Origin of the sequence: Pseudomonas putida (assembly GCA_041071465.1) — a bacterium.
GTDB lineage: Bacteria > Pseudomonadota > Gammaproteobacteria > Pseudomonadales > Pseudomonadaceae > Aquipseudomonas > Aquipseudomonas putida_P.
The window spans coordinates 4,425,490-4,481,519 of sequence record CP163498.1 but is presented as its reverse complement, the minus strand read 5'-3'; the positions used below and the strand labels follow the sequence as shown (position 1 = coordinate 4,481,519).

General features: G+C 62.2%; 56 protein-coding genes and 9 pseudogenes (2 of these 65 only partly in view). 42 read left to right on the top strand and 23 right to left on the bottom strand.

What is annotated here, in order from left to right; translation table 11 throughout:
- Nucleotides 1–726: the 5' end (the start) of a response regulator gene (locus tag AB5975_20750; protein XDR18978.1), read on the bottom strand. Its footprint begins 2,742 nt before the window's first position; the window shows 726 of its 3,468 coding nt (coding positions 1–726); it begins with the start codon at nt 724–726; the stop codon falls past the left edge of the window.
- A 248-nt stretch (nt 727–974) separates the two neighbouring features.
- Here AB5975_20750 and AB5975_20745 point away from each other — a divergent pair, with 248 nt between their 5' ends.
- The gene (locus AB5975_20745; GenBank protein XDR18977.1) at nt 975–1,325 is read left to right on the top strand and encodes a response regulator; all 351 of its coding nucleotides are present in this window, start codon (nt 975–977) and stop codon (nt 1,323–1,325) included.
- Between the two features lie 15 nt (nt 1,326–1,340).
- On the opposite strand, the gene cobF is transcribed toward AB5975_20745, so the two are convergent.
- Together cobF and AB5975_20735 are read right to left on the bottom strand one after the other, a co-directional pair.
- Complete coding sequence (gene cobF, locus AB5975_20740) at nt 1,341–2,090, bottom strand: precorrin-6A synthase (deacetylating) (GenBank protein XDR18976.1); 750 nt, start codon at nt 2,088–2,090, stop codon at nt 1,341–1,343.
- A 67-nt stretch (nt 2,091–2,157) separates the two neighbouring features.
- Complete coding sequence (locus AB5975_20735) at nt 2,158–3,447, bottom strand: OprD family porin (protein ID XDR18975.1); 1,290 nt, start codon at nt 3,445–3,447, stop codon at nt 2,158–2,160.
- A gap of 358 nt (nt 3,448–3,805) precedes the next feature.
- Here AB5975_20735 and AB5975_20730 point away from each other — a divergent pair, with 358 nt between their 5' ends.
- The 3 genes from AB5975_20730 (at nt 3,806) to AB5975_20720 (ending at nt 5,258) form a co-directional block, all read left to right on the top strand.
- Entirely contained in the window at nt 3,806–4,165 is a 360-nt protein-coding gene (locus AB5975_20730) for a histone-like nucleoid-structuring protein, MvaT/MvaU family (protein XDR18974.1), read from the top strand.
- A gap of 225 nt (nt 4,166–4,390) precedes the next feature.
- The gene (gene gloA / locus AB5975_20725) at nt 4,391–4,918 is read left to right on the top strand and encodes a lactoylglutathione lyase (GenBank protein ID XDR18973.1); all 528 of its coding nucleotides are present in this window, start codon (nt 4,391–4,393) and stop codon (nt 4,916–4,918) included.
- Nucleotides 4,919–5,015: 97 nt separating this feature from the next.
- The gene (locus tag AB5975_20720) at nt 5,016–5,258 is read left to right on the top strand and encodes a hypothetical protein (protein XDR18972.1); all 243 of its coding nucleotides are present in this window, start codon (nt 5,016–5,018) and stop codon (nt 5,256–5,258) included.
- 64 nt (nt 5,259–5,322) lie between these two features.
- Here the strand turns inward: AB5975_20720 and AB5975_20715 are convergent, their stop codons facing one another.
- Nucleotides 5,323–6,144, bottom strand: a complete 822-nt coding sequence (locus tag AB5975_20715; GenBank protein XDR18971.1) for a shikimate 5-dehydrogenase — start codon at nt 6,142–6,144, stop codon at nt 5,323–5,325.
- 161 nt (nt 6,145–6,305) lie between these two features.
- Between AB5975_20715 and AB5975_20710 the strand changes: the two genes are divergently transcribed.
- Together AB5975_20710 and AB5975_20705 are read left to right on the top strand one after the other, a co-directional pair.
- Entirely contained in the window at nt 6,306–6,656 is a 351-nt protein-coding gene (locus tag AB5975_20710; protein XDR18970.1) for a hypothetical protein, read from the top strand.
- A 94-nt stretch (nt 6,657–6,750) separates the two neighbouring features.
- Nucleotides 6,751–6,933: a hypothetical protein gene (locus AB5975_20705; GenBank protein ID XDR18969.1), complete on the top strand. Its 183-nt coding sequence runs from the start codon at nt 6,751–6,753 to the stop codon at nt 6,931–6,933.
- A 76-nt stretch (nt 6,934–7,009) separates the two neighbouring features.
- On the opposite strand, the gene AB5975_20700 is transcribed toward AB5975_20705, so the two are convergent.
- Nucleotides 7,010–7,324: a chemotaxis protein gene (locus tag AB5975_20700; protein ID XDR18968.1), complete on the bottom strand. Its 315-nt coding sequence runs from the start codon at nt 7,322–7,324 to the stop codon at nt 7,010–7,012.
- A gap of 164 nt (nt 7,325–7,488) precedes the next feature.
- On the opposite strand from AB5975_20700, the pseudogene AB5975_20695 reads away from it, so the two are divergent.
- Nucleotides 7,489–8,312 (top strand): annotated as a pseudogene (locus AB5975_20695) (helix-turn-helix transcriptional regulator).
- 38 nt (nt 8,313–8,350) lie between these two features.
- On the opposite strand, the gene AB5975_20690 reads toward AB5975_20695, so the two are convergent.
- The gene (locus AB5975_20690) at nt 8,351–8,674 is read right to left on the bottom strand and encodes a DUF1654 domain-containing protein (protein XDR18967.1); all 324 of its coding nucleotides are present in this window, start codon (nt 8,672–8,674) and stop codon (nt 8,351–8,353) included.
- Nucleotides 8,675–8,919: 245 nt separating this feature from the next.
- On the opposite strand from AB5975_20690, the gene AB5975_20685 reads away from it, so the two are divergent.
- Nucleotides 8,920–9,594 carry a polysaccharide lyase family 7 protein gene (locus tag AB5975_20685; GenBank protein XDR18966.1) on the top strand — a complete coding sequence of 225 codons (675 nt, stop codon included), beginning with the start codon at nt 8,920–8,922 and terminating at the stop codon, nt 9,592–9,594.
- A 190-nt stretch (nt 9,595–9,784) separates the two neighbouring features.
- A pseudogene (locus AB5975_20680) lies at nt 9,785–10,020 on the top strand (hypothetical protein).
- 389 nt (nt 10,021–10,409) lie between these two features.
- Here AB5975_20680 and AB5975_20675 read toward each other — a convergent pair.
- The 5 genes and pseudogenes from AB5975_20675 to AB5975_20655 form a co-directional block, all read right to left on the bottom strand.
- Complete coding sequence (locus AB5975_20675; protein XDR18965.1) at nt 10,410–12,053, bottom strand: acetolactate synthase large subunit; 1,644 nt, start codon at nt 12,051–12,053, stop codon at nt 10,410–10,412.
- Between the two features lie 99 nt (nt 12,054–12,152).
- The gene (locus tag AB5975_20670; protein XDR18964.1) at nt 12,153–12,545 is read right to left on the bottom strand and encodes a Rid family detoxifying hydrolase; all 393 of its coding nucleotides are present in this window, start codon (nt 12,543–12,545) and stop codon (nt 12,153–12,155) included.
- Nucleotides 12,546–12,561: 16 nt separating this feature from the next.
- A complete protein-coding gene (locus tag AB5975_20665) occupies nt 12,562–13,116 on the bottom strand; it encodes a pyridoxamine 5'-phosphate oxidase family protein (GenBank protein XDR18963.1) in 555 nt (184 codons plus the stop codon).
- Nucleotides 13,117–13,169: 53 nt separating this feature from the next.
- Complete coding sequence (locus AB5975_20660; protein ID XDR18962.1) at nt 13,170–13,874, bottom strand: SDR family oxidoreductase; 705 nt, start codon at nt 13,872–13,874, stop codon at nt 13,170–13,172.
- 242 nt (nt 13,875–14,116) lie between these two features.
- Nucleotides 14,117–14,332, bottom strand: a pseudogene (locus AB5975_20655) (transcriptional regulator CynR).
- 525 nt (nt 14,333–14,857) lie between these two features.
- Here AB5975_20655 and pbpG point away from each other — a divergent pair.
- On the top strand, nt 14,858–15,784 hold the full coding sequence (gene pbpG, locus AB5975_20650) for a D-alanyl-D-alanine endopeptidase (GenBank protein ID XDR18961.1): 927 nt from the start codon (nt 14,858–14,860) through the stop codon (nt 15,782–15,784).
- Nucleotides 15,785–15,874: 90 nt separating this feature from the next.
- Here the strand turns inward: pbpG and AB5975_20645 are convergent, their stop codons facing one another.
- Nucleotides 15,875–16,321, bottom strand: coding sequence for a hypothetical protein (locus AB5975_20645; protein ID XDR18960.1), 447 nt, complete (start codon nt 16,319–16,321; stop codon nt 15,875–15,877).
- Between the two features lie 172 nt (nt 16,322–16,493).
- On the opposite strand from AB5975_20645, the gene AB5975_20640 reads away from it, so the two are divergent.
- The 9 genes and pseudogenes from AB5975_20640 to AB5975_20600 all read left to right on the top strand — a co-directional run bounded on the left by AB5975_20640 (nt 16,494) and on the right by AB5975_20600 (nt 24,037).
- Nucleotides 16,494–17,828 carry a lysine N(6)-hydroxylase/L-ornithine N(5)-oxygenase family protein gene (locus AB5975_20640; protein XDR18959.1) on the top strand — a complete coding sequence of 445 codons (1,335 nt, stop codon included), beginning with the start codon at nt 16,494–16,496 and terminating at the stop codon, nt 17,826–17,828.
- A 176-nt stretch (nt 17,829–18,004) separates the two neighbouring features.
- The gene (locus AB5975_20635) at nt 18,005–19,195 is read left to right on the top strand and encodes a PepSY-associated TM helix domain-containing protein (protein XDR18958.1); all 1,191 of its coding nucleotides are present in this window, start codon (nt 18,005–18,007) and stop codon (nt 19,193–19,195) included.
- Nucleotides 19,195–19,734 (top strand): thiamine pyrophosphate-binding protein, encoded by a 540-nt coding sequence (locus AB5975_20630; protein XDR18957.1) that lies wholly within the window; start codon nt 19,195–19,197, stop codon nt 19,732–19,734. Before AB5975_20635 ends, AB5975_20630 begins: the two co-directional genes overlap by 1 nt.
- The gene (locus tag AB5975_20625) at nt 19,731–20,051 is read left to right on the top strand and encodes a hypothetical protein (GenBank protein ID XDR18956.1); all 321 of its coding nucleotides are present in this window, start codon (nt 19,731–19,733) and stop codon (nt 20,049–20,051) included. Before AB5975_20630 ends, AB5975_20625 begins: the two co-directional genes overlap by 4 nt.
- Complete coding sequence (locus tag AB5975_20620; protein XDR18955.1) at nt 20,048–20,617, top strand: DUF6162 family protein; 570 nt, start codon at nt 20,048–20,050, stop codon at nt 20,615–20,617. Before AB5975_20625 ends, AB5975_20620 begins: the two co-directional genes overlap by 4 nt.
- A gap of 16 nt (nt 20,618–20,633) precedes the next feature.
- Nucleotides 20,634–21,535: pseudogene (locus AB5975_20615) on the top strand (metal ABC transporter substrate-binding protein).
- Nucleotides 21,532–22,278, top strand: coding sequence for a metal ABC transporter ATP-binding protein (locus AB5975_20610; protein XDR18954.1), 747 nt, complete (start codon nt 21,532–21,534; stop codon nt 22,276–22,278). Before AB5975_20615 ends, AB5975_20610 begins: the two are co-directional and overlap by 4 nt.
- Complete coding sequence (locus AB5975_20605) at nt 22,278–23,177, top strand: metal ABC transporter permease (protein XDR18953.1); 900 nt, start codon at nt 22,278–22,280, stop codon at nt 23,175–23,177. Before AB5975_20610 ends, AB5975_20605 begins: the two co-directional genes overlap by 1 nt.
- Entirely contained in the window at nt 23,174–24,037 is an 864-nt protein-coding gene (locus AB5975_20600) for a metal ABC transporter substrate-binding protein (GenBank protein XDR18952.1), read from the top strand. The genes AB5975_20605 and AB5975_20600 overlap by 4 nt, the downstream gene beginning before the upstream one ends.
- 125 nt (nt 24,038–24,162) lie before the next feature.
- Here AB5975_20600 and AB5975_20595 read toward each other — a convergent pair whose 3' ends face one another.
- The 5 genes from AB5975_20595 to AB5975_20575 form a co-directional block, all read right to left on the bottom strand.
- Nucleotides 24,163–25,215, bottom strand: coding sequence for a DUF1615 domain-containing protein (locus AB5975_20595; GenBank protein XDR18951.1), 1,053 nt, complete (start codon nt 25,213–25,215; stop codon nt 24,163–24,165).
- 26 nt (nt 25,216–25,241) lie between these two features.
- A complete protein-coding gene (locus tag AB5975_20590; protein XDR18950.1) occupies nt 25,242–25,793 on the bottom strand; it encodes a hydrolase in 552 nt (183 codons plus the stop codon).
- 57 nt (nt 25,794–25,850) lie between these two features.
- A complete protein-coding gene (locus tag AB5975_20585; protein XDR18949.1) occupies nt 25,851–26,570 on the bottom strand; it encodes a thioesterase II family protein in 720 nt (239 codons plus the stop codon).
- Nucleotides 26,567–26,788, bottom strand: a complete 222-nt coding sequence (locus tag AB5975_20580; protein ID XDR18948.1) for an MbtH family protein — start codon at nt 26,786–26,788, stop codon at nt 26,567–26,569. The genes AB5975_20585 and AB5975_20580 overlap by 4 nt, the downstream gene beginning before the upstream one ends.
- A 133-nt stretch (nt 26,789–26,921) precedes the next feature.
- A complete protein-coding gene (locus AB5975_20575) occupies nt 26,922–27,323 on the bottom strand; it encodes a hypothetical protein (protein ID XDR18947.1) in 402 nt (133 codons plus the stop codon).
- A gap of 210 nt (nt 27,324–27,533) precedes the next feature.
- On the opposite strand from AB5975_20575, the gene purU reads away from it, so the two are divergent.
- The 12 genes and pseudogenes from purU (at nt 27,534) to AB5975_20515 (ending at nt 38,946) form a co-directional block, all read left to right on the top strand.
- Nucleotides 27,534–28,400, top strand: a complete 867-nt coding sequence (purU, locus tag AB5975_20570; protein XDR18946.1) for a formyltetrahydrofolate deformylase — start codon at nt 27,534–27,536, stop codon at nt 28,398–28,400.
- Nucleotides 28,397–29,308, top strand: a complete 912-nt coding sequence (folD, locus tag AB5975_20565; GenBank protein XDR18945.1) for a bifunctional methylenetetrahydrofolate dehydrogenase/methenyltetrahydrofolate cyclohydrolase FolD — start codon at nt 28,397–28,399, stop codon at nt 29,306–29,308. The genes purU and folD overlap by 4 nt, the downstream gene beginning before the upstream one ends.
- Complete coding sequence (locus tag AB5975_20560) at nt 29,290–29,892, top strand: FAD-dependent oxidoreductase (GenBank protein XDR18944.1); 603 nt, start codon at nt 29,290–29,292, stop codon at nt 29,890–29,892. Before folD ends, AB5975_20560 begins: the two co-directional genes overlap by 19 nt.
- Entirely contained in the window at nt 29,874–30,530 is a 657-nt protein-coding gene (locus AB5975_20555; GenBank protein XDR18943.1) for an FAD-dependent oxidoreductase, read from the top strand. The genes AB5975_20560 and AB5975_20555 overlap by 19 nt, the downstream gene beginning before the upstream one ends.
- Nucleotides 30,531–30,542: 12 nt before the next feature.
- The gene (locus AB5975_20550; GenBank protein XDR18942.1) at nt 30,543–30,848 is read left to right on the top strand and encodes a sarcosine oxidase subunit delta; all 306 of its coding nucleotides are present in this window, start codon (nt 30,543–30,545) and stop codon (nt 30,846–30,848) included.
- Nucleotides 30,845–33,747, top strand: a pseudogene (locus tag AB5975_20545) (2Fe-2S iron-sulfur cluster-binding protein). The gene AB5975_20550 and the pseudogene AB5975_20545 overlap by 4 nt, the downstream one beginning before the upstream one ends.
- 3 nt (nt 33,748–33,750) lie before the next feature.
- Nucleotides 33,751–34,326: pseudogene (locus AB5975_20540) on the top strand (sarcosine oxidase subunit gamma).
- A gap of 152 nt (nt 34,327–34,478) precedes the next feature.
- Nucleotides 34,479–34,901 (top strand): nuclear transport factor 2 family protein, encoded by a 423-nt coding sequence (locus tag AB5975_20535; protein XDR18941.1) that lies wholly within the window; start codon nt 34,479–34,481, stop codon nt 34,899–34,901.
- Nucleotides 34,898–35,649, top strand: a pseudogene (locus AB5975_20530) (SDR family NAD(P)-dependent oxidoreductase). Before AB5975_20535 ends, AB5975_20530 begins: the two are co-directional and overlap by 4 nt.
- Nucleotides 35,650–35,652: 3 nt before the next feature.
- The gene (locus AB5975_20525; GenBank protein ID XDR18940.1) at nt 35,653–36,900 is read left to right on the top strand and encodes an NAD(P)/FAD-dependent oxidoreductase; all 1,248 of its coding nucleotides are present in this window, start codon (nt 35,653–35,655) and stop codon (nt 36,898–36,900) included.
- On the top strand, nt 36,897–37,709 hold the full coding sequence (locus AB5975_20520; protein ID XDR18939.1) for a DUF1365 domain-containing protein: 813 nt from the start codon (nt 36,897–36,899) through the stop codon (nt 37,707–37,709). Before AB5975_20525 ends, AB5975_20520 begins: the two co-directional genes overlap by 4 nt.
- The gene (locus AB5975_20515; protein XDR18938.1) at nt 37,684–38,946 is read left to right on the top strand and encodes a class I SAM-dependent methyltransferase; all 1,263 of its coding nucleotides are present in this window, start codon (nt 37,684–37,686) and stop codon (nt 38,944–38,946) included. The genes AB5975_20520 and AB5975_20515 overlap by 26 nt, the downstream gene beginning before the upstream one ends.
- Nucleotides 38,947–38,953: 7 nt before the next feature.
- Here the strand turns inward: AB5975_20515 and AB5975_20510 are convergent, their stop codons facing one another.
- Complete coding sequence (locus AB5975_20510) at nt 38,954–39,838, bottom strand: LysR family transcriptional regulator (GenBank protein ID XDR18937.1); 885 nt, start codon at nt 39,836–39,838, stop codon at nt 38,954–38,956.
- Between the two features lie 146 nt (nt 39,839–39,984).
- Here AB5975_20510 and AB5975_20505 point away from each other — a divergent pair, with 146 nt between their 5' ends.
- Nucleotides 39,985–41,004 carry an alpha/beta hydrolase gene (locus AB5975_20505; protein ID XDR18936.1) on the top strand — a complete coding sequence of 340 codons (1,020 nt, stop codon included), beginning with the start codon at nt 39,985–39,987 and terminating at the stop codon, nt 41,002–41,004.
- A gap of 64 nt (nt 41,005–41,068) precedes the next feature.
- On the opposite strand, the gene AB5975_20500 is transcribed toward AB5975_20505, so the two are convergent.
- Complete coding sequence (locus AB5975_20500; protein XDR18935.1) at nt 41,069–41,362, bottom strand: DUF1330 domain-containing protein; 294 nt, start codon at nt 41,360–41,362, stop codon at nt 41,069–41,071.
- A 78-nt stretch (nt 41,363–41,440) separates the two neighbouring features.
- On the opposite strand from AB5975_20500, the pseudogene ribBA reads away from it, so the two are divergent.
- From ribBA to AB5975_20460, 8 genes and pseudogenes are all read left to right on the top strand, one after another.
- Nucleotides 41,441–42,564 (top strand): annotated as a pseudogene (gene ribBA, locus AB5975_20495) (bifunctional 3,4-dihydroxy-2-butanone-4-phosphate synthase/GTP cyclohydrolase II).
- Between the two features lie 356 nt (nt 42,565–42,920).
- Nucleotides 42,921–43,945: pseudogene (locus tag AB5975_20490) on the top strand (ABC transporter substrate-binding protein).
- Nucleotides 43,942–44,859 (top strand): ABC transporter permease, encoded by a 918-nt coding sequence (locus tag AB5975_20485; GenBank protein ID XDR18934.1) that lies wholly within the window; start codon nt 43,942–43,944, stop codon nt 44,857–44,859. The pseudogene AB5975_20490 and the gene AB5975_20485 overlap by 4 nt, the downstream one beginning before the upstream one ends.
- Nucleotides 44,860–44,865: 6 nt before the next feature.
- Complete coding sequence (locus AB5975_20480; protein XDR18933.1) at nt 44,866–45,672, top strand: ABC transporter permease; 807 nt, start codon at nt 44,866–44,868, stop codon at nt 45,670–45,672.
- Nucleotides 45,673–45,689: 17 nt separating this feature from the next.
- Entirely contained in the window at nt 45,690–46,838 is a 1,149-nt protein-coding gene (locus AB5975_20475; protein XDR18932.1) for an ABC transporter ATP-binding protein, read from the top strand.
- A 113-nt stretch (nt 46,839–46,951) separates the two neighbouring features.
- Entirely contained in the window at nt 46,952–48,259 is a 1,308-nt protein-coding gene (locus AB5975_20470; protein XDR18931.1) for a substrate-binding domain-containing protein, read from the top strand.
- A 166-nt stretch (nt 48,260–48,425) separates the two neighbouring features.
- Entirely contained in the window at nt 48,426–49,490 is a 1,065-nt protein-coding gene (locus AB5975_20465; protein XDR18930.1) for a TerC family protein, read from the top strand.
- Nucleotides 49,491–49,684: 194 nt separating this feature from the next.
- Entirely contained in the window at nt 49,685–50,983 is a 1,299-nt protein-coding gene (locus tag AB5975_20460) for an SPFH domain-containing protein (GenBank protein XDR23005.1), read from the top strand.
- 58 nt (nt 50,984–51,041) lie between these two features.
- Here the strand turns inward: AB5975_20460 and AB5975_20455 are convergent, their stop codons facing one another.
- A complete protein-coding gene (locus AB5975_20455; protein XDR18929.1) occupies nt 51,042–52,271 on the bottom strand; it encodes an acyl-CoA dehydrogenase in 1,230 nt (409 codons plus the stop codon).
- Between the two features lie 140 nt (nt 52,272–52,411).
- On the opposite strand from AB5975_20455, the gene AB5975_20450 reads away from it, so the two are divergent.
- Nucleotides 52,412–53,338, top strand: coding sequence for a LysR family transcriptional regulator (locus tag AB5975_20450; protein ID XDR18928.1), 927 nt, complete (start codon nt 52,412–52,414; stop codon nt 53,336–53,338).
- 194 nt (nt 53,339–53,532) lie between these two features.
- Nucleotides 53,533–54,687, top strand: a complete 1,155-nt coding sequence (locus AB5975_20445; GenBank protein ID XDR18927.1) for a cysteine desulfurase family protein — start codon at nt 53,533–53,535, stop codon at nt 54,685–54,687.
- Nucleotides 54,688–54,694: 7 nt separating this feature from the next.
- On the opposite strand, the gene AB5975_20440 is transcribed toward AB5975_20445, so the two are convergent.
- From AB5975_20440 to AB5975_20430, 3 genes are all read right to left on the bottom strand, one after another.
- Nucleotides 54,695–55,132, bottom strand: coding sequence for an RES family NAD+ phosphorylase (locus tag AB5975_20440; GenBank protein XDR18926.1), 438 nt, complete (start codon nt 55,130–55,132; stop codon nt 54,695–54,697).
- Nucleotides 55,129–55,578 carry an antitoxin Xre/MbcA/ParS toxin-binding domain-containing protein gene (locus tag AB5975_20435; GenBank protein XDR18925.1) on the bottom strand — a complete coding sequence of 150 codons (450 nt, stop codon included), beginning with the start codon at nt 55,576–55,578 and terminating at the stop codon, nt 55,129–55,131. Before AB5975_20435 ends, AB5975_20440 begins: the two co-directional genes overlap by 4 nt.
- Nucleotides 55,579–55,687: 109 nt before the next feature.
- Nucleotides 55,688–56,030, bottom strand: partial view of an oxygen-insensitive NAD(P)H-dependent nitroreductase NfsB gene (locus AB5975_20430; protein ID XDR18924.1) — the 3' portion only. Its footprint extends 311 nt past the window's final position; the window shows 343 of its 654 coding nt (coding positions 312–654); its start codon lies off the right edge, out of view; the stop codon is at nt 55,688–55,690.

Sequence of the window (56,030 nt, the reverse complement as noted above, 5' to 3'; positions counted from 1 at the left end):
GGTCTGCCCGTTGCGCAGCCAGGCCTGGTGCTCCAGGCGCTCGGCCGCACGCTGCTGGGCCTTGGCGTTTTCTTCGTAGCTGCCAGACAGCGCCAGCAGGTCGCGCCGGCCCAGGTAGGCGAGCAAGGCACTCAGGCCGACGATGAACAGCACGAACACCGAAATGGCCGTGACGGTAACGCTGCTGACCTTTTCGTTACGGGCCATGCGCAATTGCTGTTCAGTGCCGATCAGGCCGTCGAACTCCTTGCGGATCTCGTCGGTAAGGCGCTTGCCGCGGCCATTGCCGATCGATGCCTGATAGTCGCCTTGGGTGCGGCGCAGGGCAATCATCTCGCTGCCGAAGGTGTTCCAGGCTTGCTGCAAGGCGATCAGCCGGTCGATACGGTCGACCTGCTGCGGGTTGTCTTCGACCATGCCGCGCAGGCTTTGCAGGCTGCCGAGAATGCGCGGCTTGGCCACCTCGTAGGGGTCAAGGAAACGCTCGTCACCCGTGATCAGGAAACCGCGCATGCCGGTTTCCATGTCGATCGACAGCTTGACCGTTTCGTTGGCATTGCCGATCACCCGGTCAGTGTGCTCGACCCACTGCATGGCCGAGAGCAGGTAGTTGATCACCGCGACGAAGGCCACGGCCCCCAGCAGGCCCACCCCCAGAGGGAGGCCGATGTTGCGGCTCAACAGCTTGCGAAAGCTGCGCTGGTCCATCGAGGCTGATTGAATCATGAGAAAACGCCCGAGCAAGAAAAGTCCATTGAAAAGAGTGGCCGATCAGTCATTGTTGTTATCTGCCACTGCGCCGTCCTGATAAGCGAGTCTAACCAGCTTTGACGGGTCTGGCAGGGCATTTAGCCAGTATTTGAAGGTTGCGTTCGGGAATCGTTCCATCTATTTGCATGGATCGGTATCCTCGGGAACTTCTGATGCCGCGCGGTGCACAGATTAAAGACACTCATTTGTACAGGATCCGAACCATGCACCTTCTGGTAGTCGAAGACGACGACATCGTCCGTATGCTGATGGTCGAAGTGCTCGACGAACTGGGCTACAACGTCATCGAGGCAGAAGACGCCGCGGCCGCCCTGCGGGTACTCGAAGACCCGAACCAGGCGCTGGCACTGATGATGACCGATGTGGGCTTGCCGGACATGCGAGGCGAGTTACTGGCGGGGAAAGCACGCGAACTGCGGCCGCTGTTGCCCGTGCTGTTCGCCAGTGGCTATGCCGACAGCTTCAATGTGCCCGAAGGCATGCACCTGATCGGCAAGCCGTTCAGCATCGACCAGTTGCGGGACAAGGTGGTGGCTATTCTGGGTAACCCTTGATAGGGGTATCGCCAACTACAGCGCCCTGCGCAAGAGGTAGGTGTCCATGATCCACCCCTTGCGCAGCCGCTCCCGCTCACGCACTTGCAGTATTTGCGCCTTCACTGCCTGCAATGGCCCGGCAATCAGTACCTCGTCCTCCGTCCCCAGGTACGCGCCCCAATAGATCATCAACGCCGGGTCATCGAGCAGGGCGAACGCGCTTTGCCCGTCGAGCATCACCACAACATTGTCGATAGGCCCATGCCCGCGCAGTCGCCGCCCCGGCAGCACGGTCAGCGGCTCACCAATGCGGTTGAGCGGCACTTGGTGGCGCGCTGCCAGAGCCTGAACGCTGCTGATGCCAGGGACTACCTGCAGGCGCAGCGCCACGCCGCGCTCGCGGACCAGGTCGAGAATACGCAGGGTGCTGTCATACAGGGTCGGCTCGCCCCACAGCAAAAAGGCGCCGGTCTCCCCGTCGCCAATTTCCTGCTCGATCAGTTGGGCATACAGCACAGCGCGCTGCCGGTGCCAGTCCTGCACCGCGCCCTGGTAGTCATCCGCCTGACCATCGCGCACAGGGTCGGCCACCTGCACCAGGCGGTAACCACCCTCGGGACGGTAGCGTTGCAGAATTGCCTTGCGCAGTTGCACCAGGTCATCCTTGTCGCGGCCCTTGTCGAGCACGAAGAACACGCAAGCGCTACGCAGCGCGTCGACTGCCTCATAAGTGACCTGGCGCGGGTCACCCGCGCCGATGCCGATCAACAACAGGTCTTTCATTGCCCTGCCCTTTGCGGGAACCAGCAGCCATTGTCAGGCGGCCACCGGTATTTGGCAAAGCGACGGCTTAGAAGATCGAGAAGTTGTAGCTGACAATGACCCGTGTTTCATCCATGTCACGTGCCCACTTTTCATAGTTGCTGCGGTAAGTGGAATTACGCAGGCGCACGCTGACATCCTTGAAAGTGCCACTTTGCACTTGGTACTTGAACTCAGTGTCGCGTTCCCATTCCTTACCTTCGGCACTGCTGCCCGGCACCTTGATGGAGTCGCCATTGATATAACGGGTGAAGAAGGTCAGGCCAGGCACCCCCAGTGCCTTGAAGTCGTAGTCATAGCGCACTTGCCAGGAACGCTCCTGGGCGGCGGCGAAGTCGTTGACCTGGGCATAGTTGACCAGGTATGGGTTGCTGCCATCCAGATACGGCATGGCGCTGTCGCCATACATGCGCTGCCAGCCGGCACTCACCTTGTGGCCACCCAGGCTGTAGCCAAGCATGCCGCTGAACGCGCGGTGGTCGATTGCGCCGGCACGGGCATTGCCGATGTCATCGCTCTTGATCAGGCGCAGGTCGGCAGACAGGCTACCCACTGCCAGCGGCTGGCTGGCCACCAGGCCGAGGAAGTGCTGGCGATAGATGTTTTCCAGCTTGGCGACCTGGTACTGGGCGCTGATCCGCTCGTTGAAACGGTAATCGACACCGGCCAGGTCGAAGTGGTCGGCTTCGGTATCGCAGGCATAGCGCTTGTTCTTGCAGTGCACGCGAATGTCCTGGCGGTCGGTAGAGTCCCGAGCGGTATATTTGTCCAGCCGCGCCACGGTGAACTTCAGGTTGCGCAATTCTTCGGAGGTGAGCATGGCGCCGTGGAACATGGTCGGCAGCAGGCGGCCATCGTTGTACTTGAGCAACGGCACATCCGGCATCATCGAACCGTACTTGAGCACGGTGTTGGAAACCTTGACCTTGGCCGCCAGGCCCATCTTCGCGTACTGGTCGGCAGAGCCGCGCGGATCATGCCCGGAAGACGGCAGCAAACCACTGTTACTGTCGGCAGGGCTGGAATCCAGTTTGAAGCCGAACATGCCCAGCGCATCAACACCAAAGCCTACCGGCCCTTGCGTATAACCCGACTGCACATTGAGGATGAAGCCTTGTGCCCATTCTTCGCGCTTGGACGCGCCCTGGCTGGAACTGCTGTGGCCGTCCCGGAAATCCCGGTTGAAATAGACATTGCGTGCTTCGACCTTGGCACTACTGTCTTCAAGAAAACCGGCGGCCTGGGCGTTGACGCCGGCACACAACAGGAACAGGCCGGCAACACGACGCCCAGGGGCGTGAGGGAAAGGGGCAAACATGCGAGAGAACATCCAGAATGAAGACAAGTTAACAACCTGTGGCGCGCGTTGGCCACGGTACTGCGGGAGCCGAACAATAGCCGACCATCATCTGAAATGATCGCGCAAAGGCTCTGGAACGGGCCATTGGACCATGGTCTAAGCACCTTGAGGGGCAGCCGGAAAAAAGCCGTGAAATAGCGCACGCAAAACTAGGAAAGTTCCCGTATTACTTATAAAAAGTTAGCGGTTTACCCAGTACCCATGAATGACTACACTCGATATCAGCGAACAGCAAATCCCACCCGCGTGGCCGGCGTTTTACGCTTATTCAATGTTCGTCACGCCCTGCCACGACTGACGTACAGGAGTGATTACAGTGTCCAGACTTGCAGAGTTTCGTGCTGCCGAAAAAGCGCTCCAGGAACAGATGGCGCAACTGGAAGCGTTGAAAAAGGATGCCGGCCTCAAACGCGAAATCGAATTCGAGCAGAAACTAGTCGGCCTGATGAAAAGCTATGACAAGAGCCTGCGCGATATCATCGCCATCCTCGACCCCAAGGCAGTAGCCCGCGCTTCCAGCGCAGCGCCCAAGCAACAACGCCGCCCGCGCGTGGTAAAGGTGTACCAGAACCCACACACCGGCGAGCGAATCGAGACCAAAGGCGGCAACCACCGCGGCCTCAAGGCCTGGAAAGAACAGTACGGGGCCGCCACCGTGGAAAGCTGGGTACGCTGATGAAACGTCCACACCTGCTTCACACTTTTTTCACAAAGGCTGGCTCAGTATCGAGACAGCTAAAGGACTAGCGACCCCATCACGCGCCCGCACATGCGGGCCTCTAATTCCAGCGCCCTGCCTTGTGCAGGGCGCTTTCATTTGCGCAATCGGCGCACTGCCGTATCATGGCCAGCCTGTCTGTTTTGCCGGCGCCCTGCGCCCGGCCCCGTCTCAGGAGTTCCCATGAGCCTGCACGATCTGCAAACCCTGCCTGGCGTCACCGCGCAACCTGACGCCGCCACCGCCCAGTTCGTCTTCAACCACACCATGCTGCGGGTCAAGGACATCGAGAAGTCGCTGGACTTCTACACCCGCGTCCTGGGCTTCCGCCTGGTCGACAAGCGTGATTTCCCAGAAGCCGCGTTCAGCCTTTACTTCCTGGCCTTGGTCGATCCGGCGCAGATTCCCGCCGATGACACCGCACGCCACCAATGGATGAAGTCGATCCCTGGCGTGCTGGAGCTGACCCACAACCACGGCACCGAAAACGATGCCGAGTTTGCCTACCACAACGGCAACACCGACCCGCGCGGTTTTGGCCACATCTGCATTTCGGTGCCCGACGTACGCGCCGCTTGCGCGCGCTTCGAAGCACTGGATGTACCGTTCCAGAAACGCCTGCAGGATGGGCGTATGAACCACCTGGCGTTCGTCAAGGACCCGGACGGTTACTGGGTCGAAGTGATCCAGCCAACCGAACTCAAAGGGTAAGCGTTCGTCGCGGCTCGCTCGTCGGGCCGGGAACTCCCGGCCCCTTGCTGTGGTATATGAAGGTAACCGCTTCACATGCCACAGCGAGGTAAGGACGATGCAATCTCTTCACTGTGAATACCGCGAGCACACCATCACCGCCAGCGTGATGCCCCATCCTGACTCCCCCCTGCCCTATGCCGCCGGCTGCCTGATCACCACACCCGACGGGCACACCAGCAAGCGTCTGTCGATGCCGATGCAGTTTTTCTCCGACCTTGAAAATGCTCAGCATGTGTCGCTGGCCCATGGCCGGGCGTTGGTCGACCATCAGTTGGATGACGGGCACAAGGTGTTCTGACCCTGTCTTATCCTGTACTGGCCCTTTCGCGGCTAAAGCTGCGAAAGGGCCAGTACAGCAATAATCAGATATCCCGGGCGTACGCCACCGCAGCGTCTACCTGCGCCCGCGTCGGCCTTACCCCGGTGTACAGCACAAACTGCTCCAGCGCCTGCAGCGCAATGACCTCCAGCCCAGTGATCACCGGCTTGCCCAACGCTTGGGCCTGGCGGATCAGCGGCGTTTGCGCCGGCATCGCTACCACATCGAATACCCGCTCCGCTGCCGCAATGGCCTGCTCGGAAAACGCCAGCACATCTGCCTCTGGCCCGCCCGCCATACCGATCGGTGTCACGTTCACCAGCATTGGCGGGCAGATGTCGCCCAGCTGTGGCAACCAGCGGTAACCGCACACATCCGCCAGCTGCCGCCCGGCCTGCTCGTTGCGCGCAACGATGATGCCTTCGGCAAACCCGGCATCGCGCAGGGCACTGGCCACGGCCTTGGCCATCCCCCCACTGCCACGCAGGGCAAACGCGGTGCCTGGGTCGACCTGGTGCTGCGCCAGCAACTGACGCACAGCCAGGTAATCGGTGTTGTAAGCCTTCAAGTGGCCATTGCTGTTGACCAGGGTATTGACCGATTCAATGGCTTGCGCTGACGGGTCGATTTCATCGACCAAGGCCATGCAGGCCTCCTTGTATGGCATCGACACCCCACAGCCGCGAATACCCAGCGCGCGGATACCCGCCACCGCCGCCGGCAGGTCATCGGTGCGCATGGCCTTGTAGTAAAAGTCCAAACCCAGCTGCTGGTAGAGGTGGTTGTGAAAGCGCACGCCGAAGGTACCAGGGCGGCCGGCCAAGGAAATGCACAGCACGGTATCTCTGCTGGGAGTTGTCGACATAACCTGCTCCATAGTCATAACTGAAACGTTTGTTCAGCGTAACAGAGGCAACCACTGGTCGTCCCTTACACAACCTTTACCGTTCCCCTGTGCTCAGCTGACGGAGACTGGAGTCATAGTAATAAGGCCCCAAGCGTGGGGTTTTCCTGCGAGGTTGTTTTATGAACCGTCACATTCCCGGAATCGCCCTGCTGGTCGGTGCCTTGGCCATCAGCGGGCCTGCTGCAGCCCACGGCGGTTATGGCCATGGCGGCGGTGGTTGGTATGGGCCAGGCCCCCTGCTAGGTGCTGCCGTGGTCGGTGCCGTGGTTGGGGCGACGGTTTATGGCGGGCGTGACCGCACCGTGTACGTCGAACGCCAGCCAGTCTATTACGCGCCTCCCCCGGTGTACGTGCAACCGCCACCACAGCCGGTGTACTACCAGCCGTACTACGCACCCGCGCCACCGCCCCCAGGCTACCGCCCTTATTACGGCCCGCCACCGGTGTACTACGGCCCGCCACGCTGGTAACGGTTGATAGAACTAATGACCACTATCGAGGAAGTTGATTTCAAAGCGTTCCGGCTGCTGCGTATGGTAGAGCCATGTTTCACAGGAGGTCCTCATGGCCACTATTCAGATCATGTCCGTTGTCGGTAGCGCCGTCCCCGTTTCACTGCGTGAACAGGGCCTGTTGGCATGCTGGTACCTGGTGCGTAACGGTGAGGCCGTGAGCGGCCCGATGCCGACGCTTGCCTCGGCCCAGGCCCTGGTTGAGCAGTTGCAACCCGGCACCCTGGTCGCCTGACCCGAATTTGTTGTGCGTTGCTCCCTACGCCCTTGTGCCCGCCAATCTGGCGGGCTTTTTTTTGCTTGGGCCACCCTCAGGGATGAGGGCTGCGACCAGACTGGTTGGTCAGGGCCATGACCTTGCCTTGCAGCCGCCCCACGGTCATCACCAGTTCGTTTCGCTCCTTGGCGAGCTGATCAGCTTTAGCCTCTGCCTCTCTTCGGGCGTCCCGTTCGATGTCCAGCAGTTCTGTCAGGCGGTGGATGACCGCAATATCCGCACTGTCCATCGCGCGGTCGACCGCATCCCTGGACAACCACTTGCGCAGCCACAGAAATGCACCCAGCAAAACAGTACCCGTACCGCTCAGCCAAGTGACTGTGCCCGGGCCGAGGTCGGTCGGATCCATGTGAACCTCATTACAGATGATGATGTGATAAGCCTTGGAGAAAATTGCCTCGGTGGCTTTCCTTGTTCGCCCATTTAATTTAGCCTACAGCTAACATTGCCACAAGGGCCAATTTAGCCATGCGCATATTTAGCAGCCAGCTAAACACTGGCATGCTTCACCCCATGGATATTTACGAAATTCGCAAGCTCAACCTGATCAAGCTGATCGGTAGCCAGAGGAAAGGATCCTGCGCAGAGCGCTGGGGATGGCGCCTGCCCATCTGAGCCAGATCCTTTCCGACAAGACCGCGAAGAACCTGGGTGATGACGTGGCCCGTCGCATCGAGGGCATCGAAGGTTTGCCACGGGGTTGGTTCGATGCGGTGACGCCAGGCGAGCACACGCAAGTTGGCGTCGAGGTGGCTGACAGCAAGCTTTCTGCAGCCGACCTGGTCAAGCAGATGCTGGCAAGAAGCGGTAAAGGTATCCCCGAAGAAACCCGGCAACGGTTGCTGGCCGCTGCGCAAGAGCCAGCAGATACCCCACTGGTGAAGACTGAGCGGGTTCGCCCTGGCCTGGTCGGTGATGAAGTGTGGATTGCCCATTACGACGTGCGGGCAGCCATGGGTGGCGGCCAGATCCCCCACGATTACCCCGAGATGTTCAAGGACATTCGCGTCAGCCCCAGCCACCTGCGCGAACTGGGCGTAGCGTTCAGTGAGCACCACCATCTGAAAATGGTAACGGGCTGGGGCCAGTCGATGGAGCCAACCATCAAGCACCGCGACCCGCTGATCGTCGATGTCAGCATCCGCGAGTTCGTTGGCGATGGCATCTATTTCTTCTCCTGGGGCGACCACATCTACATCAAGCGGCTGCAAATCGCGGATGAGGAGCATTTCGAGATGATCTCCGACAACTCGCGACACAAAGACCGCATGATTCGCCAGGAAGAGACTTACATACAGGCCAGGGTGCTACTGGTGTGGAATGCCCACCTTGTGTAAAGCGAAGCCCGCCCTCCACGGCGGGCTTTTTCTGATGCTCAGAAAGGTGCCGCCTCCTCGACCTGCTGCTCGCTGTCCTGCTCAACCAAGAAATCGTCACGCTCTTCCACGCTGCTGCGCTCCCAGCGCACTGTCACACTCTCGTCATCGTTGAAGGTCAGGTCCAGTTCGGGTGTTTCCGACAGCAGGCCCATTACCTCCTCCCACTCCCTGTCACCGTCAGTATCCAGGCGATGCACCACAACCCAGCGCTGAGTCTGCGCAAGCGGGTGGTTGATCATTGACGACACCCGCAGGCTAAGCCGCTCTATTCCGGTCATCTCCTGGCGCAGCTGGGGCTCTGACTTCATGTGCTTGGACATATTCCCATCCTGAAGGCTGTATGTTTGTACAGTATTAAAGGAAAGCTTATCTCACTGCCAAATCCAGCGTAAAGCCCCATTGCGGAAAAATTTCGCCCGCGGGTAATTATTCTTCAAGCGAAATTTATTTAGCCAAAAGCTATTGACTGATATTTAGCTTATGGCTAACTTTGGCGTCGGCAACCACTTCCCGGTCGCCAGATCACTCCACCATTCAACCCCAGCTTTTTCTAAGGAGCAGCCCCATGGCCGTAGACATCAGCAAGCTCACCATTGCCACCCCGATAGCGGTTTCCTCAACCAATCCGGTTGCCCTGGAAGTCAACGGCGCCGAAGCAATTGCCCGCTTCCCGAGCATCGTGAAGGTGCTCAGCGATGGTTCGATCCAGTTTTCAGCCCCCACCAAAGGGGCTTCGAGCAAAAGCACTCACAGGACCCGCTGCGAGTGGACAGAAACGGAAGACTGGACGCTGGCCAGCGCCCAGGATCACTGGAATCGCCAGACAATGACGCTGACCAAGGTAAACGCGGCGCAGAAGGTGGTCATCGCCCAGATGCACGTGCGTGGGGATGACAGCCCGCCGGTGAAAGTGTTCTGGAACAAGGGCAACATCACCCTGGGCTTTCGACGCACCTACAACCAGACAGACCCTGTGAACTCAACGGTTTTGAAGGGGGTGCCGCTAGGGGAGAAGTTCAATATCAGCATCCACACCACGGCTGACGGCGTGGTCAATGTGACAGCCAAATGCAATGGGGTATCCGGCACATCGGGCGATTTGCAGCTCGACAGTACCTGGGCTTCACGCCTGTTCGAGTTCCACGGCGGGGTCTACAACCAGGTCGACTACACCGCTGCAACGCCCGCCGACGAAGGCTCGATCTGCATCATCAGCGAGCTCTCGCTCATCCATCGCTGAGCGCCGAGCGCCGGCAAGACATTCCGATGCGCCTCCCCCATCACACGGGTTGCATCGGGATGCCAGCCATCCCTCAGTTCATGGCGGATAGCCGTGACACGCCACGCCATTGATTAGTCTCGATGAGTCATATTGTTGCCTTCCCGCTCTCAGACTAATAATTAGATATCTGCCTGGGGAGGCGCGTGACATGCAACCAAGATTCGTTATCGTTCCTGCTGTGCCGGTGGAAGGCGAGTCCTTCCGCATCGGCAACCGGTTCTACGCCGCGACCACTTCGGGCGCTTCGACCTCTACGACAACCAGGAAAAACAACGGCTCAAGCACGGCTTTATAAACAAGTCACAAGCTGCGGCTGCGTGCGACCTGATGAACAGCGAATCACGCAATCCGCTAGAACTGTTCCCGATACTGCGTACAGATTGATACGCCTGCAGCCTGGAACATGGCCGCGCCGGTCGGCCATTCAGTCAGGGGCTCGCAAAACAGCCCCACGCGCCTCTGCGGGCCCGGTACTTCATTGTTTGCCGTTCGGCACCGTCATCAAGCTACCAACGATGAGTACGGCAGCAGGTCCGATGAGCCAACTGACGCTCGTTCCTGGGCTGACAACCGGCACGATAACAGTCACTGTGAACAGGGCCATGCCTGACCAGAACCGCCTCCGTGGTGTAAGCCACGCTCGAATCCTTTCCAGCCCTCTGCCCATTCTCGCTCTCCTTATCTGTGGGTGGCGAAGCATAACCTTGCCTTTGTTTGTCAGCCAGACGCTTCGCCACCACGCTGAATCGGCGATCAGCTAGAACAAGACGGCTTCACACCGCCGCGCTGCGCTCGCGCAGATCAATGTTCAATATACGGTCGTTATCGCTGTAGTCGACCGGACAATCAATCACGTGCACCCCTGGGTTGGAGACACAGTGGTCAAGCAGCGGAATCAACGAGTCGGCACTTTCTACGCGATACCCATTGGCGCCATAAGCTTCGGCGTATTTGACGAAGTCCGGGTTGCCGTAGTCCAGGCCGAAATCGGTGAAGCCCATGTTGGCCTGCTTCCAGCGGATCATGCCGTAGCCGTCGTCACGCAGGATCACCACGGTGATGTGCATGCCCAGACGTACCGCCGTTTCCAGCTCCTGGCTGTTCATCATGAAGCCGCCGTCACCGCACACCGAAATCACCGGGCGGTCCGGGTGCACCAGGTGCGCGGCCATCGCCGATGGCAAGCCCGCGCCCATGGTCGCCAGGGCGTTGTCCAGCAGCACGGTGTTGGGTTTGTGCGCCTTGTAGTTACGGGCGAACCAGATCTTGTAGATGCCGTTGTCCAGGGCAACGATGCCTTCGGACGGCAGTACACGACGGATGTCGGCCACCAGGCGCTGCGGGTAGACCGGGAAGCGGTTATCGTCGGCGCCTTCGGCGATCTGTGCTTCGTTGGCTTCACGAATGGCCATCAGGCGGGTGAAGTCCCAGTGCGACGTGTCGTTCAGCGCTTCGCTGATCTGCCACACGGCGTTGGCAATGTCGCCGATCACTTCAACCTGCGGGAAGTACACGGCATCGACTTCGGCGGCACGGAAGTTGATGTGGATGACCTCGGTGCCGCCGCGAACCATGAAGAACGGCGGCTTCTCGATCACGTCGTGGCCGATGTTGATGATCAGGTCGGCGGCTTCGATTGCACGGTGTACAAAGTCACCGGACGAAAGCGCAGCATTACCGAGGAAGCAGGGATGGCGCTCGTCGACCACACCTTTGCCCAATTGGGTTGTGATGAACGGGATTCGAGTCTCGTCGATCAGTTGCTTGAGGACTTTGGCAGTCATCTTGCGGTTCGCACCGGCACCGATCACCAAGATAGGGTTGCGGGCTCTGTGCAGCCTCTCAACCGCCGCTTCGATTGCCTTGTGCTCGGCTAACGGTCGACGGTGGAGGCTCTGAGGGATCGGTAACGCATCGGTCTGCTCGGCCGCGATGTCTTCCGGCAGCTCCAGGTGTACCGCCCCCGGCTTTTCTTCTTCGGCCAGGCGGAAGGCTTCGCGCATGCGCGACGGGATGTTGTCGGCCGAGGCGAACTGGTGGGTGTACTTGGTGATGGGGTCCATCATGCCGCACACGTCAATGATCTGGAAGCGGCCCTGCTTGGACTTCTTGATCGGCTTCTGCCCGGTGATCATCATCATCGGCATGCCGCCCAGGTAGGCATAGGCGCTGGCGGTGACCAGGTTGGTGGCGCCAGGGCCGAGGGTCGACAGGCTGACGCCGGTCTTGCCGGTCAGGCGGCCGTAGGTGGCAGCCATGAAACCTGCAGACTGCTCGTGACGGGTCAGTACCAGCTTGATCTTCGACTTGCGCAGGGATTCGAGCAGGTCGAGGTTTTCCTCACCAGGAATGCCGAACACGTACTCAACACCTTCACTTTCCAAACATTGCACAACGAGATCAGCTGCCTTGGCCATCTATTTGCCCTGCCACTATCGAGAGTGAGCCACGCGAGCAGGTGACGAAACATCTGCCCGGTGCTGAATGAGTTTTATGATAAAGAGGAAACTTGCGGATTATGCTGTTTTTCGAGGAAGCACTAAGGTGGCGTCAATAGCAACCAAAGCATTCAACGCGAGCGCCGATACACCCACGGTAGCTCGTGCTGGGTAAGGCGCTTCAAAGTAACGGCCCATTATTTCGTTCACGACACCAAAGTGCGAGAGTTCCGTGAGGTAAATAGTGAGCTTTCCTACGTCAGAAAAACTACCGCCTGCGGCTTGTGCTACTGACTGGAGGTTCTCGAATACCTGAATGGTTTGGGCTTCAATGCCTTGGGCCAATTCCATCTTTTCAGGGTGAAGCGCGATTTGCCCTGTCAAGAACACCAACTCACCCATGTGGACTGCTTGCGAATACGGGCCAATAGCTTTCGGCGCCTGGTCACTGTGGATAGCGATTCTGCTCATTAAAAATGATCCTGCCTTAGGGAGCGATCCAACCCGCCTGCCAATGGTCGCCTTGCAAAATGAAGCGTGCCCGTTGGTGGATATCCTGGGTAAGATCGAGCCACTCTATTTGTCGTAGGTGGACAGCCAGTAAAGTGAAATTCTTGAAACCATCCATGTGCGTTTCATAAGCTGTTGAAGGTGAAGAAATAGCCTCACCGGGTATGCGTCCATGGCGAAAGAGCGCTTGAGTTCGTCCTCGTGCCTGCTCCCAGTGCCTGGCAAGGAGCGACACATCCGACAACAGTTCACCTAGGCCTTCAACCCGAAGTTGACGCTTGCCAGACGGGTCGACGGAGGTCATGCCGACTCTAGGTTCGGCCAGTATCTCTGCAAGTTTCGCCGAGCGCTTGTCCACATAAAAGATGATCGACTTCGTAGACGCATCCGCATGTCGCAAGACAACAGTGCTTACTTTAGGTTGCCCTTCAGTGTTGACGGTAGCCAGTTGCATCAAACGAAATGGATTTGGAATACCGCCAACAGGTATGGATAAATCTGACCATACCTTAGCCAATATCAGATCAAGCATGACAATCGCCCAAAATGAAAAAGGGCCGCGTACTGCGTGCGGCCCGGAGGCATTCAGACGCTGCGGGTAACGCCGCCGTCGACCTTGATGTTCTGGCCGGTAATGTAGGCTGCCCCTTCGCTTGCGAGGAAGGCGATAGTGGCGGCAATTTCCTCACTGGTGCCATAGCGCTTGAGCGGCACACCTTCTCGACGCTGTTCGGTAGCTGGGAGGCTGTCGATCCAACCAGGCAGCACGTTATTAATGCGAATGTTGTCAGCGGCGTACTTGTCAGCATAGATTTTGCTGAACGACGCCAAACCGGCACGGAAAACTGCCGAGGTAGGGAAGAGTTCGCTTGGCTCGAACACCCATGCAGTGGAAATGTTGATGATTGCACCACCGTTCTGGCGCTGCATGTACGGGGTCACCAGCCTCACAGGACGAATTACGTTGAGCAGGTATGTCTCCATACCCTGGTGCCAGTCTTCGTCGCTGATCTCAAGGATCGGTGCCCGCGGACCATGGCCGGCGCTGTTGACCAACACATCGATACGGCCCCATTTATGAATGACTGCGTCGACGAGGCGCTGCAGATCTTCATTTGACTGGTTACTGCCGGTTACGCCAATGCCGCCTAATTCCTGCGCCAGGGCCTCGCCCTTGCCAGATGAAGAGAGAATACCGACCTTGAAGCCATCGGCAGCCAATCTACGTGCTGCCGCCGCTCCCATGCCGCTACCACCGGCAGTGACTATTGCTACTTTTTCTACTGACATACATCCTCCTGAGTGAGGCGTGGACGGGTTGTTGGTGAAATGAGACTAGCACCGCTCAGCACCGCTCAGAGAGACAGCAACCCTTCTTCATGCCAGTAGATAATCTATAGTCTTGTTTGTTCAAGCAGCCAAATTCGAACGATATCGAGGGCCGCCTGCGGGTGAGCGTTTCGTGGCCAGGCCAGAAAATAGGCATTGTCCTAGCTCGTCGGCGGCTACCCGAAAATTCAAATGACGGGCTGCTACGCCATCTGAGTGGAGCAGCCTGGCGCCTCAAGGTGCTTGGCCACTTTTATCGCCAGTTCGACAAAGGCCCTCGCTGCAGCCGTTTGGTAAGCCCCTTTTCGTTGCATCAGAACAGCAGTGCGTTGCAAGCGCTGCTGGTCCGGCTCGATAGCGACCAACTGCTCGTGAGCCAGGGCGATGGTGGCCGGCAACAAGGTCGAGAGCGTGGTCCGGCCGTTTGGATCGAGGGCGGCGTGATAGCGACCGTAGCACTACAGCGCCGCTACTTAGATCCGCGCTGCCAGCGCATCAACGCTTTGTCGTGCAACTCAGCCGGCCAAGCGCTGAAAAGCAGGTACATACCAGGGCCACCTACCCAAGCCCAGTTGCTGCTTGGCCACACTATCGTCGCAGCGATCCAGGCTACGATCAGCGCTATCCCGGTGCGCCGACGGCGCCTTGGCGTGAGCCACTCTTGCAAAGCCTTATGTCTCTCCCGCAACCTCATTACCACTCTCCCTGTTTGGTAAGCGGCGAGCATACCACCAAGAAACAATTCCGCTGACGACTGGGCCGATTTGCGAATCTGGAAAAGTACGTGATTGGTTAAAAATTGGTACAGGATTAAATATCGTTCACTTTGCGCCCTTTAGTCATAAGGCATTCGACAGCAATTCAGCCATACTCCAGAATGCATCGGTTTTAGGGGGAAAACCCTTGCACAGCCAACGACATACCAACTTTTAGTGAGCCTCAACGTGAAAACATCCCTGTCCATCCTCAGCCTGCTGCTGTTGCTCACAGGTACCGCGACCCTTCCGTCGACTGCTGCTGCACAACCCCCGGTCCAGGCTCAACGAGACCCGTCCAAGCTGCACCTGGCTTCAGGCAGTGCCCTGCTGATCGACCTGAACAGCAACCAGGAATTGTATTCGAGCCACGCCGACCGCGTGGTGCCGATCGCCTCGGTAACCAAGCTGATGACAGCGATGGTGGTGCTGGATGCCAAGCTGCCCATGGATGAAATGCTCACCATGACCATCGCCAACAACCCGGAAATGAAAGGCGTGTATTCGCGCGTGCGCCTGGGCAGCCAGCTCGACCGCCGCGAAACCTTGCTGATTACCCTGATGTCGTCGGAAAACCGTGCGGCCAACAGCCTGGCCAACGCCTACCCCGGCGGCTACCCGGCGTTCATCAAGGCCATGAATGCCAAGGCCCGCAGCCTGGGTATGGCACACACCCGCTATGTTGAGCCGACTGGCCTGTCGACGCAGAACGTGTCCACCGCACGCGACCTGGCCAAGCTGCTGATGGCCTCGCGCAAGTACCCGATGCTGAGCGAGCTGTCGACCACCCGCGAAAAGACCGTGGCCTTCCGCAAGCCCAACTACACCCTGGGCTTCCGTAACACCGACCACCTGGTGAACAAGAGCAACTGGGACATCAAGCTGACCAAGACCGGCTTCACCAACGAGGCCGGGCATTGCCTGGTGTTGCTGACCCGCATGGACAATCGCCCGGTGGCCATGGTCATTCTCGATGCCTTCGGCAAGTACACCCACTTCGCCGATGCCAGCCGCATGCGTCAGTGGCTGGAAACCGGTGCCGCCAAGCCGGCGCCAGCAGTGGCCATGCAGTACAAGGCGGACCGGCAGAGCAAGGGCCGCTTGGTGACCGAATAACCACTACCTGCTACTACGCGCGTGTCTGACGGCGCGGCCCATCGCGACACATGGCCGCTCCTACTGGGACTGCGCATGCCGGCGGGATGATCAGGCCGTGGCGCTGACCATCCCGCCGGCACTGCTGCCACCCTCTTGCTGCAACAGCTCCAGCAATTGCGCCGTGGCTGCCATGATCTGCCCATTGATGGTGGCAATGCTCGCCTGCTTGGCGCCCACCGCAGCCGCCTTGGCGGCCTCGTCCATCTTGCTGTTCTGCAGCGCAGCCAATTGCTTCTGCTCTTCAGCCAGTTGTTTCTGCAGATCCTTGATCAGCTGACGCAGCTCGGTCACGGCCTGCGACTCGCCACTGTCTTCAGTGTCGGTGGATTGCGCCTGGCTACCCGCTGAAACTTTCATGCTGTCACTGCTGATGCTCAGTGGCCCCAGTGCCTCACCGGCCTGTTTTGCCTGTTCGCGTTCAGTCGCTGCGTTGGCGCTCAGCGTCTGCGCTGAAACGCCGTTGATCATCAGGTTGCTTGCCGTTATTCCGCTCATGTCGATTCCTTGCCAAAAAGATCGGTCCTTGCCGTAACCACCCTATCGGCCGCCTCATGCAGTTCTTGAGCCCGCTTAAATTCCCCCCGCCTGGCTCGTTCCAACTCATGTACTTGCGCAGGAGCCGGAGCCCCGGCGGGCGTCCATATCGACCATTCAGGGAATCGCAGCCATGAGCCAGCCCTCACAGCAGGAAACCATCAAAGATCTGATCGGCGTGGGCTTCGGCCCTTCCAACCTGGCCTTGGCCATCGCCCTGGAAGAACTCGCCGAGTCTCAGGGCCATGCCCTCGACGCACTGTTCATCGACAAGCAACAAGACTACCGCTGGCACGGCGAAACCCTGGCCACCCAGAGCGAGCTGCAGATCTCGTTCCTGAAAGACCTGGTGTCACTGCGCAACCCCACCAGCCCCTACAGCTTCGTCAACTACCTGCATCAGAAGCAGCGCCTGGCCGACTTCATCAACCTCGGCACCTTCTACCCCTGCCGCCTGGAGTACAACAACTACCTGCGCTGGGCCGCCGAGCATTTCGCTACCCAGGCGGTGTATGGCCAGGAAGTGTTGCGCATCGAACCGGAATTGAATGCCGGCCGGGTCGAGCACCTGCGCCTGGTTTCACGTGACGCGCAAGGCCGCGAATACAGCCGCCGCACCCGCTCGGTGGTGGTCGGCAGCGGCGGCACGCCGAAAATCCCGGAAAAGTTCGGCGCCTTCAAGGACGACCCACGGGTGTTCCACCACTCCCAGTACCTGAGCAGCCTGAACAAGCTGCCGTGCACCGACGGTAAACCCATGCGCATCGCCGTGATCGGCTCAGGCCAGAGCGCCGCTGAGGCGTTCATCGATCTCAATGACAGCTACCCGTCGGTCAAGGTCGACATGATCCTGCGCGGGTCGGCCCTCAAACCCGCCGACGACAGCCCGTTCGTCAACGAGATCTTCTCACCGGACTACACCGACCTGGTCTACAACGAACCGGCCGACCAGCGCAGCAAATTGCTGGGCGAGTACCACAACACCAACTACTCGGTGGTCGACCTCAACCTGATCGAGCGCATCTACGGCATCCTTTACCGTCAGAAGGTCGCCCACCAGCACCGCCACAACGTGCTATGCCGGCGCCAGGTGGAAGCGGTGGTGGCCACCCGCGAAGGCCTGGAACTGACCTTGCGCGACCTTGCCACCGGCCAGCAGCAAACCCACCGCTACGATGCCGTGATCCTCGCCACCGGTTACGAGCGCCGCTCGCACCGTGACCTGCTGGCGCCACTGGCCGGTTATCTGGAGGACTTCAGCGTCGACCGCAACTACCGTGTACTGGCCAGCCCCGACCTGCAGGCCTCTGTTTACTTGCAGGGCTTCTGCGAAAACAGCCACGGCCTGAGTGACACGCTGCTTTCAGTGCTGCCGGCCCGCGCTGCGGAAATTGGCCGGGCGCTGTACCAGGACCTGGCGCAGCTGCACGGCAAGCCGCAAGCGGCGGTAGCCCTGACCCGCGCCTGAGCCCTCTGCAACAAGCCTTCAAGGCCGGACTGACGCCGCGTGCGCCGTCCGGCCTTCGTCTTTTGAAACATTTGCTTTCATTTTAAAAGGCAGGTTTTCAATTCTCATTCGTCCTTATCAGTACAGCCCTCTTTGGTTGGGCACACGCTCGACCACCCATTGCAGAAGACCGTCTGATGGCCAAATCACCGAAAAAATCCAAATCCAGGCTGTGGTTCCTGGTCCACAGCTGGCTTGCCTTGCCGATCTGGTTCTTTGTCCTGATCGTCTGCTTCACCGGCATGCTTGCCGTGGTCAGCCAGGAAATCGTCTGGCTGGCCGACTCGGCCGTGCGCGCCAACAAGCCAGACGCGGACGTGCAACGCATGAGCTTCCAGCAGGTGCTGGAAGCCTTGCACAAGGCCGAGCCGGATATGGTCGTGGACCGGCTCAGCCAACCCGATGGCTCGCACTTCGCGGTAAAGGCCAATGTCACCCTGCCAGACGGCACCAGCCCGACGCTGTACGTAAACCCCTACACCGGCGCCATCCAGGGCAAGACCCCTGACTTCAACTTCGAAGCCTTCACCCGGGCCCTGCACGGCTGGTGGCTGGTGCCGTTCACCAATGGTTTCAGCTGGGGCTGGTACCTGGTGTCGCTGCTCGGCCTGCCGATGCTGGCCTCGCTGGTCACCGGCCTGGTTGTGTACAAAAAGTTCTGGAAGGGCTTTTTCAAACCCGTGCGCACCGGCCATGGCTCGCGGATTTTTTGGGGTGACTTGCACCGCCTGGCCGGGGTGTGGTCGATCTGGTTCATTGCGGTGATTTCCATCACCGGCACCTGGTTCCTGATCCAGGCGATACTGTTCGACAACCACATCACCATTTCCAGCCGGCCCATCGTGCCGGTGATCGCCCGTGAGGACGTGCCGCAAACGCCAGATGGCAGCCCTGCCCCGCGCATCAACCTGGATGAAGCTGCGCGCATTGCCGGCCTGGCGATCCCGGGGCTGGAGATCAACTCCGTCTCGCTGCCCGCCACCGCCTACAGCCACGTCACCCTGTCTGGGCCAGGCTGGTACCCGTTGATGTTCCAGAGTGCGTCGGTGAACCCGTATACAAGCATTGTCGACAGCCAGTTCGAAATCAGCGACCGCTCGGCCCTGGAGTTCGTCACCGAATCCATGCGCCCGCTGCACACCGGCGATTTCGGTGGCCTGCCAATCAAGCTGATCTGGTTCTTCTTCGGCCTGGTCCTCACCTTGATGGTGCTCAGCGGCCTGCTGATCTGGACCAAACGCACCGCCCAGGCCACCGCCGCCGCCCTCAAGCGCAGCGAGCGAGCACCCCGTGCGGCGCGCAGTGAAACCACCGTGGAGATCCATTAATGAGCCAGGCCCAAGCCCTGCCCACCAGCCCGCTGAAGCAGCTTTGGCTGAAGTGGCGTTTTCACCTGAATATCCTGCTGATCCTGATTCCGCTGGGCTTCATGCCCAAGTACTTCGCCGACGCCAAGCTGTTTCGCGGTGACGCCGGCCTGGGCGCCAATGTGATCAGCGACATCCAGGTCGGCCCCTACAGCCTCGACCTGGCCGAACTGCGTGACGAAGCGCCTCGCGCCGATGGCCCGGCCGGCTTCTTCAAGTCGTTCAACGCATCGCTGTGCAAGGCCTGCATCAAGGACGTCAAGGCGGCCTACCTGCGCATCGGCAAGCCTCGCAGCCTGCGCGCCGCCGGCACCATCTTCTTCGGTGCACCGTACAACATGGGCACCTCACTGCCGATTCCACCACGCACCAAACCCGACGCGCAGATCTGGATCACCCTGGAAGGCTGGGACGGCAGCATGCACCAGGCGTCAGTCCCCCTGGCCAAGGCATCGCCAGCCACCGTGGCCTGGCTCGAGAAACAAGGAGGCAAGAAATGAAAAACCTGATGCGCACCCTCGCCCTGCCCTTCATGGTACTGGCCGCCGGCCCCGCCCTGGCGCACAACCCGATGTGCGAATGCGAAGCGCTGGCCAGCGGCCAGGTCAAGTGCACCGGCGGCTTCTCGGACGGCAGCGGTGCCCCTGGGGTGACCCTGGATGTGATCGGCTATGACGAACAGGTGCTGGTCGGCGGCAAGCTTGGTGACGATTCGACGCTGACCTTCAAGCGCCCGGACGGTGAGTTCTATGTGCTATTCGACGCAGGCCCCGGGCACGTGGTGGAAGTCGACTACGCCGACATCGCCCAGCCATGAGCCGCGCCCAAGTGATTCGCCCGGCCGGCGCCGGGCACGAAACCCTGTACGTGCTGCTGGCCAGCCTGTTGATCGTGGTGCTCGCCGCCAGCGTGGTGCTGCTACGCGGTGAGCGCGAGGACGAACAGACCATCGCCAGCCACCAGATCGACGCCCGCCGCGACCTCACCGCCGCCGAGCAAGGCCTGTACACCGACTTGCGCGTGGCTTTCGACGAAATCCAGCTGCTGCGTGAAGAAAATGGCGTCGTACCCAGTGTGCAGGCCCTGGCCGAGGAAGGCCTGCCACCGTTCGTGGTCGATGCCGGCAGCCAGAGCCGCGGCGGCCACCAATGGTCGTGGCTGGAGCCCGGCGCCTACCTGGGCCGCAGCCAGGCCCCCGAGGTCGCCGGCAGCCTGCTGCTGATCCTGCCCGCCGACAGCACCGGCCAGGCCGATGTCTGGCTGCGCCGCGACAGCGCCGCCGTGATCCCGGACGACCTCGGCCAGGCCACCCTGATCGCCGCCGGTTGGCAGCAGGTCGTCAGCCATTACGACGCCGGGGTTACCCGCGAACACCGTCACTGAACCCAAGGACTCCCCCATGCTCCGCTCCGCCCTCGCCCTGCTCCTGGCCTTTGCCCTGCCGTCACTGGCCCTGGCCGATAACGGCAAGCCGCTGCGCATCGGCATCACCCTGCACCCCTACTACAGCTACGTGAGCAACATCGTCGGCGACAAAGCCGAAGTGGTGCCGTTGATTCCAGCAGGCTTCAACCCCCACGCCTACGAGCCACGGGCCGAGGACATCAAACGCATCGGTACGCTGGACGTGGTGGTGCTCAATGGCGTCGGCCACGACGACTTCGCCGACCGCATGATCGCCGCCAGTGAAAAGCCCGGCATCACGACCATCGAAGCCAACCAGAACGTACCGTTGCTGGCGGCCACCGGCATTGCCGCGCGCGGCGCTGGCAAGGTGGTCAACCCGCACACGTTCCTGTCCATCAGCACCACCATCGCCCAGGTCAACAACATTGCCCGCGAACTGGGCAAGCTCGACCCGGACAACGCCAAGCTGTACACGCAAAACGCCCGCGCCTATGCCAAGCGCCTGCGCGCCCTGCGGGCCGAGGCCCTGGCCAAGGTCACCGAAGCCCCAGCGCCACGTTCCGCGTGGCGACCATCCATGCTGCCTACGACTACCTCGTGCGTGATTTCGGCCTGGAAGTGACCGCAGTGGTCGAACCGGCCCATGGCATCGAGCCCAGCCCGGCGCAGCTGAAAAAGACCATCGACCAGCTCAAGGCACTGGACGTGCGGGTGATCTTCTCGGAAATGGACTTCCCGTCGGCCTATGTCGAAACCATTCAGCGTGAGTCCGGCGTGCGCCTGTATCCGTTGACCCATATCTCCTATGGCGAATACACCAAGGACAAATACGAGGTGGAGATGAAGCGCAACCTCGACACCGTGGTCCGTGCCATTCAGGAGAACCGCGCATGACCGCAGCCGCCAACCTGCTGGCAGCCTGCGGGCCACGTATCGAGTTCGCCGGTATCGACCTGACCCTGGGCCGCACCCGTATCCTCGAACAGGTCAGCTTCAGCGTTGCCGCAGGCAGCGTGCACGCCATCGTCGGCCCCAATGGCGGCGGCAAGAGCTCGCTGATCAAGACCCTGCTGGGGCAGATGCCGCATCAGGGACAACTGACCCTGCATTGGCCGAACGAGCGTGAGGTGATTGGTTATGTGCCGCAGGCACTGGAGTTCGACCGTGGCCTGCCGATGACCGTGGACGACTTCATGGCCGCCATGTGCCAGCGCCGCCCGGCCTTCCTCGGCCTGTCGCGGCGTGTGCAACCGGCTATCGACGCGGCCCTGGCGCGGGTCGGCATGCTCGACAAACGCAAGCGGCGCATGGGGGCGTTGTCGGGTGGTGAGCGCCAGCGCGTGCTGCTGGCCCAGGGCCTGATCCCCGAGCCGCAGTTGCTGGTGCTGGACGAACCCATGTCGGCGCTCGATGAAGCGGGTATCCAGGTGTTCGAACAGTTGCTGCATGGCTGGCGCCAGGCTGGCACAACCGTGTTGTGGATCGAGCATGACCTGGAAGCTGTGCTGCGCCTGGCCGACCGAGTGACTGGCCTGAGCCGCCAGGTACTGTTCGACGCCCCACCCGCCCAGGCCCTGACCCCAGAGCGCCTGCTCGGCCTGTTCTCCGTTCACCCGCGTAGCGAGAGCCTTGCCTGATGAGTTTTGAATTCTTTCGCCAAACGGTCCAGGACTGGGCCACTGCCGGCTACCTGCCCGAGGCGCTGGCCTACGGTTTCGTGGTCAACGCCCTGCTGGCCGGCCTGATGATAGGCCCGGTGCTGGGCGGCCTGGGCACCCTGGTGGTGGTCAAGCGCTTTGCCTTCTTCTCCGAAGCGGTCGGCCATGCCGCGCTGACCGGCGTGGCCATCGGTATCCTGCTGGGCGAGCCCTACACCGGCCCTTACGGCAGTCTGTTCGGCTACTGCCTGCTGTTCGGCATCCTGCTCAACTTCCTGCGCAACCGCACCGGGCTGTCGCCAGACACGTTGATTGGCGTGTTCCTGTCGGTGTCGCTGGCGCTGGGCGCCAGCTTGCTGTTGATGCTGGCAGGCAAGATCAACGTGCATATCCTCGAAAACGTGCTGTTCGGCTCGGTACTGACCGTCAGTGGCCAGGACCTGGTGGTACTGGGCATCGTCGCAGTGCTGGTACTGGCCTTGGCCTTGCCGCTGTACAACCGCATCATGCTGGCCAGCTTCAACCCACAACTGGCGGCTGTGCGTGGGGTGGCGGTGAAAACCCTGGACTATCTGTTCGTGGTGCTGGTGACCTTGGTAACCGTGGCCGCAGTGAAAGTGATCGGTGCCATCCTGGTCGGTGCGCTGTTGGTGATTCCTGCCGCCGCCGCTCGCCTGGTCAGCCAGTCGCTCAAGGGCTTTTTCTTCCTGTCGGTGCTGATTGCCACCATCAGCACCCTGTTCGGCATCCTGTTGCCGATCGTGTTCGACCTGCCGGTGCCGTCAGGTGCCGCGATCATTCTGGTCGCCGGTCTCTGTTTCGCCCTGGCCGCCCTGGCCCGCGCCCTCGTTCCCCGCCTGCAAGGAAACCCGGCATGAACTTCAAACGCCTGACCCTGGCACTAGCCCTGGCCGGCCTGCCATCGCTGTCTTTCGCCACGCAAGTGCTGACGACCCTGCCCGTCACTCACAGCCTGGCCAGTGCCCTGCTCGGCGGCACCTCGGTACAGCTCAAGCAGGCAGCACCGGCCAACCTGCCGGCCAGTCGCCAGCCGTCATACTTCAGCGGGCGTGGTGGCGCCAGCCTGCACAAAGCCGCACAGCAAGCGGATGCGGTGATCGGCGTGCGCTCGATCTGGCGTGACGACCCGCTGTACCCGATGGCCCGGCGCAGCAACATCCGTATTGTCGAGATCGATGCTGCGCGGCCGGTGGACGGCGCGCTGCCAGGTATTGCGGTCACGGGTGACGATGCCTATGGCGCCTACCCCTGGCTCAACCCGACCAACCTCGGGCGCATGGCCGATGTAGTAGCCAATGACCTGGAGCGGCTGGCACCGGACGAAAAGACGAAGATCCAGGGCAACCTGGCGGGGCTCAAGCGCCAGTTGCTGGAGCTATCGGCCAGCAGCCAGACGCGTCTGGCCAAGGTCGACAACCTGACGGTGGTGAGCCTGTCCGAGCGATTGGGCTACCTGGCCAGCGGGTTGAATCTGGACGTGGTGGAGCAGCCGCTGCCAGCCGAGTGGGATGCTGCCGCGCTCAAAGCGCTAGGTGAAAACCTGAAAGCGCAGGATGTGGCACTGGTGCTGGACCACCGGCAGCCAGACCCCGCGGTGGCAGAGGTGATCGAGGCGGCCGGGGCTAAGCTGGTGGTGGTTGAGAGTGACCCTGAGGATGCGTTTGCAGGGCTGAAGGCTAGCGTGGAGCAGGTGGTTGGGGCATTGGGCGAAAGCTGATGTCGCCTGTGCTGGCCTCTTCGCGGCTAAAGCCGCTCCTACAGGGACCGCGCAACCTTAGGGTCCGGCCACATTCCTGTGGGGGCGGCTTCAGCCGCGAAGAGGCCGTTACAGGCAACGCACTGCTACCGCTTCATGCACCGCTGGTAACGCTCATCCACCCGCCCTGCGAACCACGCGGTAGTCAGCTTGCGAGTGATCTTGGGGCTCTTCAGTTCAATCCCCGGCAACACCGCCCGTGGCACCGGCTTGCCAGTCTTGGCATCCGCCAGGGCAAACACCCCACTGTAGAGCTTGCTGTCCTCGAACGCCAAGCTGTCGCCCTCCTCCAGCTGGCTGCGAATCTGCGGGTTACGCAACCCCAGCTTCACCCCAAGCTTGCGCGCCACGAGCTCAGTAGTGCCTGGCATGATCGAGCCCGGCGCGATCAAGTCACCGTCCAGGGCCAGCGGCGCACCCGTTACTCTGCTCAACGCCGCCTGGAACGCCGCATTGCGGCTGGCGTACCAGCCCGCGTTGAAATCGGCAAAGCGATAAAGCTGGCGCTCGTAGTTGGCCGGGTAGCCCAACAGGTGGGCAATACCGAAGTACATGCCGCCGCGCCGGGTGAACACTTCCTGGCGAATCGTACCGCCATGGCTGTAGGGGTAATCCGTTGCATGCTTTTCGGCAAAGTCGATGCTGACCTGCATCGGCCCGCCGGTGTGCACCGGGTTCAGCCCGTCCAACAGGGTTTTGCCCAACGGCACGCGGGCAATGACCTCGTCGTACAGTTCGCTCAACTGCTTCTCGCTGCGCACTGCCTGCAAACGCTGCTGGTAGCTCTGGCCGTTACCCGAAGGCGCCTTCAGCGCACCGTCGACCAACAGTTTGGGAATGTGCAGGCGTGCAGCGCGGCGGTCGATTTCCTCGCGGGCGATACGCCCCAGGTTGGGCACCTGCGGATCGGCCGTGAAGGTCGATTCCTGCTCGGTTACCGCCAGCACTGCGCACAGGTTGCTTTTGCTGGGGGCTATGCGCTGCGCTGCAAAGGCCACTTGAATATCCTGGGCCCAACCCTCGCGATCCTTGGCCTGGGCAGGCAGCAATCGCAGCAGCTGTGCGCGGACCTTGGCCGGGTCCGCTTCTGGCGCTTCTTCACGACGCCCGGCGCAGCCTTGCAGCAGCGCCAGGGCCATCACCCCCACAGCCAGTGCCCGACCGTTCAGGGCTGTTCACCGACCAGGTAGGTTTTGCTGATGTGGCGGAACAGCGGATGGCTGGCGCTGCCCAGCAGTTCGAACAGCACCATCTCACGGGTCACCACTTGCGCCCCGGCGGCACGCATGCGAGCCAGGCCTGCCGCCTTGCTGGCCGAGGTTCGGCTGTCGCAGGCATCTTCGACCACGAACACCTGCTTGCCCAACCCCAGCAGGCCGAGCACGGTCTGCAGCACGCAGACGTGAGTTTCCATGCCACAGACGATCACCTGCTCACGCGCCATCAGGCTGGCTGGCAGACACTGCGCGGCCACGCAGGAAAAGTGGCTTTTCTCCACCACCTCGGCGGCCGGTGCTGCGGCCAGCAATTGCGCCAGGGTATGGCCCAGGCCCTTGGGGTACTGCTCGGAAATCACCGTCGGCAGTTCCAGCTCGGCAGTCGCGGCCAGCAACCAGCGGGCCCGCGCCCGAGTGCCTTCGGGGTCGCTCATGGCGCCGATGAGTTTTTCCTGGATGTCGACGACCAGCAGCGTGGCCTTGAGTGGATCGATCAGCATTGTCTGCCCCTTGCCTGGGAAAAGCCCTAGCCTCCCCCAGGCAAGCGGTGACGTCAATCAGGCGGACAGCCGAAGCGGCTGCAACGACGCGGTCAGCGCGTCGAGCACGCGGTCTTCATGCTCATGGATGAAGAAGTGCCCACCTGGGAACATCTGCAGCGAGAACTTGCCGTGGGTTTCCTTGCGCCAGGCCTGCAGTTGCTCGTCGCTGGCCCGGTCATCCACGCCACCCAGCACATGCAGTGGGCACTGCAACGCCGGCCGCTGGCGGTAGGCGTAGGTGCCGCACAACAGAAAGTCGGCACGCAAGGTCGGCAAGGTCAGGCTCATCAACTCGGCGTTCGCCAGCACTTCCTCGGGCGTACCCTGAAGCTCGCGCAACTCGCTGATAAGCTCGGCGTCACTCTTGGGCTCGCGCCAGTTCTTGCCGTCGTAGTCCTCACGCCGCGTGGGTGCCGCCGTGCCGCAAGCGAACAGCGCCAAGGGTGGCGGGCAGCCCAACGCTTGCAGTTCATGGGCCAGCTCGAAGGCCAGCAGCGCGCCCAGGCTGTGCCCAAGCAGCGCATAGGGGGCGCTGGCCGCCAGGCGCTGTTCGCGGGCCAGTTGCCGGGCCAGGGCTTGCATGTCGGTGTGCAGCGCCTCGGCCATGCGCGCGCCTCGCCCAGGCAGCTCTACCGGGCGCACTTGCAACCACGCTGGCAGCTTGCGCCGCCAGCGGCTGTAGACCATGGCGCTGGCGCCGGAGTACGGCAGGCACAGCAGGTTCAGCGTGGTCACTGGGCGGCGGCTTCGGCCATTTTCTGGCGCAAGCTCAGCGGGCGCATATCGGTCCAGACCTCATCGATGTAGGCCAGGCAGTCCTTCTTCAAGCCGCTCTTGCCCACCGCACGCCAGCCGTTGGGGATGGCCTTGTAGTCGGGCCAGATCGAGTATTGCTCTTCGTGGTTGACCACTACCTGGAACTGGATATCGTCGCGGTCGAAAACGGAAGTCATTGCCTGTCTCCTTGAATGATGAGTACCGCTGCGGGCTTCGCGCAGGGGGGCTTTCAAGTAGACGTGGGAGGCTTCGGAAAAATTAAGGCGCTATGGTTTGTTTGCGCCGCCATGTGCATGACTCACTCCTCTCTCAACCGTCACGCAGCAGGTCGTAGGTATCGAGCAGGCGGTAGGCGACCTGCGGGTTGCGCTCCAGCCCACGCCGAATGGCCGCCGGGATCGACTGCCTGGTTTTGCGGCATAGCCCCGGCTGATCATCCAGTTCGATGACGATGCCGCGCATGGTGCGCACTTCGTTGAAGCCGGGGGCGATGTGTACGCGGATGCCGAGGTTGTCGTACAGACGCTGCTGCAGGCGCTGCAGGTCTTCGAGGTCCTTGAGGTTTTCCAGGCGTTCGAGCAGGCGCTTTTCTTCCTGGCGGGTCAGCAGGAGGATGCGTTGGGCGGCCTGCGGGTGTTCGACCAAGTGTTCCCGGCCGCAGTCGCAGGCGCCAGGGGGGCAAGGTTGGCGTAGAGGCGGTGGTGTGGTCATGGAGCAAGCATAGCCCGGCAAAGGCCTCTAAAAAAACTTTCCTGTCAGGATAAATAATTTCACAAACCTCTAGACCATCACCCCTCATATCACCTATAAATCTCCAAAAGGAAATTTATATTCCTAACAAGAAACATTTTTCGCACCGTCGCGAATCTTCTTTTGCCCTTGTGCCCGACCTGCCCCACTCCATCACGAGGCCTATCCGACATGCATCCCGCTCCCGATCACTTCATCCTGCGCGTCAGTTGCCCGGCCGTGTCCGGCATCGTCGCTGCGGTGACCACTTACCTGGCCGAGCACGGTTGCTACATCAGCGAGATGGCGCAGTTCGACGACGAGGACAATGGGCGCTTCTTCATGCGCGCGGTGTTCCGCTTCAACACCGGTGTCAGCGGCGACACACCACAGCTGGAGGCTGGCTTTACCGACGTGGCCCAGCGCTTCGACATGCAATGGAGCCTGCACAGCAGCGCCCGGCCGATGCGTGTGCTGCTGATGGTGAGCAAGTTCGACCACTGCCTGTCCGACCTGTTGTACCGGCATGCCAAGGGCGAACTGGACATGCAGATCACCGCCGTGGTCTCCAATCACCTGGACCTGCGCCCCATGGCCGAGCGCCAGGGCATTCGCTTCGTTTACCTGCCGGTCACCAAGGACACCAAGGCCGAACAGGAAGCCGCACTGCTGCGTATCGTCGAGGACACCGGCACCGAACTGGTGGTGCTGGCGCGCTACATGCAAATCCTCTCCGATGACCTGTGCCGCCAGCTGTCGGGCCGGGCGATCAACATCCATCACTCGTTCCTGCCCGGTTTCAAAGGCGCCAAGCCCTACCACCAGGCCTATCAGCGCGGGGTAAAACTGATCGGTGCCACCGCCCACTACGTGACCCGCGACCTGGACGAAGGGCCGATCATCGAGCAGGAAGTGCAACGCGTGGACCACGCCTATGCCCCGGACGCTCTGGTGGCCATCGGCCGCGACACCGAGACCATCGCCCTGTCCCGCGCGGTGAAATACCACCTTGAACACCGGGTATTCCTTAACCACGACCGCACGGTGATCTTCAAATGAACGCACTTACCAGCCTCAAGCTGATCGACGGCAAGGCCACCGCCGCGCGTGTGCTGGCCGAGGTACGCGAGCAGGTGCAGGAACTGCGCCAGGGCGGCGTGCAACCGGGCCTGGTCGTGGTGCTGGTGGGTGCCGATGCCGCCAGCCAGGTGTACGTGCGCAATAAAGTGCTGCGCGCCGAAGAGGTGGGCATCCGCTCGCAGGAACATCGCCTGCCCGCCGACACCACCCAGGCCCACCTGCTGACCTTGATCGACCGCCTGAACCGCGACCCCGAGGTGAACGGCATCCTCGTGCAACTGCCGTTGCCCGCGCACATCGACGAGCATTGCGTATTGCAGGCCATCAACCCGCTCAAGGACGTGGACGGCTTCCACAGCGAGAACGTCGGTGGCCTGGCCCAGGGCCGCGATGTGCTGACCCCGTGCACCCCCAGCGGCTGCATGCGCCTGCTGCGCGACGCCTGTGGCGAGCTGCGTGGCAAACATGCGGTAGTGGTCGGCCGCTCGAACATCGTCGGCAAGCCCATGGCTGCCCTGCTGTTGCAGGCCGACTGCACGGTGACTGTGGTGCATTCACGCAGCCGCGACCTGCCCGCGTTGTGCCGCCAGGCCGACATCCTGGTTGCCGCAGTGGGCAAGCCACGGCTGATCGGTGCCGATTGCCTCAAACCCGGTGCGGTGGTGATCGACGTCGGCATCAACCGCATCGATGAAGACGGCCAAAACCACCTGGTCGGTGATGTCGATTTCGCCGCTGCCCTGCCCCAGGTCGCCGGCATTACCCCGGTCCCCGGCGGCGTCGGCCCGATGACCATCGCCTACTTGATGAAAAACACCCTGCTCGCCCTCGACCTGCAACAACAGGCCGTCCACCAGGAGCGCACCGCATGCCTTTCGCCCTGCTGAAATACGGCCTGAGCGCCGACTACCCGGTGGAGGTCGACCTGCCGCCACCGTGCGAACTCAAGCCACGCTATGACGTGGTGATCATCGGCGGCGGCGGCCACGGCCTGGCCATCGCCTACTACCTGGCCAAGTACCACGGTGTGACCAACGTCGCCGTGCTGGAAAAAGCCTACCTGGGGGGCGGCAACACCGCGCGCAACACCGCCGTGATCCGCTCCAACTACCTCACCAGCGAAGGTGTGCGCTTCTACGCAGAATCGGTGCGCATGTTCCGGAACCTGTCGAACGAGTTCGACTTCAACATCATGTATTCCGAGCGCGGCCAGCTTACCCTGGCGCACACCGACGCCACCGTGCGCGCCTTCCGCCAGCGCGCCGAAGTGAACAAGCACTTCGGCGGGCGTAGCGAAATGATCGATCGCCAACAGATCCGCGAGCTGGTGCCCAGCCTGAACCTGGACCCGGCCACCTGCCGGTGCTGGCGGGCCTGTGGCACATCGACGGCGCCACCGCGCGCCACGACGCGGTGGCCTGGGGCTACGCCAAACAGGCAGCCAGGCGCGGCGTGCAAATCCACCAACTGACCGAAGTGCAGGACTTGCTGATCCGCAATGGCCGCATCGAGGCGGTGAAGACCAACCGCGGTACGGTGCAATGCGGCTGCGTGGTCCAGGCCGTGGCGGGTGCCAGTTCGCTGTTGATGGCAAAGGCCGGCATCCGCGCGCCGATCCACACCTACCCGCTGCAAGCCATGGTCACCCAGCCCTTCAAGCCGTTTCTCGACCCGCTGGTAAGTTCGTCGGCGCTGCACTGCTACGTGCAGCAGACCAGCCGAGGCGAAATCGTCTTTGGCGGCGGCGCCGACCCTTACCCGCTGTACAACACCCGCTCCACCCTCGACCTCAAGGAAAGCCTGCTGGCCCACGCCATCGAAATGTTCCCGTTCATGGCCAACGCCAAGCTGATGCGCCAGTGGGCCGGGATGACCGATATGACCCCGGACTACAGCCCGATCATGGGCCTGTCACCGGTGCAGAACTACTACCTGGATGCTGGCTGGGGCACCTGGGGGTTCAAGGCCACGCCGATCTGCGGCAAGACCATGGCCGAGCTGGTCGCCAGCGGCGGCAAGGTGTCCGAGCTGATTGCCCCCTTCGCCCTCGAGCGCTTCAGCCGCTTCCAGCAAGTCAACGAAATGGGCGCCACTGCGGCCAGCCACTAGGAGCACATGACGATGAAAATCCTGACCTGCCCCTTGAACGGCCCGCGCAACATCAGCGAATTCACCTACGGCGGCGAGTGCAAGCACATGCCCGACCCGGCCAACTGCAGCGATACCGAGTGGGCCGACTATGTGTTCAATAGCGACAACCTGGCCGGGGTGGTGCTCGAGTGGTGGCTGCACAACGCTTCCAGCTACTGGTTTCTGGCCGAGCGCCACACGGTAAGCGACCAGGTGCTGCGCACCTTCGACCCGAAAGCACTGTTCGACCGCCGCGTCGACTTCACCCCCGCCGCCACCCCGGAGATCGCCGGATGAACAGCCACACTCGCCTCCCCGCGCCCATGGGCCTGCTGATCGACCGCGAACGCCCCTTGCGTTTCCAGTTCGACGGCCAGGCCTGTTCGGGCTTTGCCGGTGACAGCATTGCCAGCGCCCTGCTTGGCAGCGGCCGCTGGTTGCTGTCGCGTTCATTCAAATACCACCGCCCACGCGGCCCGCTGAGCATGGCCGGGCAAGATGCCAACACCCTGGTGCAACTGCCTGAGGAACCCAACGTGCTGGCCGACCTGGAAGCCGCCCGCGACGGGCAGGTGGTCGAAGGGCAGAACTTCAACGGCAGCCTGGAGCACGACCGCGACGCCTACCTGGGCAAGTGCTCGCGCTTCATGCCGGTGGGTTTCGATCACCGCTCGTTCTACAAGCCCAAAGGCATGTGGAAGGTGTGGGAGCCGCTGATTCGCAAAAAGGCCGGCCTGGGCGTGCTCGACCAAGGCTTCAAGCCACAGTACTACGACAAGGCCTACCTGTTTGTCGATGTCGCCGTCATCGGCGCAGGCCCTGCCGGCCTGCGCGCGGCGCTGGACGCAGCCAATGCCGGGGCCAAGGTGTTGCTGATCGAGCAACAGCCCGTGCTTGGCGGCTCGCTCACCTACGCCCGCTTTGACATCGCCGGCACGCGTGCCGCCAGCCTGCGTCAGGAGTTGCTGGCAGCCGTAGAGGGTCACCCGAATATCCAGGTGCTGCTGGACGCCACCTGCAACGGCTGGTTCACCGACCACTACCTGCCAGTGATCCAGCACAAACGCCTGTACAAGGTGCGTGCCGGCCGTTGCCTGGTGGCGGCCGGTTCGTTCGACCAGCCGGTGGTGTTCCGCAACAACGACCTGCCCGGTGTGATGCTGACCAGCGCCGCACAGCGGCTGATGAAACTGTACGCGGTCAAACCGGGCCAGCGCGCAGTGATCCTGACCGGCCACGATGACGGCTACCTTGCCGCGCTCGACCTGCAGGAACAAGGCGTGGCTGTGGCTGCTGTGATCGACATGCGCGCCGCACCGGCCGATGCCACGCTGGCCGCCGAGCTCAAGCGCCGCGATATCCCTGTGCACCTGGGCAGCACGGTGTACGAAGCGCTGCACGAAGCGGGCATGCGCCATGTCAATGGCGTGGACATGCGCCCAATCACCGGCCAGGGCAAGGTTGGCCCGCATGGCCTGCGCCTGGCCTGTGACCTGCTGTGCATGTCGGCGGGCTACATGCCGGTGTACCAGTTGCTGTGCCAGGCCGGTGGCAAGCTGGCCTATGACGTCAACCGCGACGAGTTCGCCATCAGCCACCTGCCAGCCGGACTGGATATCGCAGGCTCGGTGAACGGCCGCCATGCGCTAGGCAACGTGCTGGCCGACGCCACCCGTGGGGCGGCCGAAGCCGTGGCCGCGCTGGGCCTGCAAGCGCCGGTGCAGCCGCTGTTCAACGCCGAGGCCAAGGTCAACTTCCCCTGGCCGATCTTCCCGCACCCCAAGGGCAAGGATTTCGTCGATTTCGACGAAGACCTGCAGGTGCGCGACATCGTCAACGCCACCCGCAGCGGCTACCGCGATGTGCAACTGGTCAAACGCTTCTCCACGGTCGGCATGGGCCCATCCCAGGGCCGCCACTCGGCACTGCCCACCGCGCGCCTGGTGGCCCATGCCACCGGCCGCAGCATCAGCGAGACCGGCGTGACCACTGCCCGCCCACCGTTCCAGGCAGAAAAGCTGGCACACATTGCCGGCCGCGCCTTCGACCCGTACCGGCAAACGCCAATGCACCGCCGCCACCTGCAAGCCGGGGCGAACATGATGCCCGCCGGCATCTGGCAGCGCCCGGCCTACTATGGCAAGCCGGAGGAACGCGATCGCTGCATGCAGGAAGAAGCCCGGCATGTACGTGAAAAAGTCGGCCTGATCGACGTCTCCACGCTCGGCGGCCTGGACGTGCGTGGCCCGGATGCGGCCGAACTGCTGGAACGCCTCTACACCTTCGGCTTCGCCAAACTGCCTGTTGGCCGCACCCGCTATGCGTTTATGACCAACGAGCACGGCGTGGTCATCGACGATGGTGTCTGCGCACGCTTGGGCGAGCAGCACTTCTACGTGACCGCCACCACCAGCGGCGTCGACCGCATCTACCAACAGATGCTGAAGTGGAACGCGCAGTGGCGCCTGGACGTGGACATCACCAACGTCACCGCTGCCCTGGCCGCCGTCAACCTGGCCGGGCCGCTGTCACGCCAGGTGCTGGCCAAGGTGTGCGATGACGTAGACCTGGCCGCCGGAGCCTTCCCTTACCTGGGCGTACGCCAGGGCAAGGTGGCAGGCATTGCTGCACGTATCCTGCGAGTCGGCTTTGTCGGTGAGCTGGGCTATGAAGTGCACGTACCAGCGCGCCATGCCGAGCGGCTGTGGGATACCTTGATGCAGGCGGGTACCGGGTTGGGCATTCGCCCCTTCGGCGTCGAGACCCAACGCCTGCTGCGCCTGGAAAAAGGCCACGTGATCATCGGCCAGGACACCGACGGCATGACGCACCCGGCGGAAATCGACATGCAGTGGGCCATCGGTCGCAAGAAGCCGTTCTTCGTTGGCAAGCGCTCGATCGAAATCCTCGAAGCACAGCCGCTCAAGCGCAAGCTGGTCGGTTTCACGCTGCCCAAAGGCAGCCCGCGACCACTGGAGGGGCACCTGGTGCTGGACGGCCGGGACATCAGCGGTAACGTCACCTCCTGCGAGTACTCGCAAACCCTGGGCAGATCATCGGCCTGGCCTATGCCGGCGCCCACCAGGCCAGCCCCGGCATGCTCATCCCGATTCGCACCGACGGTGGCGTGATGGTCAATGCCAAGGTGGTAGCGCTGCCGTTCCACGACCCCGACAACCTGCGCCAGGAGCTCTGAGCCATGACCCGTTTGCAAGCCGAAGCGTTTATCCCTCGCAACCCGCGAGCCGAACTGCTGCACACCTGTGCGTTGACTGACTTGACTGCGTTGGCGCGGGTTGGATTTCGCGGCGCAGACAGCGCCGCCTACCTTCAGCAACGTGGATACCGTTTGCCCACGCAGCCGAACCAGGCCGTGCGTCAGCATGATGGAAGCTGGGTGGCGCGATTGTCGCAGGCCGAGTACCTGCTGCTGGGCAGCCTGGCCGACGATGGCGCACGGGTGGCGGGTGTAGAGGCCGAGTGGGTGCAGGATGCCCAGCGCAATTACCTGCTGCCGCGCCAGGACAGCCATGCCTGGCTACAACTGTCGGGGGTGCATGGCAGCGCGGTGATGGCCAAGTTGTGCGGGGTGGATCTGCGTGCCGGGGCGTTTCCGGTTGGGACGGTGGCGCAGACCTCGGTGGCGCGGATCAATATGATTGTGCTGAATGTAGGCAGTGATGAGCGGCCGGCGTTGCAGCTGCTGTTTGATCGGGCTTCGCTGGCGTATGTGTGCGAGGCGGTGCTGGATGCCATGGGTGAGTTTGGTGGGGGATGGTCTAGCGGGGGGTGTTCGCCGCATGATTTTTGGCGCCTGGGAGATCGAGCGCCGCGCGAAAACTGTACAAAAATTTTCTTCTGTATAGATTTATCCAGAGACCTGCACTATACCTTGTACAACAAATTAATTTTGTACAGGTATTGTGCATGTCCACCTACCTGCAATCCTTCGCCGAACGCTTTGCCACGCTGGATACGCACAACCTCGACCTGTTGGGTGACCTGTACAGCGAAGACGTCGCCTTCCGCGACCCCTTGCACCAGTTCACCGGGCTTCCCGCGCTGCGGGCTTATTTCGCCCAGCTATACGCTAAGGTTTCCGACTGCCACTACCGCTTCGAGGGCACCGACGAACTACAGCCGGGCCATGGCTACATTCGCTGGACGTTGCACTATCGCCACCCGCAACTGGCCAGCGGGCAACTGATCAGCCTGCAAGGCTGCAGCCACCTGCGCTGGCATGAGCGGGTGTATTTTCACCAGGACTACTTCGACGCCGGCGCCCTGCTGTACGAACATCTGCCGATCATGGGCAGCGCGATTCGCTGGCTCAAAGGCAGGCTGGCATGAGCCGTTGCTGGCTGACCGGTGCCAGCAGTGGCATGGGTGCCGCGCTGGCGTTGCACCTGCTGGAACAAGGCCACCAGGTAGCGTTGGGCGCACGCCGGGCAGACAAGCTGACAGCACTGGCCGAACGGTTTCCGGACCAGGTACTGCTGGCAGTCGGCGATATCGATCAACCTGGGCAAGTGGCGCGAATCGCCGAGCAGATCGAGCACGCCTGGGCGCACTGGACCAAGTGATTCTCAATGCGGGCACTTGCGAGTACCTGGAGCCTGGGCACTTCGACCCTGCCCTGATCGACCGAGTGATACGCACCAACCTGACCGGCACCAGCTTATGCCTTGCCGCCGCCCTGCCCTTGCTGCGCCACGGCCAGCGGCCACACCTGGTGGTCATGGGCAGCTCGGTGAGCTGGCTGGCATTGCCGCGTGCGGGTGCCTATGGTGCCTCCAAAGCGGCATTGCGGTACCTGGTCGAGTCCCTGCGCATCGACCTGGTCGGCGAAGGCATCGATGTCACCTTGGTCTGCCCCGGCTTCGTCGACACGCCACTGACCCGCCGCAACGACTTCCCTATGCCCCAGCTGTGGAGCGCCGAGCGCGCCGCCGCCCATATCATCGCGCGCCTGCCACACCGCCCGCTGGAAATAGCCTTCCCCGCCACCTTCACCCTGGTGCTGCGCCTGCTAGGTGCATTGCCGGCGCGCTGGCGCCTTAAGCTGGGCCGCCGCCTGGCGCGCCAACCACAGGGCTGACCCATGCGTATCGCCATCATCGGTAGCGGTATTGCCGGCCTCACCTGTGCCCACCTGCTGTCACGTCGTAACGAGGTCACGGTGTTCGAGGCCGCGAACCGGGTCGGCGGGCATACCCATACCGTCGATGTGCAGTGGCAGGGCCAAGGCTACTCGATAGATACCGGTTTCATCGTCTTCAACGACTGGACCTACCCGCACTTCATCCGCCTGCTCAAGCATCTGGGTGTCGCCTCGCGCCCCACCGAGATGAGCTTTTCGGTGCATGACCCGCGCACGGGGTTCGAGTACAACGGCCACGACCTGGTCACGCTGTTTGCCCAGCGGCGCAACCTGCTGTCCCCGCCATTCTGGGGAATGCTGCGCGATGTGCTGCGCTTCAACCGCGAGGCCACCGCCGACCTGAACCAGCAACGGATCGAGAGCGCCACCACGCTGGGCAGTTATCTGCATGCCCAAGGCTATGGGCGGCGCTTCATCGACCATTACATCGTGCCGATGGGCTCAGCGATCTGGTCGATGTCGCCGGCCGATATGCTGGGCTTCCCGTTGCAGTTTTTCGTGCGGTTCTGTAACAACCACGGCTTGCTGTCGGTCAACCATCGCCCGCAATGGCAGGTTGTCGACGCAGGCTCACGCGCGTACCTCAGGCCTCTGTGCCAGCCCTTTGCCGAACGCATCCGGCTGAGCTGCCCGGTGCATCAGGTAAAACGTGACGACCTCGGCGTGACGGTTACCTGGGACAGCGGTAATGAGCGATTCGACAAGGTGGTATTTGCCTGTCACAGCGACCAGGCACTGGCCCTGCTGGCACCGCCAAGCGAACATGAGCGCGCCATCCTGGGTGCCATCCACTACGCCAGCAACGACGTGGTGCTGCACACCGACACGCGCCTGCTGCCACAACGGCGCAGGGCCTGGGCCAGCTGGAACTACCGCCTGGGCGGCAACGCGCAGGCGCCAGCCGCACTCACCTACAACATGAACATCCTTCAGGGCATCAAGGCGCCGGCCACGTTCTGCGTAAGCCTCAACCAGACCGCGCAGGTGGACCCTGCACAGATACTTGCCCGCTTCGAGTATGCCCACCCGCAGTACAGCCTTGACGCTCTGACGGCACAGGCTCGGCAGGGCGAACTGCAGGGGCGTTTGCACAGTTATTACTGCGGCGCCTACTGGGGCAATGGTTTTCACGAAGACGGGGTGCTAAGCGCGCTGAACGTCGCCCAGCACTTTGGAGAACAGTTGTGAACAGCAACCTGTGCCAGGGCTGGCTGAGCCACCGGCGGCTGAGCCCACGCTACCATGCGTTTCGTTACCGGGTTGGCATGTTTTACCTGGATCTCAACGAACAACCCCAGCTCCTGCGCCTGTCCCGCTGGCTTGGGAGCTCCCGGCTGGCCCCACTGTGCTGGCGTGAAACCGACTATCTGCCGGCGCTGACCCGCCAGGGCAGACCACTGGCCGAGGCCGCACGGCTGATGGTCGGTCAGGCTATCGGCCAAGCACCCGAAGGCGCCGTGCACCTGCTGACCCAACCGCGCTGCTGGGGGCTGTCGTTCAACCCAGTGAGTGTCTATTTCTGCCATGACCGGCAAGGCCAGCTCGCGGCTATTTTGCTGGAAGTGCGCAACACCCCCTGGCGTGAACGTTTCCACTATGTACTGCCCGTGAACGATGGCCTGAGCCAGACATTTACCCTGGCCAAAGCCTTCCATGTCTCGCCGTTCATGCCACTGAACATGGACTACCACCTGCAGTTCGCCCTCGATGCACAGCGGGTGCGCATCCACATGCAGAACTGGCGCGCCGGGCACAAGGTGTTCGAAGCCGACCTGGCGCTGCAACGTCAGCCGCTGGACCGCGCGGCCTTGCAGCGGCACATCCTGAGCTTTCCGTGGATGAGCCTGCGCACCCTCTCCGGCATTTACTGGCAGGCCCTGCGCCTGCTGCTGAAACGTACCCCTCTACATGACCATATCGCCAGCCAGCACGACCTGGCATTCGGCCAACCTGCCCGCGAGGAGCCCGACCATGCCCGAACCGACCCTGAGCGTTAGCAAATCGGCAAGCATTGCCCCGCTGCTCGGCGGCCTGGCCAGGCGCGCAGTGCTCGCGCAGTTGCGCCAACTGCGCCACGGCAACCTGCGCCTGATCTGCCAAGGCCAGCAATGGACGTTCGGCGACGTTGCCAGCCCGCTTTACGCGGAAGTGGAAGTGATTGATGACGCCGCCTGGGGCCTGGTCGCCGGCAATGGTTCGATTGGTGCCGGAGAAGGCTATATTCACGGCTACTGGCGCAGCTCGGACCTGGCAGCTGTCACCCGGTTGTTCGTTGCCAACCTGGATGTTCTCGATGCCATGGAGGGCGGCCTGGCACGCCTGGCGCGCCCGGCCCTGCGCCTGCTGCACCGCCTCAACCGCAACAGCCGGCGCGGCGCGCGGCGCAATATCCTGGCGCATTACGACCTGGGCAATGACCTGTTCGAGCGCCTGCTGGACCCCACCATGATGTACTCCGCTGCGCAGTTCGACAGCCCCGGGCAAACCCTGGAGCAGGCCCAGACCAGCAAGCTGCGACGCATCTGCCAGAAACTTGAACTCAAGCCCGACGACCATCTGCTGGAGATCGGCAGCGGCTGGGGCAGCCTGGCCATCCACGCCGCACTGCAGCATGGCTGCCGGGTCACCACCGCCACGCTCTCGGCGGCGCAGTACGCCCATACCCTGCAGCGGGTCAAGGCCCTGGGCCTGGAGCAGCGCATCACCGTACTGCTCGAGGACTATCGCGACCTGCGCGGGCGCTTCGACAAGCTGGTATCGATCGAAATGATCGAAGCTGTCGGCCACCGCTACCTGCCGACCTACTTTCGCCAGTGCGCGTCGCTGCTCAAGGATGATGGCCTGATGCTGGTGCAAGCCATCACCATCCGCGACCAGCGCTACGCCCAGGCCAGGCGCTCGGTGGATTTTATCCAGCGCTATATTTTCCCCGGCGGCGCCTTGCCTTCGCTGAGCGTGCTGCTGGACACCGCCAGCCGCCAGACCGCGCTGAACCTGGTACACCTGGAGGATTTCGGCCAGGACTACGCGCGCACGCTGCGCCATTGGCGCGACAACCTGCGCCTGGCGCGCTCGGAACTAACGATGCTGGGGTATGACGATACCTTTCAGCGCTTGTGGGAGTTCTACCTGTGCTATTGCCAGGGCGGTTTCGAAGAACGCACCATCGGCGTGGCGCAACTGCTCTGGGCCGGGCCACAGGCGCGCAAGGCACCACTGCTGGCCCTGTGCTGAGGTAAACCTATAGTTGCACCAACCGCTCACGCAAGAAGTCGACAAAACCCTGCACCGGCCGCGCTACCTGCCGGTGCTGCGGATACACCGCTGATAACTGCAACGCCGGCGGCGTCCATTCTTCAAGCACACTCACCAGCCGCCCATCCGCCAACGCCTGGCCAACGATGAAGGTCGGCAGGTAGGTCACCCCCATGCCGGCGATGGCCGCATCCCTGAGCAACTCGCCGTTGTTGGCACGCATGCGCCCTGTCACCTGAATCGCCTGCGCCTTGCCGCCCTGGCGAAACTGCCACTGCACCTGTCGCGAATGCCCATAGGGCAGGCAGTCATGCCCGGCCAGATCCTCCGGTATTACTGGTACTGCCCGCGCCTGCAGGTATGCCGGACTCGCGCAGTAGACGCGCTCGACATTGGCAATACGCCGCGCAATCAGGCTGGAGTCCTCCAGCGCGCCAATGCGCAGCGCCAGGTCGTAGCCCTCGCCGATCAGGTCCACGGCGCGGTCGCTGAGGTCCACCTCTACATCTACTTGCGGGTGCAGTTGAAGAAACTCGGTCAGCAGGCAACCCAGGTGCGACATGGCGAACGACAGCGGCGCACTCAGGCGCAAGGTGCCGCGCAAGGCCTGGGCCTGGCCGCTGATGTCGTGCTCTACCTGCTGCACCTCACCCAACAAGCGCAAGGCCGACTGGTAGTAGTGCTGGCCCAGCGGTGTGGCATCCAGGCGCCGGGTGGAGCGGTTGAGCAGGCGAACGCCAAGGCGCTCCTCGAGCTGCATCAGGCGTCGGCTGACCGATTGCTTCGACATGCCCAGGCGGTCGGCGGCGGCGGTGAAACTGCCAGCCTCCATGACCTGGGCGAAGATCCGCATGTCTTCGTAAGGGTTCATTGTCTCGCTCATAGTGACAGTCAAACGCTTTATAGCGGCTTTTTCCTGCAAGTGCACCTGCCTAATCTACGCACAAGTCGCAGCGATGGCCCAGCAGGCCAGGCAAGACGCCCACTACCACCACTTGCATAGAAAAGGATTCGCTCATGAACATTGTCCACAAGGCCCTCACCGCCTCCCTCTTGGCCCTGTCCGTTTCCAGCGCCTTCGCCGCTGGCAGCCCTGGTGTCGAACAACACACTCAGGCCTTCCTCGAAGCCCTGGAAAAAGGGGGTGGCAAGCCGCTGGAGCAACTCAGCCCAACAGACGCCCGCGCAGTGCTGACCGGCGCTCAGGCCTCGGTCAAGGTCGACCTTTCGGGCATCGAGGTAAAGGAGCGCACCATCCAGGCCAATGGCGAGTCGATCAAGCTGCAAGTAGTGCGCCCGGCCAACGCGAAGGGTGACCTGCCAGTGTTCATGTTCTTCCACGGTGGCGGCTGGGTGCTGGGCGACTTCCCCACCCACCAGCGGCTGATCCGCGACCTGGTAGTCGGCTCGGGTGCGGTGGCGGTCTACGTGGACTACACCCCATCGCCGGAAGCGCACTACCCGACGGCCATCAACCAGGCCTACGCCGCGACCCGCTGGGTGGCCGAGCATGGCAAGGCGATCGGCGTGGACGGCAAGCGCCTGGCCGTGGCCGGCAACAGCGTCGGCGGCAACATGGCGGCAGTCGTGGCGCTGAAAGCCAAAGAGGCCGGCACCCCTGCGCTGCGCTTCCAGCTGCTGCTGTGGCCGGTGACCGATGCGAGTTTCGAGACTGCCTCGTACAAGCAATTTGCCGAAGGGCACTTCCTGACCACAGGGATGATGAAGTGGTTCTGGGACAGCTACACCTCCGATACCAGTGCCCGTGCGCAGGTCTACGCATCGCCGCTGCGGGCCAGCACTGAGCAGCTCAAAGGCTTGCCGCCAGCACTGGTACAAACGGCTGAGTTCGATGTGTTGCGTGATGAAGGTGAGGCTTATGCCCGCAAGCTGAATGCTGCCGGTGTGACGGTTACCTCAGTGCGCTACAACGGCATGATCCATGACTATGGGCTGCTCAACCCACTGAGCCAGGTGCCGGCAGTGAAGGCGGCGATGCGCCAGGCGGCCGGTGAACTGAAAGTACACCTTCAATAACCTTATCCACCCATGCGGCAGGGCCTGGTGCCCTGCCGGTCCGGGAGAGCCGTGAGACCATCACTCAAGGCTCGAACCCTTCGACAATGATCACTTCGGCCTTCGCCACACCTTGGCGATGGCTGCACGCTTGCTGGTACAACTCGGACCGGTAACACGCCACCGCCTGCTCGTACGAATCGAACTCGATCACCACGCTACGCTGGGGGGTAGACCGCCCTTCCATCGCCTCGCTGCGCCCACCACGGGCCAGGAAGCGGCCGCCGAACGCCTTGAAGGCAGCCGGGGCACGCTGGGTGTACTGCTGGTATTGCTCGGGGTCGGTCACGTCCACATGGGCGATCCAGTAAGCCTTCATCTGCTGCTCTCCTCTTAAGGCGATATTTATGTATGATGGTATACCATAATAATCACCCCACCACAGTGAGCGTGCAACATGGCTTTCAACACCATCGAGGAACTTCTCTCGAGGACTACCGGCAAGGCAAGATGGTCCTGCTGGTGGATGACGAGGACCGGGAAAACGAAGGCGACCTGTTGATCGCCGCCGAGCGTTGCGACGCCCAGGCCATCAACTTCATGGCCCGCCAAGCGCGTGGGCTGATCTGCCTGACCTTGACCGACGAGCACTGCCAGCGCCTGGGCCTGGAGCAGATGGTACCGGCTAACGGCAGCGTCTTCAGCACCGCGTTCACCGTGTCGATCGAGGCGGCCACGGGTGTCACCACCGGTATTTCCGCTGCCGACCGGGCGCGCACCGTGGCAGCGGCCATGGCCCCCAACGCGCGCCCCGAAGACCTGGTGCAACCGGGCCACATTTTCCCCCTGCGCGCCCGCGAAGGCGGCGTGCTGACCCGCGCCGGCCATACCGAAGCCGGCTGCGACCTGGCACGGCTGGCAGGCTTCAGCCCGGCTTCGGTGATCGTCGAAGTGCTCAACGACGACGGCACCATGGCCCGCCGCCCGGACCTGGAAGTGTTCGCTGCCCAGCATGGCATCAAGATCGGCACCATTGCCGACCTGATCCACTACCGCCTGAGCACCGAGCAGACCATCAAGCGCATCGGCGAACGCGAGCTGCCGACCGTGCATGGCATCTTCCGCCTGGTCAGCTATGAAGACCGCATCGAAGGTGGTGTGCACATGGCCATGGTCATGGGCGGCATCCGTCGCGAACAACCGACCTTGGTGCGGGTGCACGTAATCGACCCACTGCGCGACCTGGTCGGTGCTGAATATGCAGGCCCGGCCAACTGGACGCTGTGGGCGGCGTTGCAGAAGGTGGCCGAGGAAGGTGCTGGCGTGGTGGTAATCCTGGCCAACCATGAGTCCTCCCAGGCATTGCTTGAACGCATACCGCAGTTGACTCAGCCGGTACGGCCTTACCAGCGTGGGCAGTCGAAGGTGTATTCCGAGGTGGGCACCGGCGCGCAGATTCTGCAGGACCTTGGCGTTGGCAAACTGCGTCACCTGGGGCCACCGCTGAAATACGCGGGCCTGGCGGGATATGAGCTGGAAGTGGTGCAGAGCATCCCGTTCGAGCCAGGTCTTCCAAGCTGACACCACCCCTTGTAGGAGCGGCCTTGTGTCGCGAAAGGGCCGCAGAGCGGCCCCAGCAATCTGTGCATCTGCTGAAATCCTGGGGCCGCTTCACGGCCCTTTCGCGACACAAGGCCGCTCCTACAAAAGCAGACCGCGACAAATTGAAGAGGTCGGAGTGATGGCCGGTCGCCTCACACCTCTTGCCAAAAGTTTGGAATACCATAATATGATATCCCGTAGACCTTAAATCTGCAGGCCGGCACCTACACTTAAAAACGGCCACCCGGACACTTTGTTTTTGCTGCTCCCCGAACACTGTTGGCGGGCGCACCACAAGCCCCGCCTCGAATAACAAAAGCAACGAGGGCGTAACCATGCTGTTGAGCAAACGTGTAACCGCAGTGCTGTCCGCCAGCCTGCTGACCCTGGCATGTCAGGCCGCCCAGGCCGCCGACAGCCTGAACTTCGTCAGCTGGGGCGGTACCACCCAGGACGCCCAGAAGAAGCGTGGGCCGTACCGTTCAGCAAAGCCACCGACATCAAGGTCGTGCAGGACGGCCCCACCGACTACGGCAAGCTCAAGGCCATGGTCGAGAGCGGCAACGTGCAGTGGGATGTGGTTGACGTCGAAGCCGACTTTGCCCTGCGTGCCGCCAGCGAAGGCCTGCTCGAACCCCTCGATTTCAACCAGATAAAGCGCGACAAGATCGACCCGCGGTTCGTCTCCGACCACGGCGTCGGCTCGTTCTTCTTCTCCTTCGTACTCGGCTACAACGAAGGCAAGCTCGGTGCCAACAAACCGGTGGACTGGACCGCGCTGTTCGACACTAAGACCTACCCCGGCAAACGTGCCCTGTACAAGTGGCCGAGCCCCGGCGTGCTGGAACTGGCCCTGCTGGCCGACGGCGTAGCCCCAGACAAGCTGTACCCGCTGGACCTGGACCGCGCCTTCAAGAAGCTCGACACCATCAAGAAAGACATCGTCTGGTGGGGCGGCGGTGCCCAGTCGCAACAGCTGCTGGCCTCGGGTGAAGCCTCGCTTGGCCAGTTCTGGAACGGCCGCGTCTATGCCCTGCAGCAAGATGGCGCACCGGTGGGCGTGAGCTGGAAGCAGAACCTGGTCATGGCCGACTTCCTGGTCATTCCCAAAGGCGCCAAGAACAAGGATGCGGCCATGAAGTTCCTGGCCAACGCCAGCAGCGCCGAAGGCCAGGCCGAGTTCGCCAACAAGACCGCCTACGCGCCGGTCAACGTCGACAGCGTGGCCAAGCTGGACAAAGACCTCGCGCCGAACCTGCCAACAGCCTACGCCCAGGACCAGGTCACCCTCGACTTCGCCTACTGGGCCAAGAACGGTCAAGCCATCGCGGCCCGCTGGAATGAGTGGTTGGTCAAATGAAAGTCGCCATCAATGCCCTGCATAACGCGCAAGGTGCCCCCACGGGTGCCGGCGCGCCGGGCACCGCCCCCCGCCGCGCCAGCCTGAGCCAGCGCTGGAAAGGCAGCCGCAACCTGCTGCCGGCCCTGCTGTTCCTTGGCCTGTTCTTCTTCGCCCCGCTGGTCGGCCTGTTGCTGCGCGGGGTGCTTGAGCCAACCCCTGGGCTGGGCAACTACGAGCAACTGTTCGCCAACTCGGCCTACGCACGGGTACTGTTCAACACCTTCTCGGTGGCTGGCGTGGTCACCCTGATCAGCGTACTGCTGGGCTTCCCGCTGGCCTGGGCGATCACCCTGGTGCCCAAGGGCTGGGGCCGCTGGCTGCTGAACATCGTATTGCTGTCGATGTGGACCAGCCTGCTGGCACGCACCTACTCATGGTTGGTGCTGCTGCAGAGCTCGGGGGTGATCAACAAGGCGCTGATGGCCATGGGCATCATCGATGCCCCGCTGGAAATGGTGCACAACCTCACCGGCGTGGTGATCGGCATGAGCTACATCATGATCCCGTTCATCGTGCTGCCGCTGCAGGCGACCATGCACGCCATCGACCCGATGGTGCTGCAGGCGGGCTCCATCTGTGGCGCCAGCCCGTGGACCAACTTCTGGAAGGTATTTCTGCCGCTGTGTCGCTCGGGGCTGTTCTCCGGCGCGCTGATGGTGTTCGTGATGTCGCTCGGTTACTACGTCACCCCGGCGCTGCTGGGCGGTGCACAGAACATGATGCTGCCCGAATTCATCATCCAGCAGGTGCAGTCATTCCTCAACTGGGGCCTGGCCAGCGCCGCCGCCGCACTGCTGGTGGCGATCACCCTGGTGCTCTTCTACCTGTACCTGAAGCTGCAGCCGGAATCCCCGGTTGGCAACGCGAGGTAAACCGCCATGCTTCTGTCTCCCAATGCCATGGGTCGCCCGCTGCGTACGGGCCTGTACCTGACCACCGGGGTCATCGCGGCCTTCCTGCTGCTGCCGGTCGTGTTCATCGTGCTGCTGTCGTTCGGCTCGTCCCAGTGGCTGGTATTCCCGCCGCCAGGCTGGACCTTCAAGTGGTACGGCCAGTTCTTCTCCAACCCGGAGTGGATGGACGCTGCGCTGGCCAGCCTGAAGGTGGCCGTGCTGACCACCCTCGCCGCCGTACTGCTGGGCCTGCCCAGCGCGTTCGCCCTGGTGCGTGGCCGCTTCCCGGGCCGCGAACTGCTGTACGGGCTGTTCACCATGCCGATGATCGTGCCGCTGGTGATCATTGCCGTGGCGGTGTATGCGCTGTTTCTCAAACTTGGCTACACCGGCACGCTGTTCGCCTTCGTGGTCAGCCACGTGATCGTCGCCCTGCCCTTTACCATCATTTCCATCATCAACTCGCTGAAGCTGTTCGACCAGTCGATTGAAGATGCCGCGGTGATCTGCGGTGCCTCGCGCCTGCAGGCGATCTTCAAGGTCACCTTCCCGGCCATCCGCCCCGGCATGATCGCCGGCGGCCTGTTCGCCTTCCTGGTGTCGTGGGATGAAGTGGTGCTGAGCGTGATGATGGCCAGCCCCGACCTGCAGACCCTGCCGGTGAAGATGTGGACCACCCTGCGCCAGGACCTCAGCCCGGTCATTGCCGTGGCCTCGACCCTGCTGATCGGCCTGTCGCTGCTTGTCATGTTCATTGCCGCCGCCTTGCGCCGGCGCACCGAAAACGCCTGAGCGCGGAGAAAACAACAATGAGTGCAGTGATCAAAGACAACGCGCACGGCAAGACCCTGGTCAGCCTGCGCGGCCTGAACAAGCACTACGGCGACTTCACCGCCGTGGACAACCTCGACCTGGAGATCCAGGACGGCGAGTTCCTGACCTTCCTCGGCTCCAGCGGCTCGGGCAAGTCCACCACCCTGTCGATGCTGGCCGGCTTCGAAACACCCAGCAGTGGCGAGATCCTGGTCGACGGCCAATCGCTGGTCAACGTACCACCACACAAGCGTGACATCGGCATGGTGTTCCAGCGCTATTCGCTGTTCCCGCACCTGAACGTGCGCGACAACATCGCCTTCCCGCTGGCCATTCGCAAGCTCGGCGCTGCCGAGACGGCCAAGCGCGTCGACGCCATGCTCAAGCTGGTGCAACTGGAGAAGTTCGCCCACCGTAAACCTTCGCAAATGTCTGGCGGCCAGCAGCAGCGCGTGGCGATTGCCCGGGCGCTGGTGTACGAACCGCGTATCCTGCTGATGGACGAGCCGCTCGGCGCGCTGGACAAAAAGCTGCGAGAAGACCTGCAGGACGAACTGCGTCAGTTGCACCGCCGACTGGGCATTACCATCGTCTACGTCACCCACGACCAGGAAGAAGCCATGCGCCTGTCCCAGCGCATCGCCATTTTCAGCCACGGCAAGATCGTCGGCCTGGGCACCGGTTACGACCTGTACCAAAACCCGCCGAATGCCTTTGTCGCTTCGTTCCTGGGCAACTCCAACTTCCTGCGGATCAAGGCCAGCAGCAATGGCGCAGGCAGTTTCGAGGGGCAGCCGGTAGCCATTCGCCTGACCCCAGGGCTGGCCGCCTCGCAAGATGCACTGATCATGGTGCGCCCGGAGAAGGCCCTGGCCCTGACCGCCGAACAGGCTGCGCGCGCGCCACTGCCAGCGGGCTGGAACGAGGTCAGCGCCAAGGTTGGCGAGGTGCTGTTCCTGGGTGAGAGCCAAACCTGCCATGTGGTGACTGCAGGGGGTACCGAGCTGACGGTGAAGGCGCTGTCAGCCGCAGGCATGCCGATGCAGCCGGGCGACAGCGTAAAGGTGCGTTGGGCAGTGGCGGATGCGTGCATCTATACCGAGTGGGCCGAGAGCGATTTGAGCAAGTCTGCCGGGGCGCATTGAGTTCGCCAGCCACCGAGAAGGGAGGGGCAAAGCCCTCCCCTACGGACTGTCACATTATCATCACGCCACTGTCGTAATCTGCCGGCCAACTCTATGCCACAGGGCCATCCGGCATGCCCCGCCTGCTTGTCTTGCTGCTTATCCTGCTACCGCTTGCGACCTTGGCCGAGCCCCAGCACCTGCGCGTGCAAGGTTCCAACACGATTGGTGCGGCCTTGCTGCCGGCGCTGGTGCAGGGGCAATTGCGCGCGCAGCAAGCCAGCGCCATCGCGCAACAGCCGGGCAAACTGCCCAATGAAACCGTGATCAGTGCGCGCGATGCGCATGGGCAGCCCGTGCGCGTGGACATCGCCGCCCACGGCTCCAGCACCGGCTTCGTTGCCCTGGGCCGGGGCGAGGCCGACCTGGCAGCGGCATCGCGGCCGATCAACGACAGTGAAGTGCGCCAGCTGCAGGCCCTGGGCGACCTGCGTGCTGCCAGCGCTGAACAAGTCATCGGCCTGGATGGCGTCGCGGTCATCGTCCACCCCGACAACCCACTGCCGCAGCTCACCACAAAACAACTGGCGCAGATTTTCTCCGGGCAGATCCAGCGCTGGGAACAATTAGGTGTTTCTGGCGGGGCCATTCACCTGTATGCCCGTGATGACCGTTCCGGTACTTTCGAGACCTTCAAGGCACTGGTGCTGGAACCTCTGCACAGCGAACTGTCGCCCAAGGCCAAGCGCTTCGAGTCCAGTGACGAACTGGCGGCCCAGGTAGGTGCCGACCGCCAGGCCATCGGCTTCAGCAGCCTGGCCGCCGTGCACGGGGCCAAGGTGCTGGCAGTGGCCGAGGGCGACGCACCGGCCATGCTGCCTGAACGCGCACTGGTGGCCAGCGAAGACTACCCGCTATCGCGGCGCCTGTACTTCTACCTGCCGGCCAACCCCAAGCCCCAGTCCAAGGCCCTGGCCGATTTCGCCCAAAGCCCCGCGGGCCAGGCGATCGTCGCCCAGCAGGGTTTCGTTTCGCAGCAGATCAAGGCTCAACCTGTCCCTCCCCAGTCTGATATGCCGCCGCGCTATCGCACCCTCGCCCAGCAGGCGCAGCGGCTGAGCGTGAACTTTCGCTTCCAGGAAGGCAGCGCCAGCCTCGACAACAAGGCCCTGCGCGATGTGCAGCGGGTAGCCGAGTACCTGCGCCAGGCTGGCAAGTTGCAGAGCAAGGCGGTGCTGGTGGGGTTTGGCGACCCCAAGGAGACACCCGGGCGCGCGGCCCTGCTCTCACGCCTGCGCGCGCAAGCAGTGCGGCGCGAGCTGGCGCGCGATGGTGTGGAGGTGCTGGAGGTGACTGGGATGGGCGATGAACTACCCGTGGCCGGCAATGAGCTGGAGCAAGGACGGTTACGTAACCGACGGGTCGAGGTGTGGGTGTATTGAAGGCCAGATCCGAGCCCTGGCAAAGAAATGTAACAGCTCCCTGTTCGGCATCACTGGTAAACGGGTCTAGGCTCAAAATCATGTGATACCGGGCCCCTCTGACGGCTGCCAAGCCGCCATGTCGGATCACTGTTGCCAAGCAACGTCGACATTCAAGGAGGGGCTCATGACAGCTCTGCAAGCATTTCTCACCACCCCGTTCCTCGGTACCAGCGCCTGGTTGTGGCTGGTGTTCATGGCCATCGTCATCGGTTTGCTGGTACTCGACCTGGGCGTGCTGCACCGCCACGACCGGGAAATCGAAATGCGCGAAAGCCTGCTGCTGTATTCAGGCTACTTCAGCGTCGGCGTGCTGTTCGGCGCCGGGGTCTGGTACCAGTTGGGCGCGCAGTCGGCACTGGAGTTCTACACCGGTTTCCTGGTCGAGCAGTCGCTGTCGATGGACAACGTGTTCGTCATGGCAATGATCTTCAGCTACTTTGCCATCCCCCGCCGCTACCAGCACCGCGTGTTGTTCTGGGGCATCCTGGGGGTGGTGTTGCTGCGGGCGATCATGATCGGCGTAGGCGCGGCGTTGGTGCAGAACTTTGCCTGGGTGCTGTACATCTTCGGTGCCTTCCTGCTGTTTACCGGGGTGAAGATGGCGCTGTCCAAGGAAGACAGCCACCCGGACCTGGCCAACAACCCGATCATCAAGTTCGTGCGCCGGCACATGCGGGTCACCGACCAGATCCATGGCTCGCACTTCTTCATCCGCCAGACCCCGCCTGGGCACAGCAAGGCGCTGCGTTATGCCACCCCATTGTTCCTGGCGCTGGTACTGATCGAACTTGCCGATCTAGTGTTTGCGGTCGACAGCGTGCCAGCGATTTTCGCCATTACCCAGGACCCGTTCATTGTCTACACCTCTAACATCTTTGCCATTTTGGGGCTGCGCTCGCTGTACTTCGCGTTGTCGGCGTTGATGCACCGCTTCGTTTATCTCAAGTACGCACTGGCGCTGGTGCTGATCTTCATTGGCTGCAAAATCTTCTACCACGGCATGGTGGGCAAGGTGCCGGCGTTGCTGTCGCTGGGGGTGACGTTCGGGCTGTTGCTGGGTGGGGTGGTGGTTTCGTTGATCAAGACGCGGGGGCAGAACGTGGCGGTCGAGAGTATCCAGCCGTCGCAGGATTCGACGGGGCAGAACAACCTGGGAAAAAAGAAGGACGACCCGCAATTGCGGGCGTGAATGGCTGTTGTGGGGCCGAATCAAATTGGATTCTTCCTAGCTACCGCAGTGATTATTCCTACATAAGGAATTCGGTTCGTCTGATTGTGATCACGGGGCTGAATTAACCAGGATGGGCCTTTCCGCACAAGGAGTGCCCCGTGCAAAAACTGCCCATTCCCGACCTCCCTCAATTACGTGTCAACCGCAAGCAAATTGCCGCCATTGCCATCCCAGTTCTCGCGTTCGGCGCCCTGGCAGCAATATTCAACAACGTATTCTTCTACAACGAAGCAGGCCAGATGACCCACGTTCGTACGATTTTCGGCGAGGAGAAAGTAGTCGAGGACGTAGGCTACGCCACCAAGTGGTTCGGCCGCAGTACAGCTTGGCGACGTACCATCGGCGTTCAGTCCTCCTTGCGCATGGACAACCCGGAAGATACCCGCAGCGGACATCCCTCGATCACGCTGGAAAACCTGCCTATCGTTTTTCGGGGCAACGTCGATGCCAAAGCCGAGTTCAGTAGCCAGTTTCGCCTTCCTTCAGGGGAGGCATTTCTGAAGATTGCCCAGGAATACCGCACGCCTGACAATTTCCTGCAACGTGCACTGTTGCCGGCAGTCAAGGAAACGCTGCAAGCCACAGCCTCCCTGATGAGCGCAGACGACTATTACGCCGGCAACCGCAGCCACTTCGGTGCCGAGTTCGAAAATCAGTTGCGCAACGGCCTGTACTTGACAAGCCGCAAGGAAATTCGCGTTCAGCGCGACAATTATCCTGCTCAAACTGCGATTCTGCAGGCCGGTACCGAACAGGGTAGTTTTGGCGACAACAGTGCAACGCGTTTCATCATTGAGAAGAAGCTCGACAAGAACGGCCAGGAACTGCGCAAGCTGCAACAATTTCGCCTATTCGGCGTTGAGGTGGTGGATGCTCGGGTCACCCATATCGACCCCAATCCGCAGTACCAGCAACGCATGGTGCGGGTGCAGCAAGCACTGGCGGAGCTTGCCGTGGCCCGGCAAAACAGGCTCAAGGAGGAAGAAGAGAAGGAACTGGTTTCTGCACGCGGCGCCAAGGACGTCGAAGCCAAACGCCAGGAGAGTCTACGCCAACAGATTGAGCGTACTACCGAGGCCGAAACCGAAAAACAGCTTGCGCTGATCAACGCAGAGCGGGAGAAACGGCGCGCCGAGATCGACAAGCAGACAGCCGAGCTGCTTCGGGACAAAGCGCGTGTAACGGCAGAAGCGACCAAGATCACAGCCGATGCCGAAGCCTACGCCCGTGAAGCCTCGCTCAAGGCGGACGGTGCCCTGCAAACCAAACTGGATGCGCTGGTGCAGATCAATCGAGCGTGGGCAGAGGCAGCAGCAAAGGCACCGGTGCCGAGTGTCATGATGGGGGGCACCGAACCAGGGATCGGGCGACAGGATGAAATGAGCAAGCTCATGAGTGTACTGGCGACGAAAGCCGCCAAAGACCTGGTAGTGGACCTGAAAACTCAATGAAGCTTTACCGACCGCTTCGCGGGTAAAACCGCGAAGCGGTCGGCACAGGCTCACCGAATTAGCGCCCGCTACGCAACAGTTCCACCGGCACATACTTGCCAATTTCATACTTGCCAATCGCCGCCCGGTGCACTTCATCCGGCCCGTCGGCCAGGCGCAAGGTGCGCTGCATGGCGTACATGTAGGCCAGCGGGAAATCGCCGCTCACCCCTGCCCCACCATGTATCTGGATCGCCCTGTCGATTACCTTCAAGGCAACGTTCGGTGCCACCACCTTGATCTGCGCGATCTCGCTGCGGGCGACTTTGTTGCCGACGGTGTCCATCATGTAGGCCGCCTTGAGCGTCAGCAGCCGGGCCATGTCGATTTCCATGCGCGAGTCGGCGATCTTGTCGACGTTGCCGCCCAGGCGTGCCAGTGGCCGGCCGAAGGCGGTGCGCTCGACCGAGCGTTTGCACATCAGCTCCAGCGCGCGCTCGGCCATGCCGATCGAACGCATGCAGTGGTGGATGCGGCCAGGCCCCAGGCGGCCCTGGGCGATTTCGAAGCCGCGCCCTTCGCCAAGGATTACGTTTTCGTACGGCACCCGCACGTTCTCGAACAGGACTTCGGCATGGCCATGGGGTGCATCGTCATAACCGAACACCGGCAGCGGGCGAACGATCTTCACGCCTAGTGCATCGGTGGGCACCAGCACCATCGAATGCTGCTGGTGGCGTGGCCCTTCAGGGTCGGACAGGCCCATGAAGATCATGACTTTGCAGCGCGGGTCGCAGGCGCCGGAGGTCCACCACTTGCGGCCGTTGATCACCCATTCGTCACCGTCACGCACGGCGGTGGCAGCCATGTTGGTGGCGTCCGAAGAGGCCACGTCTGGCTCGGTCATGGCGAACGCCGAGCGGATCTCGCCGCGCAGCAACGGCTCCAGCCACTGGCGTTTTTGCGCCTCGCTGCCATAGCGCACCAGCACTTCCATGTTGCCGGTGTCCGGTGCCGAGCAGTTGAACGGCTCTGGCCCGAGCAACGAACGGCCCATGATCTCCGCCAACGGGGCGTATTCCAGGTTGCTCAGGCCGGCGCCATATTCCGACTCTGGGAGGAACAGGTTCCACAGCCCTTCGGCGCGGGCCTTGGCCTTGAGTTCTTCCATGATAGCGGTCGGCTGCCAGCGGTCGCCCTCGGCGACCTGGCGCTCGAACACCGCTTCGGCGGGGTAGACATAAGCGTCCATAAACGCGCTGACGCGCTCGCGCAGTGCCTGGACCTTGGGCGAATAGGCGAAATCCATCGGGGCTACCTTCACGGTTCGGAGTACATGGGCCAGAGCCTAGAGCAGCGCGGACCAATCCACCTAGTCTATTTTCCGCGTGTATAAACATTCATAACCGATATATGATCGACCGATAATTCCAACAAAGAGCGGCGCCCATGAACCTCAGCAAGGTCGACCTCAACCTGTTCATCGTGTTCGATGCGATCTACACCGAAGCCAACCTGACCCGCGCCGGGCAAATTGTCGGCATTACCCAGCCGGCGGTGTCCAACGCCCTGTCACGGCTGCGCGAAACCTTCAACGACCCGCTGTTCGTGCGCACCGCGCAAGGCATGGTGCCCACGCCCATGGCGCAGAACATCATCGGCCCGGTGCGCAATGCCTTGGCGCTATTGCGCACGTCGGTGCAGGAAAGCCGCATTTTCAACCCGCAACAGGCCAACAAGACCTTCCGCATCAGCATGACCGACCTGACCGAAGCGGTCATTCTGCCGCCGTTGTTCCAGCGCCTGCGCCGCCTGGCGCCAGCGGTGCTGATCGAGAGCTTTCTGTGCAAGCGCCGCGAGACCACCAAGGAACTCGCCGCCGGCCGCCTGGATTTCGCCATCGACGCCCCCCTGAACACCGACCCGCAAGTGCGCCACGTCAAGCTGATGCAGGACCGTTATGTCTGCGCCCTGCGCCAGGGCCATCCGCTGGCCGATAGCAAGCTGACCCTCGACAGCTACCTGGGCATGACCCATATCCATATCTCCAGCCGCCGCAACGGCCTGGGCTATGTCGACCTGGCGCTGGGCAAGATGGGTGTGCAGCGCAAGGTCGCCCTGCGTTCGCAGCATTACCTGATGGCCTCGCAGGTGTTGCAGCAGACTGACATGGCAATGACCGTTCCCGAGCGCTTTGCCCGCCGCCATCAGTTGCGTTACCAGCCATTGCCGGTAGAGGTGCCAGCGCTGGAGACGCACCTTTACTGGCATGAAAGTACCGACCAGGACCCTGCCAACCGTTGGATGCGCGAGCAGATCACCGAGTTATGCGAGCGCGTGGTGGCGGAGGAAGAGAAGGCTCTGGACCCTGCCTGAAGGTCGCTAGCGCGGGGCCGATTGCAACGCTTCGCCAACTGAAGAAAAAAATCCTACAAAACCAATGCCGCGGGGAAATTTTTTTTATCGGGATCGAGAAGACAGCGGTGGGAAGCGAAAAATATCTCACAGCTGGCGGGTACGCTTAGGTCAACGATCGCCGATTTCATGGCAACTGACACGGACCCGCCCCAATGCCTAGCGCCCCACTCTACTTCGATTACGCCGCCACTACCCCAGTCGACGACCGGGTCATCGAAACCATGCTCGCCTGCCTGGGTAACCAAGCCAACTTCGGCAACCCGGCGTCCAGTGGCCACGCCTTCGGCCAAGCCGCCCGTCACACCGTGCAGCAGGCTCGCCAACAAGTGGCCGAGCGCGTCGGCGCGCAGGCCGAAAACCTGGTGTGGACCTCGGGCGCGACCGAGTCCAACAACTTGGCACTCAAAGGCATTGCCCAAGGCATCGGCCAGCCCGGCCACCTGATCACCAGCCAGCTGGAGCATAAGGCCGTGCTCGACACGGTGGCCGAACTGGAGCGCCAAGGCTGGGCCGTTACCCGCCTGGCGCCGGATGCCGCCGGCCTGATCCAGCCCGCCAGCGTGCAGGCAGCATTGCGCGCCGATACCCGCCTGGTATCGCTGATGGCGGTCAACAACGAACTGGGCACGGTCACCGACGTTGCCGCAATTGGCGAGCAGGTGCGTGCCCACGGTGCCCTGTTGCACGTAGACGCCGCGCAAGCTGTGGGCAAGCTGGTCATCGACCTGAATGCGATGAGCGTGGACTTGATGTCATTCTCGGCGCACAAGGTCTATGGGCCAAAAGGCATCGGCGCGCTGTATGTCGGGCCACGCGCCCGTACGCTGATGCGCGCGCAGATGCACGGCGGCGGCCATGAACAGGGCCTGCGCTCCGGCACCCTGGCGACCCATCAGATTGCTGGCATGGGCAGCGCCTTTGCCCTGGCCGGCCAGCCTGGTGACAGCGAGCACCAGCGCCTGGAGCAACTGGCTGCACGTCTGCGTGAAGGCCTGCTGGCTTTACCCGGCGTCACCCTGAACGGTTGCGTCACCCACCGCATACCCCATACGCTGAACCTGTGCATCGACAGCAAGGGCTTCAACAGTGCGGCACTGGCCAGCGAGCTGGCCTTGTCGACCACCTCGGCCTGCAACTCGGCGAGTAACGCCGCCTCCCATGTGCTGCTGGCACTGGGGCTGGATGAGCGCCAGGCACGCAATAGCGTGCGCTTGAGCATCGGCCGCTTCAGCACCGACGCTGAAGTGGACAAGGCTGTCGAAGTGTTCGGCCGGGTGCTGACAACGGCATCGGCGGCGCTGTGGTGAACAGGCACTAGAACAAGCGGCTGTCCGGGGTGAAATCCTCGACCTGTATTTTCGCGCTCTGCGCCTGCGGGTGCCGTGGGTTGAACAGGTAGTTGGTGGTACTGGGCATGATCGCGCTCGGCACCGGCAACAACAATGCCGAACAGTCATCCAGAAAGCGATTGCCCAGTGCCCGGGTCAACTCCGGCTGAGCGGACCAGCCCGGCTGCAAGGTGGGTAACCGCGCTTGTGAAACCGTGTCGGGCAATTCGATGCGGATCAGGCGCAGGGTAGTGGGGAAATCCTCAGGGTCGATCTCCAGGTGCACCAACACCTCGAGCATCGCCCCTGGAGGGCTGGTGGCGGCATATACCACCGGCCGGCCCGCCTGGTGCCAACGGCCGCTTACCCGCAAGCCCCCCGTGCCGCTCAAGTCTGCGTAGGCGCTGATACGCCACAGAATCACAGGCCAAAGCCCTCGGCAATCTGTAGCAGCATCTCTTCGACCTGAGTGGTGCCTTGCTGGGTGGTAAGCATCTGCATCGGGGTGAGCCCCGAAAAGCGCTCCTTGGGCTTGGACAACCAACGTTTGGCCTTGTCCGCCTCGCCGAACACGGCTTCGGCCATGGCGGTGATGTGGGCCGAGCGGAACAGACGGTCGCTTTCATCCACGGTCAACGGCTGGTCGCGCTCAATGCGGGTTTTCAGGGTGCGCAGGGGAATGATCTGGTCGCGCTCCACCGGCGTGAGCACACCACGCTCGGTCAGCTTTACCAGCCAGGTGGCGGCAAAACCATGGGTGATGCGGGTGTGGATTTCAAAGTCACTGGCAAGCTCGGGGATTTCCAGCAGCGCGTTCAAGCGCGCCCGGTACTCATGGTAACCGTTGTCGCGAAGCACTTCGGCAAGCATGGCATGCTCCTTATCGGCGTTTGCCGACAAGTATGCGGTATATGCCGAATCATTGCCAGTTTGCCCGGCCGGCCGGGCGAGTCAGGGGCGCTTTGCGCCCCCTGCAATCTCACAGGAACGTGAAGACTTGCGACGCCGGCAGCCGCGACTTGTTCAGCCCGGCATTGAAGTCCGTCTCACTGCGGTAACCCAGGCTGAGGATCACCACGCTGGTAAACCCACGCTCACGCAGCCCCAGTTCGGCGTCGAGGATCTTGCTGTCAAAGCCTTCGATCGGCGTTGCATCCAAACCATGCGCCGCAGCCCCCAGCAACGCCGTGCCCAAGGCCAGGTAGGTTTGTTTTTCCATCCAGTGCTGCACGTCCTTGTGGTCGTAACGGTGCAGGTTGACGTAGTGCCGGCGGCTTTGGTTTTGCCCGGCACGCGCTTGCTCGTCACGGAAACGACCATCG

Coding starts and splice junctions, on each gene's coding strand:
- AB5975_20745 (XDR18977.1), top strand. CDS start 975: ATGCACCTTCTGGTAGTCGAAGACGACGACATCGTCCGTATGCTGATG.
- cobF (XDR18976.1), bottom strand. CDS start 2,090: ATGAAAGACCTGTTGTTGATCGGCATCGGCGCGGGTGACCCGCGCCAG.
- AB5975_20735 (XDR18975.1), bottom strand. CDS start 3,447: ATGTTTGCCCCTTTCCCTCACGCCCCTGGGCGTCGTGTTGCCGGCCTG.
- gloA (XDR18973.1), top strand. CDS start 4,391: ATGAGCCTGCACGATCTGCAAACCCTGCCTGGCGTCACCGCGCAACCT.
- AB5975_20720 (XDR18972.1), top strand. CDS start 5,016: ATGCAATCTCTTCACTGTGAATACCGCGAGCACACCATCACCGCCAGC.
- AB5975_20715 (XDR18971.1), bottom strand. CDS start 6,144: ATGTCGACAACTCCCAGCAGAGATACCGTGCTGTGCATTTCCTTGGCC.
- AB5975_20710 (XDR18970.1), top strand. CDS start 6,306: ATGAACCGTCACATTCCCGGAATCGCCCTGCTGGTCGGTGCCTTGGCC.
- AB5975_20705 (XDR18969.1), top strand. CDS start 6,751: ATGGCCACTATTCAGATCATGTCCGTTGTCGGTAGCGCCGTCCCCGTT.
- AB5975_20700 (XDR18968.1), bottom strand. CDS start 7,324: ATGGATCCGACCGACCTCGGCCCGGGCACAGTCACTTGGCTGAGCGGT.
- AB5975_20690 (XDR18967.1), bottom strand. CDS start 8,674: ATGTCCAAGCACATGAAGTCAGAGCCCCAGCTGCGCCAGGAGATGACC.
- AB5975_20685 (XDR18966.1), top strand. CDS start 8,920: ATGGCCGTAGACATCAGCAAGCTCACCATTGCCACCCCGATAGCGGTT.
- AB5975_20675 (XDR18965.1), bottom strand. CDS start 12,053: ATGGCCAAGGCAGCTGATCTCGTTGTGCAATGTTTGGAAAGTGAAGGT.
- AB5975_20670 (XDR18964.1), bottom strand. CDS start 12,545: ATGAGCAGAATCGCTATCCACAGTGACCAGGCGCCGAAAGCTATTGGC.
- AB5975_20665 (XDR18963.1), bottom strand. CDS start 13,116: ATGCTTGATCTGATATTGGCTAAGGTATGGTCAGATTTATCCATACCT.
- AB5975_20660 (XDR18962.1), bottom strand. CDS start 13,874: ATGTCAGTAGAAAAAGTAGCAATAGTCACTGCCGGTGGTAGCGGCATG.
- AB5975_20645 (XDR18960.1), bottom strand. CDS start 16,321: ATGAGCGGAATAACGGCAAGCAACCTGATGATCAACGGCGTTTCAGCG.
- AB5975_20640 (XDR18959.1), top strand. CDS start 16,494: ATGAGCCAGCCCTCACAGCAGGAAACCATCAAAGATCTGATCGGCGTG.
- AB5975_20635 (XDR18958.1), top strand. CDS start 18,005: ATGGCCAAATCACCGAAAAAATCCAAATCCAGGCTGTGGTTCCTGGTC.
- AB5975_20630 (XDR18957.1), top strand. CDS start 19,195: ATGAGCCAGGCCCAAGCCCTGCCCACCAGCCCGCTGAAGCAGCTTTGG.
- AB5975_20625 (XDR18956.1), top strand. CDS start 19,731: ATGAAAAACCTGATGCGCACCCTCGCCCTGCCCTTCATGGTACTGGCC.
- AB5975_20620 (XDR18955.1), top strand. CDS start 20,048: ATGAGCCGCGCCCAAGTGATTCGCCCGGCCGGCGCCGGGCACGAAACC.
- AB5975_20610 (XDR18954.1), top strand. CDS start 21,532: ATGACCGCAGCCGCCAACCTGCTGGCAGCCTGCGGGCCACGTATCGAG.
- AB5975_20605 (XDR18953.1), top strand. CDS start 22,278: ATGAGTTTTGAATTCTTTCGCCAAACGGTCCAGGACTGGGCCACTGCC.
- AB5975_20600 (XDR18952.1), top strand. CDS start 23,174: ATGAACTTCAAACGCCTGACCCTGGCACTAGCCCTGGCCGGCCTGCCA.
- AB5975_20595 (XDR18951.1), bottom strand. CDS start 25,215: ATGGCCCTGGCGCTGCTGCAAGGCTGCGCCGGGCGTCGTGAAGAAGCG.
- AB5975_20590 (XDR18950.1), bottom strand. CDS start 25,793: ATGCTGATCGATCCACTCAAGGCCACGCTGCTGGTCGTCGACATCCAG.
- AB5975_20580 (XDR18948.1), bottom strand. CDS start 26,788: ATGACTTCCGTTTTCGACCGCGACGATATCCAGTTCCAGGTAGTGGTC.
- AB5975_20575 (XDR18947.1), bottom strand. CDS start 27,323: ATGACCACACCACCGCCTCTACGCCAACCTTGCCCCCCTGGCGCCTGC.
- purU (XDR18946.1), top strand. CDS start 27,534: ATGCATCCCGCTCCCGATCACTTCATCCTGCGCGTCAGTTGCCCGGCC.
- folD (XDR18945.1), top strand. CDS start 28,397: ATGAACGCACTTACCAGCCTCAAGCTGATCGACGGCAAGGCCACCGCC.
- AB5975_20560 (XDR18944.1), top strand. CDS start 29,290: ATGCCTTTCGCCCTGCTGAAATACGGCCTGAGCGCCGACTACCCGGTG.
- AB5975_20550 (XDR18942.1), top strand. CDS start 30,543: ATGAAAATCCTGACCTGCCCCTTGAACGGCCCGCGCAACATCAGCGAA.
- AB5975_20535 (XDR18941.1), top strand. CDS start 34,479: ATGTCCACCTACCTGCAATCCTTCGCCGAACGCTTTGCCACGCTGGAT.
- AB5975_20525 (XDR18940.1), top strand. CDS start 35,653: ATGCGTATCGCCATCATCGGTAGCGGTATTGCCGGCCTCACCTGTGCC.
- AB5975_20515 (XDR18938.1), top strand. CDS start 37,684: ATGCCCGAACCGACCCTGAGCGTTAGCAAATCGGCAAGCATTGCCCCG.
- AB5975_20510 (XDR18937.1), bottom strand. CDS start 39,838: ATGAACCCTTACGAAGACATGCGGATCTTCGCCCAGGTCATGGAGGCT.
- AB5975_20505 (XDR18936.1), top strand. CDS start 39,985: ATGAACATTGTCCACAAGGCCCTCACCGCCTCCCTCTTGGCCCTGTCC.
- AB5975_20500 (XDR18935.1), bottom strand. CDS start 41,362: ATGAAGGCTTACTGGATCGCCCATGTGGACGTGACCGACCCCGAGCAA.
- AB5975_20485 (XDR18934.1), top strand. CDS start 43,942: ATGAAAGTCGCCATCAATGCCCTGCATAACGCGCAAGGTGCCCCCACG.
- AB5975_20480 (XDR18933.1), top strand. CDS start 44,866: ATGCTTCTGTCTCCCAATGCCATGGGTCGCCCGCTGCGTACGGGCCTG.
- AB5975_20475 (XDR18932.1), top strand. CDS start 45,690: ATGAGTGCAGTGATCAAAGACAACGCGCACGGCAAGACCCTGGTCAGC.
- AB5975_20470 (XDR18931.1), top strand. CDS start 46,952: ATGCCCCGCCTGCTTGTCTTGCTGCTTATCCTGCTACCGCTTGCGACC.
- AB5975_20465 (XDR18930.1), top strand. CDS start 48,426: ATGACAGCTCTGCAAGCATTTCTCACCACCCCGTTCCTCGGTACCAGC.
- AB5975_20455 (XDR18929.1), bottom strand. CDS start 52,271: ATGGATTTCGCCTATTCGCCCAAGGTCCAGGCACTGCGCGAGCGCGTC.
- AB5975_20450 (XDR18928.1), top strand. CDS start 52,412: ATGAACCTCAGCAAGGTCGACCTCAACCTGTTCATCGTGTTCGATGCG.
- AB5975_20445 (XDR18927.1), top strand. CDS start 53,533: ATGCCTAGCGCCCCACTCTACTTCGATTACGCCGCCACTACCCCAGTC.
- AB5975_20435 (XDR18925.1), bottom strand. CDS start 55,578: ATGCTTGCCGAAGTGCTTCGCGACAACGGTTACCATGAGTACCGGGCG.